General features: G+C 34.2%; 35 protein-coding genes, 1 pseudogene and 1 riboswitch (1 of these 37 running past the window's edge). Of the genes and pseudogenes, 8 read left to right on the top strand and 28 right to left on the bottom strand.

The features are described 5' to 3' along the window. Positions 1-1,200 precede the first annotated feature (1,200 nt). Both GFJ36_RS08585 and GFJ36_RS29955 read right to left on the bottom strand, forming a co-directional pair. Positions 1,201-1,836, bottom strand: a complete 636-nt coding sequence (locus GFJ36_RS08585; protein WP_481747064.1) for an aquaporin — start codon at positions 1,834-1,836, stop codon at positions 1,201-1,203. A gap of 698 nt (positions 1,837-2,534) precedes the next feature. Continuing rightward, positions 2,535-2,669: a hypothetical protein gene (locus GFJ36_RS29955; RefSeq protein WP_255288423.1), complete on the bottom strand. Its 135-nt coding sequence runs from the start codon at positions 2,667-2,669 to the stop codon at positions 2,535-2,537. A 1,249-nt stretch (positions 2,670-3,918) separates the two neighbouring features. Here GFJ36_RS29955 and GFJ36_RS08580 point away from each other — a divergent pair. Beyond that, entirely contained in the window at positions 3,919-4,446 is a 528-nt protein-coding gene (locus GFJ36_RS08580) for a hypothetical protein (protein WP_088063012.1), read from the top strand. 501 nt (positions 4,447-4,947) lie between these two features. Here GFJ36_RS08580 and nheC read toward each other — a convergent pair. The 4 genes from nheC to GFJ36_RS08560 all read right to left on the bottom strand — a co-directional run bounded on the left by nheC (position 4,948) and on the right by GFJ36_RS08560 (position 10,955). After that, positions 4,948-6,027 (bottom strand): non-hemolytic enterotoxin NHE subunit C, encoded by a 1,080-nt coding sequence (gene nheC / locus GFJ36_RS08575; RefSeq protein ID WP_061673168.1) that lies wholly within the window; start codon positions 6,025-6,027, stop codon positions 4,948-4,950. A 107-nt stretch (positions 6,028-6,134) separates the two neighbouring features. After that, the gene (gene nheB, locus GFJ36_RS08570) at positions 6,135-7,343 is read right to left on the bottom strand and encodes a non-hemolytic enterotoxin NHE subunit B (protein ID WP_087982994.1); all 1,209 of its coding nucleotides are present in this window, start codon (positions 7,341-7,343) and stop codon (positions 6,135-6,137) included. Positions 7,344-7,374: 31 nt separating this feature from the next. Further along, the gene (gene nheA / locus GFJ36_RS08565; protein ID WP_046959101.1) at positions 7,375-8,535 is read right to left on the bottom strand and encodes a non-hemolytic enterotoxin NHE subunit A; all 1,161 of its coding nucleotides are present in this window, start codon (positions 8,533-8,535) and stop codon (positions 7,375-7,377) included. 593 nt (positions 8,536-9,128) lie between these two features. Beyond that, a complete protein-coding gene (locus GFJ36_RS08560; RefSeq protein ID WP_088082839.1) occupies positions 9,129-10,955 on the bottom strand; it encodes an APC family permease in 1,827 nt (608 codons plus the stop codon). 144 nt (positions 10,956-11,099) lie between these two features. Further along, positions 11,100-11,246: riboswitch (cyclic di-AMP (ydaO/yuaA leader) on the bottom strand. A 139-nt stretch (positions 11,247-11,385) separates the two neighbouring features. On the opposite strand from GFJ36_RS08560, the gene GFJ36_RS29950 reads away from it, so the two are divergent. Next, a complete protein-coding gene (locus tag GFJ36_RS29950) occupies positions 11,386-11,514 on the top strand; it encodes a hypothetical protein (RefSeq protein ID WP_000031869.1) in 129 nt (42 codons plus the stop codon). 54 nt (positions 11,515-11,568) lie between these two features. On the opposite strand, the gene panE is transcribed toward GFJ36_RS29950, so the two are convergent. After that, positions 11,569-12,513, bottom strand: coding sequence for a 2-dehydropantoate 2-reductase (gene panE / locus GFJ36_RS08555; RefSeq protein WP_088063009.1), 945 nt, complete (start codon positions 12,511-12,513; stop codon positions 11,569-11,571). 175 nt (positions 12,514-12,688) lie between these two features. Here panE and GFJ36_RS08550 point away from each other — a divergent pair, with 175 nt between their 5' ends. Further along, entirely contained in the window at positions 12,689-14,164 is a 1,476-nt protein-coding gene (locus tag GFJ36_RS08550) for a hypothetical protein (protein ID WP_098230239.1), read from the top strand. A 208-nt stretch (positions 14,165-14,372) separates the two neighbouring features. On the opposite strand, the gene trhO is transcribed toward GFJ36_RS08550, so the two are convergent. After that, positions 14,373-15,332, bottom strand: coding sequence for an oxygen-dependent tRNA uridine(34) hydroxylase TrhO (trhO, locus tag GFJ36_RS08545; protein ID WP_000246241.1), 960 nt, complete (start codon positions 15,330-15,332; stop codon positions 14,373-14,375). Between the two features lie 491 nt (positions 15,333-15,823). Between trhO and GFJ36_RS08540 the strand changes: the two genes are divergently transcribed. Continuing rightward, complete coding sequence (locus GFJ36_RS08540; RefSeq protein ID WP_001030662.1) at positions 15,824-17,119, top strand: Nramp family divalent metal transporter; 1,296 nt, start codon at positions 15,824-15,826, stop codon at positions 17,117-17,119. Here the strand turns inward: GFJ36_RS08540 and GFJ36_RS08535 are convergent. From GFJ36_RS08535 to GFJ36_RS08525, 3 genes are all read right to left on the bottom strand, one after another. Beyond that, positions 17,076-18,017, bottom strand: coding sequence for a M23 family metallopeptidase (locus GFJ36_RS08535; RefSeq protein WP_098230238.1), 942 nt, complete (start codon positions 18,015-18,017; stop codon positions 17,076-17,078). The two genes, GFJ36_RS08540 and GFJ36_RS08535, sit on opposite strands and share 44 nt — an antisense overlap. An 82-nt stretch (positions 18,018-18,099) precedes the next feature. Further along, positions 18,100-19,167 carry a sensor histidine kinase gene (locus GFJ36_RS08530; RefSeq protein WP_141542721.1) on the bottom strand — a complete coding sequence of 356 codons (1,068 nt, stop codon included), beginning with the start codon at positions 19,165-19,167 and terminating at the stop codon, positions 18,100-18,102. Continuing rightward, a complete protein-coding gene (locus GFJ36_RS08525; protein ID WP_088063004.1) occupies positions 19,157-19,855 on the bottom strand; it encodes a response regulator transcription factor in 699 nt (232 codons plus the stop codon). The genes GFJ36_RS08530 and GFJ36_RS08525 overlap by 11 nt, the downstream gene beginning before the upstream one ends. Positions 19,856-19,997: 142 nt before the next feature. Between GFJ36_RS08525 and GFJ36_RS08520 the strand changes: the two genes are divergently transcribed. Next, entirely contained in the window at positions 19,998-20,528 is a 531-nt protein-coding gene (locus GFJ36_RS08520; RefSeq protein ID WP_087983009.1) for a GNAT family N-acetyltransferase, read from the top strand. Positions 20,529-20,688: 160 nt separating this feature from the next. Here GFJ36_RS08520 and GFJ36_RS08515 read toward each other — a convergent pair. The 12 genes and pseudogenes from GFJ36_RS08515 to GFJ36_RS08460 form a co-directional block, all read right to left on the bottom strand. Then, a pseudogene (locus GFJ36_RS08515) lies at positions 20,689-21,093 on the bottom strand (SPASM domain-containing protein); the annotation flags it as partial. A 79-nt stretch (positions 21,094-21,172) separates the two neighbouring features. Next, complete coding sequence (locus GFJ36_RS08510; RefSeq protein WP_098230237.1) at positions 21,173-23,218, bottom strand: class I SAM-dependent methyltransferase; 2,046 nt, start codon at positions 23,216-23,218, stop codon at positions 21,173-21,175. Between the two features lie 308 nt (positions 23,219-23,526). Then, positions 23,527-23,907: a BA_1872 family lipoprotein gene (locus GFJ36_RS08505; RefSeq protein WP_088063002.1), complete on the bottom strand. Its 381-nt coding sequence runs from the start codon at positions 23,905-23,907 to the stop codon at positions 23,527-23,529. Between the two features lie 59 nt (positions 23,908-23,966). Then, positions 23,967-24,176 (bottom strand): hypothetical protein, encoded by a 210-nt coding sequence (locus GFJ36_RS08500; protein ID WP_087983012.1) that lies wholly within the window; start codon positions 24,174-24,176, stop codon positions 23,967-23,969. 428 nt (positions 24,177-24,604) lie between these two features. Further along, the gene (locus GFJ36_RS08495; protein ID WP_097908032.1) at positions 24,605-26,233 is read right to left on the bottom strand and encodes a peptide ABC transporter substrate-binding protein; all 1,629 of its coding nucleotides are present in this window, start codon (positions 26,231-26,233) and stop codon (positions 24,605-24,607) included. A gap of 154 nt (positions 26,234-26,387) precedes the next feature. Further along, positions 26,388-27,713, bottom strand: a complete 1,326-nt coding sequence (locus GFJ36_RS08490; protein ID WP_141542720.1) for a bifunctional S-methyl-5'-thioadenosine deaminase/S-adenosylhomocysteine deaminase — start codon at positions 27,711-27,713, stop codon at positions 26,388-26,390. Positions 27,714-27,766: 53 nt separating this feature from the next. Beyond that, positions 27,767-28,126, bottom strand: a complete 360-nt coding sequence (locus GFJ36_RS08485; RefSeq protein ID WP_088062999.1) for a YunG family protein — start codon at positions 28,124-28,126, stop codon at positions 27,767-27,769. 27 nt (positions 28,127-28,153) lie between these two features. Next, the gene (locus tag GFJ36_RS08480) at positions 28,154-28,597 is read right to left on the bottom strand and encodes a GNAT family N-acetyltransferase (RefSeq protein WP_088608672.1); all 444 of its coding nucleotides are present in this window, start codon (positions 28,595-28,597) and stop codon (positions 28,154-28,156) included. Between the two features lie 212 nt (positions 28,598-28,809). Then, a complete protein-coding gene (locus GFJ36_RS08475) occupies positions 28,810-30,324 on the bottom strand; it encodes an acetyl-CoA hydrolase/transferase family protein (RefSeq protein ID WP_088062997.1) in 1,515 nt (504 codons plus the stop codon). 127 nt (positions 30,325-30,451) lie between these two features. Next, positions 30,452-31,096, bottom strand: a complete 645-nt coding sequence (locus tag GFJ36_RS08470) for a LytTR family DNA-binding domain-containing protein (protein WP_000389701.1) — start codon at positions 31,094-31,096, stop codon at positions 30,452-30,454. Positions 31,097-31,177: 81 nt separating this feature from the next. Beyond that, positions 31,178-31,783 carry a pentapeptide repeat-containing protein gene (locus tag GFJ36_RS08465; protein ID WP_088062996.1) on the bottom strand — a complete coding sequence of 202 codons (606 nt, stop codon included), beginning with the start codon at positions 31,781-31,783 and terminating at the stop codon, positions 31,178-31,180. Positions 31,784-31,838: 55 nt separating this feature from the next. Next, the gene (locus tag GFJ36_RS08460; RefSeq protein ID WP_157349528.1) at positions 31,839-32,762 is read right to left on the bottom strand and encodes an alpha/beta hydrolase; all 924 of its coding nucleotides are present in this window, start codon (positions 32,760-32,762) and stop codon (positions 31,839-31,841) included. A gap of 205 nt (positions 32,763-32,967) precedes the next feature. Here GFJ36_RS08460 and GFJ36_RS08455 point away from each other — a divergent pair, with 205 nt between their 5' ends. Continuing rightward, positions 32,968-33,729: a DODA-type extradiol aromatic ring-opening family dioxygenase gene (locus GFJ36_RS08455; protein ID WP_048543275.1), complete on the top strand. Its 762-nt coding sequence runs from the start codon at positions 32,968-32,970 to the stop codon at positions 33,727-33,729. Positions 33,730-33,782: 53 nt separating this feature from the next. Here GFJ36_RS08455 and GFJ36_RS08450 read toward each other — a convergent pair whose 3' ends face one another. The 3 genes from GFJ36_RS08450 to GFJ36_RS08440 all read right to left on the bottom strand — a co-directional run bounded on the left by GFJ36_RS08450 (position 33,783) and on the right by GFJ36_RS08440 (position 36,751). Continuing rightward, entirely contained in the window at positions 33,783-34,997 is a 1,215-nt protein-coding gene (locus tag GFJ36_RS08450; protein ID WP_060489966.1) for a multidrug efflux MFS transporter, read from the bottom strand. A gap of 167 nt (positions 34,998-35,164) precedes the next feature. After that, a complete protein-coding gene (locus GFJ36_RS08445) occupies positions 35,165-36,016 on the bottom strand; it encodes a GNAT family N-acetyltransferase (protein ID WP_098133632.1) in 852 nt (283 codons plus the stop codon). 18 nt (positions 36,017-36,034) lie between these two features. Beyond that, complete coding sequence (locus GFJ36_RS08440; RefSeq protein WP_046955070.1) at positions 36,035-36,751, bottom strand: DUF554 domain-containing protein; 717 nt, start codon at positions 36,749-36,751, stop codon at positions 36,035-36,037. Between the two features lie 211 nt (positions 36,752-36,962). Between GFJ36_RS08440 and GFJ36_RS08435 the strand changes: the two genes are divergently transcribed. Then, on the top strand, positions 36,963-38,066 hold the full coding sequence (locus tag GFJ36_RS08435; RefSeq protein WP_098230236.1) for a CapA family protein: 1,104 nt from the start codon (positions 36,963-36,965) through the stop codon (positions 38,064-38,066). Between the two features lie 52 nt (positions 38,067-38,118). After that, positions 38,119-38,346 (top strand): hypothetical protein, encoded by a 228-nt coding sequence (locus GFJ36_RS08430; protein ID WP_000910223.1) that lies wholly within the window; start codon positions 38,119-38,121, stop codon positions 38,344-38,346. 79 nt (positions 38,347-38,425) lie between these two features. Here GFJ36_RS08430 and ilvA read toward each other — a convergent pair whose 3' ends face one another. Further along, entirely contained in the window at positions 38,426-39,688 is a 1,263-nt protein-coding gene (gene ilvA, locus GFJ36_RS08425; protein ID WP_097889367.1) for a threonine ammonia-lyase IlvA, read from the bottom strand. A gap of 31 nt (positions 39,689-39,719) precedes the next feature. Then, positions 39,720-40,952, bottom strand: partial view of a dihydroxy-acid dehydratase gene (gene ilvD, locus GFJ36_RS08420; RefSeq protein WP_097889366.1) — the 3' portion only. It continues 441 nt past the right edge of the window; only the last 1,233 of its 1,674 coding nucleotides appear in the window; its start codon lies off the right edge, out of view; it ends in the stop codon at positions 39,720-39,722.

Here is a 40,952-nt window from a genome sequence, read left to right as displayed (position 1 = left end):
CGCTCAGGGAGACGAAAGGTTACTTTCGTCTCGGAACTTGAGAAGCTCCCACTTTAAGTTTTGCTAAGTGGCGAGTAGTTTACATCCCGCTTTTTAAATAGAAAACCCCTCAATAGTATTGAGGAGTTTTCTTAGTAAACAGTTCATAAACTAACACTTATAATCAGAAAGTATACATCTCCTATGAAAACATGGAGATACTTAAGGATTAAATCTATTATTTCATGAAAAAAACTTTAAAAATAATATAAAATTTCCTGTTACAAGCAAAAATAGGTTTCCTAAAATTTATCCTTATGTGTTAAAATGCATGTTTATATTTCAAGCATTACTATTCTCATTAATTGTATTGAACCTATTTTAAATACCTATTATTAATCTAGTCAAAAATATTTCTTAATTAGCTACAAAAAAAACAAACATACATTGGATATGTTTGTTTTTTTGTATACAAATTCTTTAGGCACATGAGACGAATACCAAAGAAAAACTTCTTATATTTATTCTATCAAAGTAATTCTTCAAAAAAATTAATGATTTTTCTCTTGATACGGAAATTTCGCATCACATTATTCTTATTTTTTAAATCATTTTTTAATAATACACAAAGGTACATCATTGATTCTAATAATAATCAATTTCGAATATCTGAGTTTTTCATATTAGCAAAAGTAAAGGAGGAAGCAAGATAGATTCTCTATTTATATTGGAAGAAACCTCTTCTGGCTAGGAATGCAGAAGAGGTTTACAATAAGGGATCTTGCTCTTGCAATTTTTAAGGAGACAACCTATTTAGTTGTCAGTTATTATTATTACACAGATCCTTTTCAATAAGTTTTCTTAAATTTCCTTATTAGAGGAAAAAATGAAAACGTTTAACAAATCCCATTAAGTTATAATATAATTGCAAAGATGGGAAAGCAATAATAGATATTATGACACGGAAAAATAACCGATACTCAATTCGAGTACCGGCTATTTTTGTATTTATATAGAAGACTCACTAAATTAATGAATTTTATTGACTCTACATATTTTCTTATATTAAATGAAAATGCCTCCAATTCCAATTGGAGGCATTTTCAAATCATGGCAAAATATAACGTTTTCTCTTACTACTTGAAGTGGATACTATTAATTATCACATCAAGCTATCTTTATCACATTATAAGACAACGTGTTTATTAAAAATAGATAATGTTATTTCTCAGTATTCAATAAAGATTTCCCCACCATAGCAGCAGCGATTCCACCTAAGGTTGGAGCAATAATGAATACCCATAATTGAGAAATAGCTTCTCCACCAGCAAATAATGCTGGTGCAAAACTACGTGCAGGATTAACAGAAGTTCCTGTTAATGAGATACCTAATAAGTGCACTAACACTAAAGTAAGACCAATTACAATTCCAGCTAAATTAGTAATCCCCTTGTTACCAGTTACAGCGATAATAACTAAAATAAAGACAAATGTTAACACGAATTCAACTATGAATGAACCCGATGCCCCTAAATTTCCAAAACTATTCTGACCTAAGTTACTTAATGTCATTCCCGATGATTTTAAAATGGTTACTAAGGTTACAGTTCCTAATAAAGCACCTAAGATTTGTGCTACTATATAATACGCAAGCTCCTTAGCCGTCATTCGTTTATTTATAAACATGGCAATAGATACCGCAGGATTAACATGGCAACCAGAAATTGTTCCAATGCTATATGCCATAGCAACAATTGATAATCCAAAGGCCATCGCAATTCCTAAAATACCGATTCCTTCCACTCCTCCACCTATTACAGCTGTTCCAGTTCCAAATAGTACCAATACATTCAGCAATTGCTTTGTTTATCATGATTTTCCTCCTTTAAATATGCATGAAACGATTTTATAGGGTTTTAAATCGTTTCATGCTAATTAAGTTCTCTTTAATAGAACTACAAATTAAAAAGCATTCACTTTTATTACAAGTGAATGCTTTTTAAAACACAGTGAATAAGATACTGAACTTGAATAAATACAATACAGTTCATAAAAAACTCAATTAAATTATAACAAACACAAAATAGTATTTTCGCTACATTTTTTCCGGTTAAGCGGTAAAATTATAACGAAAATTATTTATTTTGACTTTTTTATCCTATCGTTACCAATACCTATTCCACTAATTAATCTACATTACCTATAATAAACTTCTCATATTTAAGAATAGTAAAAAATTCATAAGTAACCTCTGGTTCTACATAGATTACTGTTTTTGTCTGATTTCCTATTTCTATTGTTACTACCGAATTTCAGTATACAACATGAACTTATAGAAACAGTAAAGGTTAATTCAAATGATAAATACAAATTTTAATTCAATTAATGTCACCTTCCGTTAACTTTCCTGAAAAGTATATAATTGGGGTTTTTGTTTTAGTTAGAAAACAAATGATTAATAAATTTTTTAAGAAGATCCGTAATACGGATCTTTTTTATTAATAAAACTAATTCAAATAAAGCTTTTGTTTAATTACCTTTCAGTGTTAGTTGTTTCATGTCCCTAACCCCATTGAACGAGATATAATTTTCTTCTTATCTGCCTGCCCCATGGTTAATGCAGCGATTTCTTCATGTACTCGTCTTCTATGGGACTGGCGACCACCTGCTTCGCAAGCACATGATCCCAATGGATACCTACTATCCACTCCAATACCGTTTTGAGTTACCCCTGTTCCGTTACACGCGTAATCGTCACCCTTTCTTATTACAACCTCGAAATTACGTTCTAATATCTAAGCTACTGAAAAAGCTAAGTTGTTATGGCGAGCAATGCTTAAATGTAGTTTGTTAAAGGTATATAACAATCATTTATCAGAAAGTCCAATCTTTTAACCTGTTGGCTGTCTTACTAAATGCACTTCTATTTTTTCAAGTACATCGATTTCTATACCGAATTCCCCATCTGCTATTTTCTAATGTACTTCCCCTATATTTTTTCGATATCCATAATGCTTGCCAACCACTTTTATTAAATCGAACAATATTTTCATTTCAATCCTTCTAACAGTCGGATTAACGTAGCATATTGAGCAAACTGTTATCATTTTTTCTTCAATCGTTCATTTTCTGATTCAATGATAGGTTTTTCTTATTCTGTGCTGTAGCAGATAGGACATGTCGGATAACCACCGTTTATTCCTTTTACACATAATTTCTTAAACGGATTTTATGATTTTTACTTTTAGTACAGACATCAGAACTCATACTGGAATTCACTTTTTTGACTAAATGTTTTATTACAGGATTCGTTTCTATTTGAATGACTTCCATTCTTGTCATCTGAAGCTTAGACCCTATTTTCTAACAATATAGTTATAACTGCAAAAGAACGTCCTTAACGTAAGATGCAACTAGACTTTCAAATTAAAAATTATTAACATACGCATCTCACATTACTTTGGATATTGCCTTCTTATAATCCAATCGTTCTATTCATTACTTTTTTACGCTTTACAAAGGAAAAATGTATAACAAAATGGATGACCTTAATTTGTTATACTTACTTTAAATATTTTATTTGAGAGATATAAAGATGAAATAATTCAGGACTTATAACTGGGTTTTAATCGTCGATAATGAACAAATCGCTTTCAAATCTTCAGAAGTGTTGGACATTAGCAAGAGGATTGTAGAGATATAATACCAGGATATTAAGAAAATCAAATTTAAGAAACCTAAGTCACTAACTAACGGTTATATTCACTTCGAATTGATTAGTAAATCGGGTACAAAAAGAACTAAATTAGAAGTAACAAGAGAAGAAAACGCCGTATTTTTCACAAGGAAGCTAAAAAGCTGGTTGAAAGTCATCTGTAAACGAAGGAGCATAATAATGAAAAAAAATTACTTACAGCATTAACTTTTAGCGCATTACTTATGGGGATGGTTGCTTGTAACCCAGATGAGAAAACTACAACTGAATCAAAGTCATCTGAACCTACATACAAAAAGGATGAAACAAAACCAAAAGGGAAATTAGCATTTCAGGATATGACTACAGATCAATATCTGCAAAACTACAACAATATTAAAGACGATTCAGTTAATCAAGGTATTCAAATACTACCTTTTAATCTTGAATATGAAGAAAGCACTGAAACTCATCGTTTTTATTACACAAAAGCTGAAGATAGTACATCAGAAGCTAAATGGGTTAGTGTGAGCCTGAGAAGAGATGATAAAACAATTAACAGTATTTTATATAATGGCGCTCCAGACCTAGACACTGTTAAAGCCATGATAAAAGCTACAGGGTTAACATGGTCAGACAAACTAGATAGAATGGTTGAAGGAAATGAATCAAATAAAGATAGCAATGAGATAGTAGTTGATGCTGTAAAAATCTCTATTTTCGGAAGTCCTACTACTATCAATGTTTCAATCGATGCACCGGCAAGCATTTAACATGGTTAATATCAATTCGGAGGAAGGCACCTTAGGGTATCTTTTTTCCCTATTCTGCTGCAAATGATTAGGGTATTACACTAATAATAAAAAAGAGCTATAAAATATATTATTTTTATACAAAAATAATATATTTTATAAGATTGAAAACAATTTACTTATTTCAACTTCTACCTTTACTTTGTTTAATAATTACTCTTTAATTTACTTGGAGAATACCATTTTAATTCAAAAAATGATCTCGTTACATTCTTTAAGACCATTGAAACTTTCTTAACATGGTTAAAAATGAGGGGATCGGCTTAAAAATGGACTTAGCGTTGTAAATCCCCATTTTTCTGATGGTACCCCATCAGAAATTCATCTATGTTATTAGTATCAATTTGTCTAAATGTTATTAATAACATAGATAAAAAACACAGAAAATTTATATATCAAATTACAAGTCCAACTCTCACAAAAAACAGGATAAAAAAATAAACAGCGGAACTAGTCCACTGTTTACTTCGCCACGCCTTCATGTAATTTTTCTGTATAATCTTTTACATCTTTCCAGCTATCTTTCGCTGTATGTAAATCTTCTTTTATGAAGGTAAATTCTTCAGGGCTGATTCCTTTTACGTTTTGCAGTAAATTATTATACTTTGCCCCTACTGTATACCATTGATTTGATATATTTTGCAATGCTGTAATTGCTGCATCAATTGTTTCAGTCATATTTGTTGTTTTATTTTTTACATCTGTCAATATTGCCACTTCAGCTTGTGCGCCAGAAATTCTATCTTTTAAATTGGAGATTTCTCTTTCTGCATTTGCGATATCTTTTTTCGCAATCGCAATCATCGGTCCGCCAGCAAGACATGTTATTAGTGCTACGCAAAGTACGCCACCAGCAATGACCATATCATTACTCTTTTTGATTGAATCGTTATATGTATTTATTTGTTGCTCTAGAGCCGGAATGCCAGCATTCGTACTTGCTAAAATTGCTGTTAATTGATTTGTATCCTCTTTAAAACTATTTGTGTCTTTCGCCATTCTATCGCGAAAAGCTTTCAAATCCCCTAATAATACATCTACCTCATTTTGATTCTTTACAATATCCGCATACAACTTTTCTAAATCCGCTTTTAATTTTCCACTATCCTTTTGTTCAATCGCTACTAGCATGCTATTATAATACGCTTGAAAAGTATTATTGTAATTAATAATATTTTGATCTGTTTTCATAATTTGAGGCTTCATATAATTTAACCAATACGCTGCGTTAATTTTTGCATCTCTTTGGTGCTGAATCATATTTCCTTTAAACTCACTATTAATGGAACTTATTTTACTCAAATCAGTCTCTTGCTGATTTTGAATTAATTTTGCATATGAATCCATTGCAAATATGCTCGATGTCGTTTGCGCCATAACATCTTGGAATCCAGCTGGCCCTAGCGAATAATTTTCCGCACTTTCTTGCAATGTTTTTACGTTTTGTTCTGCTGCAAAAGGATGTAAAGGAAATGCGTTACTCGTTGCCACTCCAGCAATCATTAACGTTAAAAGACATTTTTTATAAAATCGTTTCTGCATACTTTTCACCTATCTTCTTTATAAGGGTATAAAAAGCTCCTGCTCACAACTGAACAGGAGCTTCAAATCACTCATCAATACTTAACGCTCTAACGATTCGTATCCGATTATGCTTTTTTCGTATCTACTACTTTAATATCTTCAGCATAAATCTTTTCTGCATAGTCTTTAATGTTTTTCCAGCTATCTTTCGCAATGTTTAAATCTTCTTTAATGAAAACAAGGTCGTTTGGACTAATTGAATCTACATTTTGAAGTAAAGAATTGTATTTTGATCCCATTGTGTACCATTGGTTTGAAATGTTTTGCAACGCTGTAATTGCAGTATCAATTGTATTTGTTAAATACTCCGTTTGTGTTTTAATGTTCGTTAACCCAGCTACTTCTAATTGAGCAGTTGTAACTTGTCCTGTTATTTTTTGAATTTCAGCTTGTGCATTATCAAGTTCTTTCTTCGCTAATACGATTCCAGCTGTACCACCGCCTACAGCTGCGGCACCACCTGCAATTAATGCGACTCCTAGCGGCGTTCCTGCACCTGTAGCAATAACTACTGCACCACCGATAATTGCAATTGGTCCTAGTGCTGTTGCAACAGATGAACCGATAATAATTGCATTATATTTACTAATTGCTTCATTGTACGTTGTAATTTGATTTTGCAGAAGCGGAATTCCAGCATCTTGACTAGCTAATATAGATGTAATTTGATTTGCATCACCTTTAAAGTTTTGCGTATCGGACGTCATTTTGTTTCGGAATTTTTTTAAGTCTTCTACTAACTGATCTACTTGCGCTTTATTTTCATTAATACTACTTGATAATCTAGTTAACCCTTTCGTAAGAGTCGCTTTATCCTTCGAATCCACCGCAGCAACTAACGTATCATAGTAGTTTTGGAATTTCGTATTGTAGTTAATGATATTTTGATTCGTTGAAATAAGCTGCGGCTTTAATACATCTAACCATTGTTTCGCATTTCCTCTAGCTGTATCCTGGTGCTGAATTACTTTCCCTTTTAGAGCCGTATCAACAGAGGATACATTACCAAAGTTAACATTCCCTTGTTTAATAATTGTTAAAGCGTACAGATCCATTACTAAAGCGTTTGAACCTGTTCTTTCCATTGCATCTTTTAGGCCTTCTGGTCCTAATGAGTATTCTTCATAGTCATTATAAGCTTTTGCTACCGCATGAATTGGAGCTTGTTTCACTGTACTTTCAGCTGCATACGTATGAGCTGGCATGATATTTCCTGCTGCAAATACTGCCATAAGTGCTGATAGAGCCATTACTTTATAAGGTTTTTTTGTCATTTTTCTTCTCTCCCTATATCGTTACTTATTTTTAATGTACTTCAACGTTTGTAACGTAATCTTCAAATTGATTCGTTTGTTTATTCATTTCATCACTTACTTTTTTAATTTGATTGAAATGTTTTTGAAGTAAACTACTATCTGTATATGTGCCTTCTTCAACATTCTTTTGAATTTGGATCATATTATTGTTTAAAACTTTCCAATCCGTTAATAACGTTTCTAAAGTTGTAATTTGACGATCGATTAGTTCTGTAAAGCTACTTACTTGATCTTCAACGAATGTAATTTGTGTCGCCTCTGCTTCAGTTTGTGATAACTTTTGAATAAGTGGTAGTAGCTCTTTTTGCTTTTGCTGAATGCGAAGAGCTGCTTCTCTCGTTTGACTATCTGCAGCATTTACAATTTCATTACTTAAAGTACCGATAGAAACGAAATCAATTGTTTTCGTTTGCGCAGTTTGATTTGTAATTGTAAATACTTGTTTACCGATATTAATAGAACCTTTAATAATTTCTTGAGGTCTATTCAAAATAGTCGTTAATTCCGCTTGGATTTCTCCTTGAATTCTTTTAATATCTTCTCTTAATTTCACAATATCTCCACTTGATCCTTGCAGTGTTTTTATTGCTTCATCAGCTTTAAGTGATAAGTTGCTACTATCTTTGTCTAATACCGTTTTAAATCGATTTAACTCTAATAAATCTTGCTCCATACTCTCTTGGATGCTTTGTACTTGCAATTGTAATTTTCCATATGCATTTGTAAAATCTGCTTTTGCCTGTTCATCTTCATTGACGTTTCCTGCTAGTTCATAGAGCTTACTATAATAACTATTAAATCTAGTACTATATCTCATCATCTCTTGATTTAAATCGATTAGCTTCGGATTATATTCATCAATCCACTCTCTTACATTTGCCTTTGCAAACTTTTGATGATTCGTCAAACTACTCATCGCATTCACCTTAATGTCTGGCTGCTGTAAAATCACTAGTCCATATGCTTGTATAAGCGGTGACTGTGATCCTAACATTCTAATTGAATTGGATAATGTATTTGGAGCAATTACATTTTGTGCGTATACTGTTTTCACTTCTGTTTGCCCTTCCTTAGCGTAAGCGCTTACAGGAATAAAACAACTCGTAGATACTGCTGTAACCAATAACCCTGTAATTAAAGTCTTTTTCACTTTAACTCCTCCTATGTATTAGCAACTATTACTATCGCATTTTATTATTCTATTTTCTTGCATATAGTTTGAGATGGTTAAAATAGAGAACGTTCTCACCGCGATCCATGTACGAACCACCTCTCCCAACTTTTATTGCTACAGTACTTACTTATTGTTATAAAACATTTCATATGTGATTAGTATGAATAATATTGTATAAAATTTCTATTTTATAGCCATTCTCACATTCACACAGTGAATATATTACATAAAAATATTATTCATTTTAAACTAAATAACGTACGTAAATATGAAATTCCGTTTTGTTTTCATGTAAGTTTTGTACTGTAAGGTCATTTAAACACAGCTATTTATATAACGTAAAGAAGTATTTTCATTCCCTTTATTTTCAAGCTTTCCTGTCCTTATTTCAAAATATAATCCACTTCACTTTTTCAATTGAAATATCCATATATCACAACAAAAACCTCTACTTATTCATAGATACAAAAATTATATTGATATATCTTCCAGACCCGTATGCAATTATGCATAGTGTATACACAAAAAGGATAGCTTCACTTTCGTAAAGCTATCCTTAAAAAATCTTCTTACTTTTTCAAATGATATGGAACTGTCGTAATAACAACATTTCTTTTATAGAGTAAATACGCACGAATGAGTAAACTAGACTGATTATGAAGAATGTTATGCCAACCTTTTTTCGGAATGAACTGTGGTATAACTACAGTAACTCGGTAATTTGACTCACTCGCTTTATATTGTACTGTATCAATAAACTTTGTTAGTGGCTGAATAATACTTCTATAATGAGAATGTAAGGTAACAAGCCTTACTTCAGGTTGCCACTTCTTCCATTTCTCTTCAAATTTCTTTTCCTCTTCTCTGTCAAAAGCAACATATACAGCAATAACTTGATCTGCTGAAAGAGCCTTCGCATAGTTCAATGAATTTTCTACTACATGCGTCATACCAGCTACAGGAACAACAATTACATTTCCCTCAATTGGAACAAGTGGCTCACAAGTTTTTAAACTTAATTGATCACCCACTGCATCGTAATGCTTCTTAATTCTATGGAACAAGAAGATGATGGCAGGTAAGAAAATAAGGATTGACCAAACTTGTGCGAACTTAGTTAAAAAGAACATACTCATTACAATAAAACTAATGACTGCACCAATTAAATTGACCGTTAATCTCAAAGCCCATCCTTCAGGTTTTTCACGAAGCCATTTTAATACCATCCCCGTTTGAGAGAGTGTAAACGGAATAAATACGCCTACTGCATATAACGGAATTAAATGTTCTGTTTGCCCTTGGAAAGCTACAATTAAAATAATCGAAGCAATTCCAAGTATAATAATACCGTTTGAGTAACCTAGGCGGTCTCCTCTAATCGTAAACATTCTCGGTATGAATTTGTCTTTTGCAAGGTTAACTGCTAATAGCGGGAATGCAGAATACCCTGTGTTAGCAGCAAGAATTAATATTAAAGCAGTTGTACCCTGTATAAAATAGTACATGAAATTACGTCCAAAAGTTTGTTCAGCAATTTGTGAAACAACTGTTACTTCCTTACTTGGATTAATTCCGTAATAATAAGCTAAGAAAACAATTCCTGAAAATAAAACTGCAAGTAATGCACCCATTGCGAGCAATGTTTTCGCTGCATTGTTAGGTGCAGGATCCTTAAAGTTTGGAATTGCGTTAGATATTGCCTCAACACCCGTTAAAGCAGAGCTTCCTGAAGCAAATGCTCGTAACAGTAAAAACAAACTAATTCCTGCAACTGGTGTTCCAATCGGTGAATGTAATGTCGGTGAAACTTGACCAGTTATAATATTATAAATACCTACACCAATTAATATAAATAGTGCTAAAACGAATAAATAAACAGGATATGCTAAAACGGAAGCTGATTCCGTTACCCCTCTTAAATTTAAAATAGTAATCAATATAACAAATATAATCGCAATGATTACATTATGTGCATGTAAACTAGGGAAAGCTGATGTAAGCGCATCTGTACCTGCTGATACACTTACTGCAACAGTTAAAATATAATCGACTAATAAAGATCCTCCAGCTATTAGCCCTGGATTCATCCCTAAATTTTCTTTTGATACTACGTATGCGCCCCCGCCGTGCGGATAAGCAAAAATAATTTGTCGATAAGATAAAATAAGGGCTGTCAATAATACTAATACCCCAACAGCGATAGGAATAGAATACCAATAAGCTACTGCTCCTAGGCCTGCTAGTGCGATTAATATTTGCTCTGGTCCGTATGCGACCGATGACAATGCGTCAGAAGATAAAATAGCTAACGCCTTCGTTTTATTAAGCTTTTGCTCTCCTAACTCAGTTGATTTTAACGGCCTTCCAATTAAAAACCTTTTGATTGATGAAACCACTGCTGTCCACTCTCCAATAATTTTGTACGAACTTTTCTGCTAGTTACAGCGGGTAAACGATTTCTTCAGAAAACAAAAAATGTCTACAAGCCATAACGAAATAGACTTGTAGACATTATTTTTTTTGTCGCACAAGCTCCACCTTCCTTCTCAATATAACGCTTACGAGGTTAGCTGTCGGATTCGGGCCTATGAGTAGCCCTACCTTTTTCAAGGATTCACCCCATTGGATTAAGTACTAATCCATAAGAACGGGTCCCCCGCACCATGCGGTTTCAGCGATTTAGAAAATTGAAACTGTGGATTATAATACTCCTTTATTTTCAAAATGTAAACAAAAATTTTTAAAAAGAAAAAATTTAAATGATTGCGCATAATCCGCTGGTAAATATACATAATGAATACTAAAAAATCGATAAAGGAGACTCATATGTCTAAAGAAAAGAAGCCTATTTTTTCCGATTCCTATTTAGATGCATTAGCAAATGAAATTAATCAATTATACGGTAAACGTGAACAGGAAATAAATTTGACAGATAGAACGAAAAGAAATAAATAATTTGTCATAAAAAAGAAAGCAATACACTTATATATTGCTTTCTTTTTTATTTTTTCATACATCCAATTGTATTGCTGATCTGTTAAAGGTCATTTCTTCATACACTTTCAAATTTTGATATACTGCCCCTAATAATGGTGCTTCTATAGAAAATTGTTCCGCTACATCTAGTAAGTATCCTTGTATGTGCTCGCCTTCAACGAACGAACCTTTTTCCATATCACGCTGCATCGATGACTTCATATCATACGAAATTTTATCAATTTTTTTCATATGTTCTTGGGCAATTCCATCCTTAACTGGAGCTTTCATAGATCTCATGATTTGCACACATTCTTCAAATAAGTTTTGGATAAAATCGCGTCCACCTTCACTTTCGCGAATCGGTCCTATCGCTGCACGCATTAATGTCGTCACACCCGACATTACAGTAATAAATAAATATTTATGCCACATATCTTGCATAATATTTTCACTTAAAACAAAACTAGATTTCGTACCTGCAAATGCTTTAGAAATATGCTTTATTCTCTCTGAATCTTGAGACTTCATTTCTCCAAATACAAGTCTGTTGGCAACACTCGTTTGTACAATCTCTCCTTGATCGTTTAACGTCGTCTCGATAAAGCATAAACCGCCAATTACTTTTTCCACGCCGAATTCCTTTTGTAATAGTGATAAATGAGCAATACCATTTAACAATGGAATGATGACAGTATTTTCACCTACAAACGGCTTCAAATCTTGAATCGCCTCGTTTAAGTGATACGCTTTTGTTGAAAATAAAATAACGTCAAACGGAGAAGTTCGATCTTCTTTCGTTATTAATTTCGGTTGGAAGGAAAAATCCCCGTTAACACTACGAATAACAAGTCCCCTTTCCTCTAATTGCTGTTTTCTTTTACTGCGGACAAGAAACGTAACATCTTCTCCTTTTTCGACTAATCGACCTCCAAAAAAGCCTCCGACGCCACCAGCTCCTAATACTAAAATACGCATACAACATCCCCCTTTTCAAAATACAATTTTATAACATTTAATATACATAACATTATACATGTCCCCTACTAAATAAGCTGAATTTTCATTCTTAATCGAGTATAAAACAGTGGTTATTTTCAAATAAATTTGGGTATGTTGTTTTTATAGCATATATGGAAAGGAAACAATGTAAATGGAGGCAATACAAACAATCGAGGAAAAAGATGTGACAACAGCTATATTTCAATTTATATTCCCGTTTTCTTTTAAAACTGGATATGAACAAAATATGTTCCCTTTCTTACAGAAAAATGATTTCCGTCCTTTTCGACTCGATCATCTTGAAAATGAAAATACATACTACGGAAAGTTTCAAGTTTCACATCAAAATATGGAAGCATACTATCTTTCATTTACAAATAAAATTCTATTTCCTCACTCAGAGCATCAAAAAGGATTACAACGCTATTCTAAAGACCTTAACTTAACTGGACATTTAACAACAAATTTGATTTCTGTTCCATTCAAGATTCATTCTATTGATGTAACACTTTGCCCTTATGAGCTTGGCTTCTTAACAATTCGGACAGAAGTAGAAACCGCTCCAAACATGACATTATCAGAAGCAATCGAATTCGCCGCCCGCTTCCGTGTACTTGAAACTAAAAATGATACAAACGAGACTATTTGTATTGAATGTAACGGAAAACAATACTCACAAGTGGAAAAACTTATATTCGGTGATTTATTTCATGGTGTAACAGACTTCTTTGAGAAAAAGAGATTGCGGAGCTCTTACTTTCAAACCTTTCCTTTCTTTGAAGACCAAAGAATGTATGTACAAACTTTATTATCCGTGAATAAAGAGTCAGACCTTCATATAATCGATGTATACCGAACTTCCAGTCTTTCCGGATTAACAGACGATGGCAATCCGTATATTAGCGCAAATAACATCCCTTATATTCAAGATTATTTAACAAAACATTCTTATCAAAGATGGGCTCCTAATCGCTACTTTGTTATGGAAGAACATATTTTTACATGTATAACAAATGAAGGTGAGCAAGCAATCGCTAAACTTGCTAGTCAAATGTACGGGGAGTTTTATTACGCTTTGTTATTAAATCTATTTCATAAAGTTGTTTTATTAAAAATGGCAAACGCTTATGCTGAACTTAACATTGAACAAGATACAAATGAAATAGAGAAATTAATTTATTCAATCAATTCATTTACAGCAAATTACTTCTCTTTAGAGTTAGTATCCCAATCACAGAGTGAAGATATTTTCTTCCGCTTAAGAAATCTATTTAACATTGAAGTACTATACTCGAATGCAAAACAAAATCTTGATAGTTTGTTTAAATATCAAGAAAATGTCGCTTCTAAAAAAGATAGCCTTTTACTATTAATTTTAACGCTCTACTCTGTAGTAGGCCAAATGTTAGGGTTTACTATGATTGATCTTTTAAGAAACACCGATTCAAACAAAATCTCGTCTCCACTTGAATTTTTCGCGCTTTTAATAGCAATTAGCGGCATAGTCATTTCACTTATTTTAGGTGCGCAAAGTTTATACCAATGGAGTCTACAACATAAACGAAGAAAATCATGGATAAAACAAACTGTACTTTCTGCTGTTAAAGAGAAAGATGATAGGAAGTAAAGAAAGTTATTTTCAAATTACAAATATGTGGTACGCTTCAGTAAATGAAATTTTTATCAGCGATTTTTCGAATATATCGGCGCAACTCAAATTATATCAGCGATTTTTAAGATATATCGACTTACCGACAAAAACTGATAAAAAACACATAGTAAAAAAAGTACTCCAAAATAAAATTTGGAGTACTTTTTTATTACAATAATTTAGCTTACTTCCCTGCTTCGATTTTCTCTAATGCAGCAGCTACTTGCTCTTCAGTTAATTCGTGTTGAACGATATAACGATTACGTGGGTGTACACGACATTCATGAGAACATGCACGTAAATGTTTCGCTTCGTTTTCTTCAGAACATAAAATTTTCTTATTACATTCTGGATTTGCACAGTTTACATAGCGCTCACAAGGTTCACCTGTAAAGTGGTCTTTACCAACGATAACATGCTCTTTTTGGTTTACTGGTACAGAGATACGCTCATCGAACACGTAACATTGTCCATCCCAAAGCTCACCTTGTACTTCTGGGTCTTTTCCGTACGTTACAATACCGCCGTGAAGCTGACCTACATCTTCGTAACCTTCACGAACTAACCAACCAGAAAACTTCTCACAACGAATTCCGCCTGTACAGTATGTTAAAATCTTTTTACCTTCAAGTGTTTCTTTGTTTTCTCTAATCCAATCTGGCAACTCACGGAATGATTCAATATCCGGTTTAATCGCACCTTTAAAGTGACCTAGATCAAACTCATAATCATTTCGTGCATCAATGATAACTGTATCTTCTTGTTTCATTGCCTCATAGAATTCTGTTGGCTCTAAATATTTACCAGTTATTTCTTTCGGATTAATGTCGTCTTCTAGACGAAGTGTAACTAACTCTGGACGAGGGCGTACGTGCATTTTCTTAAATGCATGTTCATCTGCCTCATCAATTTTAAAAACGATTCCAGCAAAACGTGGATCATTGTTCATTGCTTCCATGTATTTCTCTGTTTGCTCAACAGTTCCAGAACAAGTTCCGTTAATTCCTTCTGTTGCTACAAGAATTCTTCCTTTTAACTCAAGTGATTTACAAAATTCTAAATGCTGTTCAGCAAATTCTTCTGGATTTTCAATTGTTGTGTACATGTAATATAGTAATACTCTATATGGTTTTGTAGTTGCCAATTTATTTCTACCACCTATCTAAATTTTAAAATCATGTATAAGTTAACGTTCATATCAAAACATATATAATAAGAAAATACATACTAAATTGTACTTAGCCTATTTTCTTCTATTTACAATTTTTTCTATAAGTTAACGAAAATAAAAACAAGATTACATCACAAAACACTATGGTTATGTTGTAATCCCAATATATTATATATCATACAATTTCATTTCCATCAATTAATATGCTGTAATATAGGCTCTATGTTCACATAAATTTCAAAATTAGCCCTTTAATTCATTATGTTTCCCCATGTAATCACACCATAAACTCCCATTTTTTTATAACACAACACCATCCATTGCAGCAAGGCATATAATTTGCACTAAGGAAACATTTGTGTTCAAATAAAAATATCATCTGATACATTTAAATGTATTGAAATAAACAATAAGAATACTTACAATAATTTCATCAAGTTAACATTTCAAAGGGGAAAACTACTATGAATAAAGATATATCAAAAGATGAACAAGTCCCTTCTCAAAGTACAACTGTTCAATCAGCACACTTAGCTTTAAGTGGAGAAACGAAAGGGTGGAAAAGACTGTTACCGTTTTTAGGACCCGCTTTTATCGCATCCGTAGCTTATATTGACCCTGGTAACTTTGCTACAAATATCGCAGCTGGTTCACAATATGGATATTTACTATTATGGGTTATATTCGCGTCTAACTTAATGGCAGTATTAATTCAAACTTTATCAGCTAAATTAGGAATTGCTACGGGAAATAATTTACCTGAAATTGCTCGCGAACACTTTCCAAAACCTGTGTCTATTGGCTTATGGATTCAAGGTGAACTCGTTATTATGGCTACAGATTTAGCGGAATTTATCGGGGCAGCACTCGGATTGTATTTATTATTTGGAATTCCGATGTTACCAGCTGCTTTAATTACAGCAGTCGGATCATTTATTATTCTTGAGTTTCAACGCAGAGGATTTCGCCCACTAGAAGCTATTATTACAGGGATGATTTTTATCGTAGTAATAGCATTTGGGATTCAAGTTTTTTATGCAAAACCAGAATTAAGTCCCCTTCTTTCAGGACTATTTATTCCAAAATTCCAAGGTGTAGACAGTATATTACTTGCAGCAGGGATATTAGGTGCGACAGTTATGCCACATGCAATCTATTTACATTCTGCATTGACACAACGCCGCGTGGTCGGAACAACTGATGAACAAAAGAAAAAAATTTTCCGTTTCGAGTTTATTGATATCATTATCGCAATGGTTATCGCTGGAGCAATTAATGCAAGTATGTTAATTGTTGCGGCTGCACTATTCTTTAAAAACGGCTTACATGTCGAAGATCTCGATGTTGCTTTTAACCAGTTCAGTACTTTAGTCGGCCCTGTATCAGCTGCTTTATTTGGAATTGGGCTCTTATCAGCAGGACTATCTAGCTCGTCTGTCGGTACAATGTCAGGTGATATTATTATGCAAGGTTTCATTCGAATGCATATTCCGTTATATTTACGACGTTTCATTACAATGATTCCACCATTAGTTATTATCGCTTTAGGTGTAAATCCAACTTACGCACTAGTCATGAGCCAAGTCGTCTTATCATTCGGTATTGCTTTTGCATTAGTGCCACTTATTATGTTTACAAGCAATAAAAAAATTATGGGTGCGCTCGTTAATCACCGCATAACAACCTTTATCGCTTGGATCATCGCTGCACTTGTTATCATTTTAAATATTTTCTTACTTTATCAAACATTTGTAGGGTAATGAGAAAAGGTATTCCAATAAAACTGGAATACCTTTTTTCATTACCACTTATGTATGTACCTCTTTCTGGCATTATCGTACCTTTTTCAGTTCGAAAGTAAAGTGGTAATCCTTCCGAAAGAAATATGCTCACCTTGGATGGATCCTGCCTTTGATGATGAATATGTAAATGCGGCTCACTTGAACTTCCTGAGTTACCAACTTGAGCAAGTACATCTCCTTCATTTACATGTTGGCCTTCCCTCACTTTAATTGATCCTTTTTTTAAATGGGCAAGAATCAAAAATGTCCCTGATTCATCTAGTTGCAAATAAATATGATTCCCCGCCATTGACTCAAAATTATCCTCTCCCGGAACTACATCTTTTTCATCATTATTGATGGATACAACTGTTCCAGAAGCTGGTGCCATTACTTTCGCTCCATATATTCCATAATCTCCTAACTTACGACTTTTCACTTCAGCAGGCGGAATGAGAATATCATATGCCCACCTTTCATTTGGTTTTATAACGTGATAGTTTGTTTCTAACCGATCACCGCCCCAACCTATTAATGCTCGTTCATTCAAAGGAAAACGAACGACTACCTTAGGACTCATAGAATGTACATCTGCTGGGTAAGCAAGTCCCCCTATGTTAGCAAACCACCCTAAGGGCCAAGCTCCAATTATAGAGAAAAGAACGATGAAGAGTAGCTCTCTTTCTATTCGCTGTCTGAAAATGCCTTTCCACACAAATAGTAACGTTACCCCTATCAAAATAAAGAGTGATACTATGCTAAAGACTTGTATACTCCACCAAAAAATGACTGATATAACACCTTTAGCTAAATAAACTACACTCCAACTTATAATTAAAAACGCAACTAAAATTACTAATACATACTTCTTCCACATAATGTATCCTCACTCTCATATCTTTGTTCTACATGATACGAAGTGAAAATTACGACATATAAAAGAAATACTTACGACTTTCTTACAATTCTTTATAATGCGGTAAAACGATAGTGAAAACAGTTTCTTTCTCGTTACTGCGCACAGTGATATCCCCTTTATGAAGCTCTGCTATACTTCTCGCAATTGCAAGTCCCATTCCTTTGCCACCCGTATGAGAGCTACGTGATTTTTCACCACGATAAAACTTCTCAAAAACGTAAGGAAGATTCTCATTCGGAATGCATTGTCCAAAATTTTTAATTTCTATTTCAACATTCATGTCGCTTTTAGAAACTTGAATTAAAAGCTCCTTTCCGTCTTTCCCGTACATAATACTATTACTAATTACATTTTCGAACAGCCTCACCATAAGCGCCACATCCATTTCCACATGTAACTCGTTATCACCTTTAATACGAAAGCTCATATCGGCATCATCTAGTTGTGGCACAAAATCAATCATGATTTGTTCACTGAACGCTTTCATATTTACTACACTTTTATGTAATTCAATCTCCCTATAATTTATTTGACAATAATCTAATAAATCATCTACTTGATTTTTTAATTCATAACTTTTTCGCTTTAATATACTTACATACTGTTCACATTCTTCTCTATTTGTATGAAGCTGACTTCCTAACAGGTCCGCGTAACCGATTAGAGATGTTACAGGTGTTCGTAAGTCATGAGAAATATTACTAATCATTTCAGTTTTCATTTCCTGTGATTTTTTTTCATTTTCGATAGACTCTTTTAAACTTTTAGCCATTCTATTAACATTCGCTGCCAATTCACCAATCTCGTCATTTTTTGAAATAGGTATATGTATCTCCAAATTACCATTACTTATTTCTTTCACGTTCTTATTTATTTCAGATAACCTTTTCATCATTGTTCTTGTCATGAATGCAAAGTATATTGTAGTAATAATTAAAAAAGCTATTACATATAAAAGTGAATATTTTTCTTCTAACGCAGTAACATGACTATATATATTTCCAATTACAATTTGAAACGCTATTATACTTACAGTTGCTAATAAGATGCTACATATGAATGTGATAAAAAACTTAGCTCTAATACCTTGTAATGATTTAATCTTCAATTTTATATCCGACTCCCCAAACATTCTGTATAAACTTCGGTTCTTTTGGATTCTCTTCAATTTTATTTCTTAATCTTGCGATATGAACCATTACTGTATTATTACTTTCATAGGCTCTTTCTTTCCAAACGCTTTCATATATTTCTTCAATAGTGAACACACGATTCTTTGCAGCTGCCATTAAGTACAAAATATCATATTCAGTTTTCGTAAGATTGATTGTTTCTCCATATAACATTACTGTTCTAGACACTTCATCTATTTCTAAACCCCTAATGTTTATTTTCTTTTCTATTACTTGGACAGTATTTTGATTGAAATATGTATACCTTCTTAATTGAGCCTTCACTCTCGCTATAAATTCAATTGTACTAAACGGTTTCACAATATAATCATCTGCGCCAGTACTAAATCCAATTACTTTATCTACATCCGATGATTTTGCGCTTAAGAACATAATTGGTAAACTATGTTTCTCTCTAATCCTTCTGCACAATTCTATCCCATCCATTTTTGGCATCATAATATCCAAAATAGCAAGTTGAATACTGTTATTATTTATGATTTCTAAAGCCTCTTCTCCGTTATGAGCACTTAAAACTTTAAAACCTTCTTGCATTAAATTCGCGTTAACAAATCGAACAATATCTTGATCATCATCTACAATTAAAATTGAGTTTTTCTCCATATACAAACCTCTTTTTGAAATATATTCCACAATCAATTTTATCACAAATCAAAAACATACTTTACCCTTGAATAATCTTTATTTTCAGACTAGATTATATAATAACAATACATTCTAGTTTCAAAAGAAATGGAGTGAAAGCATGTTTCCTATATTGAAAACCGACCGACTCATTTTAAGAGAACTTACCGAAGAAGATGCACCGAGTATACTACAATGCTTCTCTAATACTGACGTACTGCGCTATTATGGCCAAAAACCATTACAAGATGTTGATCAAGTGAAACAAGTCATTCATAACTTTAAACTGAGTTACAATGCAAGAAGCGGTATAAAGTGGGGAATTGAATTAAAAAACAAGAAAGAACTCATTGGTACCATCGGTTTTCACGATTGGTCTTCTGAGCATAAACGGGCCAATTTAAGTTATGCCTTTTTCCCTGAATACTGGGGAAAAGGATATGCGACTGAAGCTGTTTCTGAGGTTATATCATACGGTTTCCATACCATTCACTTAAAGCGTATTGGGGCAATTGTATTTCTTGAAAATGAAGCTTCAAATAAAGTGCTATTAAAATTAGGATTTGAAAAAGAAGGCGTTCTAAAAAATTATATGTATCAAGATGATATCCCCTATGACACGAATTTTTATTCTTTATTAAAATCGGTTTAATAGAAATTATGCGTAAAAACTCGTTTCAGCATAATAAATCAGGATAGTGGATCTTTAACGAAAGATGGGAAACCGAGTGTTATTCATTTCTTAGATCATCATACGACTGATGCGAAGTACAATAAATTATATAATTTTAAAAAGGGGCATGAGCATATTCTTACTCATATCCCTTTTTTACGCTCTTTTTCTGTTTTCGCAATGCTTTTGGAATGTATACACAGAAAGGTTCGCTTTCCATATAATCTCCCGTTATTGCATATGTTCTAGAACGAGATCCCCCACAAACATATCGAAACTCACAAACACCACATTTTCCTTTATAATTGTCAGGATTACGAAGGTTTTGAAAAACAGGGGAGTTTCGATAGATTTCAGCTAGCGATTTTGTTCTAATATTCCCGGTTTTAATCGGCAATAACCCACTTGGATATACATCTCCAATATGAGAAATAAATACAAAACCGTTTCCATCATTCACCCCTTTTGGAGCACGCCCAAGCTCATCATTTCGCCCTATATTTCCATTTATCAATACACCCTGATATTGAATTACCTGATTTTTTAATAACTGACTTGTTTCTCAGTATAAAATTAAGAGAACACGCCCTTTAGCTAAAGATTCTTAAAGTTTTTCAACATCATTACCTCTTTTCTAAAACTATAAAAAACGTACTATCCGGTAGCGCAACAGCACTCCCAGACTCATCTTTAAACTCGATTTTCTCGCTAAGATGTTGTGTATATCCATCCTGTAAATAGTTCATAGCTTGAACGATGTTTATTTTATCTCCAAAGATACCCTTTACGAAATCCTTATATTCGTTTGGCGTAAATATTCCAAACTGCTCTTGCACCTCATGAACGAAGGAATCCTCGCCCCATGTATACGTATATAAGAACTCCATTGCATCGTTAACAGGCATTTTGACTGTATCGTCTGCAAGTACCTCATACTGGATTATACGTCCCTTAAATTCACGGACATACTGCTCTAAGAACTTCATTCCGCCTGCATCTTTAAAACGAATCACACGCATTAACGTTTTATCTTCGGTCATGATGCCATCACGAATGATAATACGACCTCCTGGCTTTAACACTTCGTAAGCACTCTTTAGCCCCTTTTTAATTACTTCATGATTGAATTTCTTACCTTCATACTCGATATAAGAGAACAGCTCATGAAGAATAGAAGAATATACAATCGTATCAACCGATTCTTTTTCAAACGAGCTGCTTAAGTTGATTGCATCCCCTTTAATGACATCCCAAGAACGCCCCTCGTTCTGCTTCTTCTTTTTCAACGTATCAATCACATTTTCAGAAATATCGATACCATAGATTCGTTTGTCCTCGGTCTCTTCTTCGATCATGTCTAACATGACACCACCACCGGCTCCGACATCTACAATCGTATCTCCCCTTATATAATCAAGAATAATTCGTTTATCATCAGCCGAACTATTCATATGCTCCAGATACACTTCTTCGTTATGGAATCTATCATATGCATCCTTACGTAACCCGAAGAAATCAAACAGCAGCACATTTGCCCGAGCATGCATCATATCTATCTTTTCTGCCTCTACACAGAAAGTAATTAACGCCTCACCTACAGCGGAAAACTGAAACGACACATACGCAGTCTTCATATCTTCATCGACTTTAGCCTTAAAAGAAACATGCGTTGTATTCGGCTTCTCGTTCTCACGGTACTCCCGTAGATATTTCTCAATAACCCGCTTACGATACACGTTGTCCTTTTTCTCGCCTTTGAAATCATAGTGCAACTGCTGCATCAATTTCTCGAAATGTATATGCTGAACTTTTCTAGATCCTATCTCGTTCTTTAACATAATAAAAACTGTCCAAATATCCTCAAAACTAAGAGCATGCATAGACGGTTCTACATACCACAAATCCTTATTAGATAAAAATATTTGAACGTCTCTCTTCTCGCTTCCCATAATTATATCTTTTTCAAATACTGACTCCTTATGTTTTGGCGTGAGTCTATGTATGCGAGAAGTAAATGGCTCCATATAACCATCAAACAGGCCATCAATTGTAATCTTCACATCGTTCTTCACTTCACTCCACAAAGCTTTTGATACGCCTTCAATAATGCATTGGTTAAGATAGTATAGAATCTCCTTTAACCTAACGTCTCCGTATTCTTCTTTATATGTGTTAATTAAATCAACATGAGAGTCCAAACGAGCCTCCCCGCGTATATACTGCCCGATTAATCCATGTGTTCTAATTAAATCTCGAATAAACAAATACTCAGTAGAATTTAAGTTTGTCTCTACACGTCCAATAAACTGAATATCACTAAAAATATCAGCAGAACCCTCGTTATGTACGAATAGATTAATCCCGTTTTTCTTCCATTGCTCCCGCTGTTTTAAAGACCCTACCTTTGCAAGCTCACTATACGTTAGTACCTTTTCAATAATACGATACGCTTCTTCATCTAAAGGCAGTCCATCTAACACTTGTAGCGTACGGTGCACATAGTACAACACCGCATCTGTTTTTAATGTTTCAAGTACTTGTACATTCTCATAGTTTTGATGTATCTCCTCTGCCTCAATTAAATACTTTAACCACGTAGGGAGAGTATCGGAAAACCCTTCAATGTATTTATTTAGAATCTCAATGTTTTTCAACTTATTTACCCCCATATATAATCAATATCTGTAGTAAAGTCTGAGACACCTTCTTTAAAAAGATCATCACCCTATGTCCCCCTTTACCATCTAGAACTCTTTCAAATACAAACGCTTCAAACCCAGTCTTTTGCTCTTGTAAAAAAGAGTTATCAGGTTTGTAACACATTCTTTTATTCATCTCTTATTGTAACTTCATCAGGAATTTCGGCGGAATAAACAGTAGGACTCAGCGGATCACTTCTTACATTGATAAACATATGTTGCGATAGAATCAACCGAAAATGGAAACGGCAAGCGGGTGCACTCCACTTGCCGTTTTTTCATAGCTTAGTATGTATTTGAATTTCTTTTGCTTTCTCTTTTTCACCCTTCACTCGTACAATTAAATCATATGATCCGGATTTTGGCGCTTCAAAAGAAAGCAGACCTTCTTTTTGAGAAGTAACTTCTTCTTCATAAATAACCTTATCATCTTTTGTAACTTGCAATAAAATTGTACCTTCCTCAACGGCTGCTTCATAAGGAATTTCCACTTTTCCTTTTTCAGCTTTAACCGTTTGCACATCGTAATACCCTTGCAACGAACCAATTTTTAAAGTCGTTTCGCCATTTTTTTGAACCTTTGTGACTTGTGTTGCTGTATTGCATGCACTTAACAATACAACAAGAGTGAGAACCATAAATAAACGTAGTAATTTCATAAAAATTCTCCTTTTTTATGTACATGAATTAAAATTCTAACTCTAAATTTTGTCCCATCTTATTTCCCACCTCTTAAAATAGCTTTTTTTACAATAAAATACATAATAGAGAATAGTAAACAAGCTCCCATTGTACCAAAAACTACAATTGAAATTTTACCTGCTAATGTTTCATTTGGATCTAATGCATTAGGTAAGATTGTGCCAAAAATTGCAATACAGGCTAATACAACCATAAAATATTTAAATCTTTTTACTTTCTTATTCATACTAATTATCCCCTTTATTCCTTAAACCAAATCCCCATAAACCTACACCAGGACCTAATAGTACATGGAATTTGACTCTACTTTTTCTAGCTTCAAAGAATCCCCCGAGATTCCCAAATTAATATCGCCCAAGTATTATACATACCAATTCATTCATTTAGAAAAAGCCCCGCTCAAATCACACACTTAAGACCCTCTTTTTTTACAATACTCAAATAATTCTACACAAATATCTCTATCAATTCATCTTAATACCTTAATTACCTTTTAAGTATATCAATGACAAAATATATAATCTATTATTTTTTATATAATTAAAAACAAACATAATTACAACAAGAGATTGTTTGTATGCTTCTTTGTACTGTATTCCCTTATTCCATGTACTCTTAAAAAAACCTTACTTTTTAAAAGTAAGGTTTTTTTATTTATTCATTAGCAATATAAGCAGTCTTATAAGTATAAACACCACCAAATTGATGCTTCTCAATTCCTTTTACATAATCCTTTTGTACGTAAGCTGATCCCATTTGATAAAGCGGTGCAACTGCAGCATCCTCTAGCAGAATACGCTCAGCCTCTTGCAGAACTTCCCATCTTTTCTTCTGATCTAGTACTAGATCGCTTTTCGCTTTCTTTATTAATTCATCGTAGTGTCGATTAGAATAGTTCATTTTGTTATTCTGATTATCCGTCGTAAAGAGTTCTAAATAACTAATTGGGTCTTTATAATCCGGTCCCCAATTTGCCATAGATATATCGTAATCTCCTGTTTGTTCTAACTGTAATTTTTGCTTAAATGGCTGTTGTTTAATTTGGATTGCGAGTCCCTGCAAATGCTTTTCTAAGTCACCTTTTATATATTCTGCCATACGTTTTGCATTATCTTGTTCAAATGTTAAAAACTCGAGATTTACTTGTTCTACTCCAAGCTCTTTTTTCGCTTCTTCCCAAATCTTTTTCGCATTTTGCAAATCATATGGAGAAAGATCTCCATTTTCTTTTCTAAAATCTTTACCAGTCTCTTCATTTACATGACCAACTGGTACAAGTACACTTGCAGGTTTTGCTCCGTTATTAATAAAATGAGCAACGAAATCCTCTTTATTTAACGCGAATGAAATAGCTTGACGCACTTTCTTATTTGCTAACGCACTATTTTTTTCATTAAAACGTAGCATAGCAATTGCAGGTTCGCTCGACATATGTAATTCCTTACTTCCTTTATACTTGTCTACAAATTGAGAATTAATAGGCACTCGATCCAAATTACCAGCTTCGTATAAATTAACAGCGGTCATTGTATCCTTTACAATTTGAAAGTTTATCTCGTCTAATTTCACTTTCTTTTCATCCCAATATGTAGCATTCTTCTTTAATTGAAACTCTTGTTCATGCTTCCATTTCTCTAATACAAATGGGCCGTTATATATGAGATTACTAGGTTCCAATGCATAATTCTTTCCTTGTTCTTTCAAAAATGACTCATGCTGTGGCAAGTAAATCGGCAGTGCTAACAACTGTAAAAAATACGGAATTGGCTGTTCGAGTTCCACTTCTAACTTATAATCATTTATAACTTTAACCCCAAGTTCATCAAGAGGCATTGTTCCCTTATTTATCTCTTTCGCATTTTTCACATGAAAGAGCATGTACGCATATTGAGACGCTGTTTCAGATTTAATTGCACGTTTCCACGCAAACATAAAATCATTTGCTGTCACACTGTCTCCATTTGACCATTTTGCATCTTTACGCAAATCAAATGTATATTTTTTACCATCTTCACTTCTTTTAAACGATTTTGCTACTGCTGGAATAGGCTGATCTTGATCATCTAATACATACAAACCTTCAAATATGTTTTGCATAACATGTGCTGATGTACCATCCATCGTTTTCGCAGTATCAAGAGAAGGGATTTCTTCCGATACCGTTACATGTAATACTTGTTTTTTTGCCTCTGTGTCACTTTTATTCGCTTTATTATTACAAGCTGTTAATAATAAAGATGTAACAAGTGCCATTACCATTAAATGGCTCTTTTTTAGCTTCATGAGTTGTTCTCCTTAAGTATAATATATTATAAAGCGTAATATATTATAGCAGAAATACTAACAGAAAGATGCGACATTCTTTTGAATATTTATTCGTCCAAGAAAAAAGCTATCCTTTTAAAAAAGGATAGCTTTTTCAACTACATATAATTACCTATCTTTGCAAACCTCGTTTATAACGACTCGCTTCAAATATAATACGCTCTTCATCTAACGTTTTACATTCGCCATTCCAAACGACACGTTTGCCGTTAATAATTACATCACTTACATCTTTTCCACTAGCAGCATATACAAGGTGCGATAACACTTCATCTGCTGGTTGTAAATGCGGCTTATTAGATGGATCAATTGTGATAAAATCGGCACACTTTCCGACCTCAAGTGATCCTGTTTGTTTCATGCCGATTACTTCAGCAGCTCCTTTAGTCGCAAGTGTAAGAGCTGTTTCAACTGGTAGTGCTGTTGCATCTTGATGAATGCCTTTTTGTAATAATGTTGCTATACGCATTTCTTCAAACATATCTAAATTGTTGTTAGATGCCACACTATCTGTTGCAATTCCTACTTTCATTCCTGCTTCTAACATTGCTTTTACATTCGCTATACCAGATCCTAGTTTTAAATTACTATTCGGGTTATGAGCTACTCGAACATCATGTTCTGCTAAAAATGCACGTTCATTTTCATTTAATACTACACCGTGTGCAATAACTGTTGGGCGTTTAAACAACCCGCAACTTGCTGCATATTCTACTGGACGTTTTCCGTACTGTGCTTCAATATCACGTACTTCACGCTCTGTTTCCGAAAGATGAATATGAACCATCGTTTGATTTTCTACTGCAATTCGTGCGCATTCTTCTAACAGTTCTGTGGAACATGTATATGGACTATGCGGTGCAACCATCGTGGTTAACATACCACTTTCATTATAGTAACGCTTCACATATTTTTCAGCTTCTTCAATTGCTTTCTTTTCATCCTCTTTCGTTCCGAAGCTAAATAAAGTTCTTGAAACTGCAGCTCGAATTCCACTCTTTGATACCGTTTCCATAATTGCATCTTGATCTACTCCAATTGGATTAAACATATCAGAGAATGATGTTGTACCACTTTTCACCATTTCAAGTAATCCTAATTCCGTGCTAGCGACCGCAAGCTCTGGCGTAAACTGACTTTCAAGTGGCCAAATTCTCGTCTCAAGCCATGGCTGTAATAACATATCATCGCCAATACCTCTTAAGAGACTCATTACAACATGTGTATGTGTATTTACAAGCCCTGGTAAAACCCACTTTCCTTTCATATCAATTACTTCATCTACTTCAAAATCATTAGCGAATTCTCCGCTCTTTACATCTATAATTTGATCATTTTCTACAATGATATATCCATTTTCTATCACTTCATTTTGTTCATTCATCGTTACGATTGTAGCGTTTACATAAGTTGTTTTCAAAAGTATTTCCCCTTTCAACTCTATGAAGTTCCCTTTAATAAGTTACCACCATTATAGTAACTTATTAAAGATTAAGAGTCAAAAGATAATTTGAATTCTTTCATTATCTTTTCCTTCAAAATGCTATATTGTTTTTCATTTGTATCTGCAAATGCTTCTTCTCGATTTGATTCCACATCCAAATAATTCAATCTTCCATTGAACTGAGTCCCTGTAAAATCAAACCTTTGTCCAACTATACAGTTATAAAAATGCCACACCTCCCCTACTTTTGTCTTTTTGATTTTTCCTCCGTATATATCTTGAACGACTAAAGCCGTTATACCACACTGTCCCTTTGCCGGATTCTCAATAGTCCACTTTAAACTTGTTTCAATCGACCATGATTTTACTAGTGCTTCATATATCCTCTTTATCTTTACATCATCCATTCTAATCTTCTCCTACTATTAATTGTTTTACACATCATGTTGCAAAAGAGGCAGTAAACGATCCTCAAAAACCGTTGATGGTGTCTCTCCTATTAACTTTGCTCCCATCTTCAAGTAAAACCCTTTTGCATTCGGATCACTATCAATTGTAAAACTTTTTATTCCTAGCTCATTTGCTTTTTCTAATACATACTCCCAAAGTATTTTCCCGTACCCTTTTCCTTTGTAACGAGGATGAATGTACAAGAAATCAAGAGCGTTATCATTACGTAAAAATGAGAAAAAACCAATCTTCGTATTATCGTTTTCTAAAACATATACAAAATTATTTTTTATGTACTCATCAGTAATTGTTAAATCTTCCTTACAAGCAAGTATGAATGCTTCGCTATAGTTCCACGTTGCTTTTGAATGTAGTGCAAGTTCACTTAATTCATTTGCTTCACTTAATAACGCATTTCTTATCTTCATGATTCTTTCTCCTCACCTTTGATATATAAACTATTAAAATGATTCGAAAAGTAATTAAAAAAACCTCTTATTTCCGTAAATAAGAGATTACTTTTATAATTCCTCATAATAGGTAACAATTTTTTAAAAGAAAAAAACGCCATTCCTGAAAATTGGCGTTCTTTTTCTTTTAACCTTTATGGCATATTATATTAAGAATCATTTTTGCACTTCTAAACAGTTTCTACTACCGCTTCAAGCATTGTTCCATTTTTAGCATAGTTTGTATGCCAAGAAAAAGCTTTTTCTAAAATATGAGGAGTTTGTCCACCTCTTGTTCTTGCTTCCTCGTAATAAGCTCGTAGCTGTTCACGATACATTGGATGTACGCAATTCTCAATAATTAGTTCCACTCTTTCTCTTGGCGCAAGCCCTCTTAAGTCAGCATACCCCTGTTCAGTGACGATAACATCTACATCATGTTCAGTATGGTCTACATGAGAAACGAAAGGAACGATGCTTGATATGTTGCCACCTTTTGCAATCGATTTAGTAACAAAAATAGCTAGGCGTGCATTTCTCGCAAAATCACCCGAACCACCAATACCATTCATCATTTTTGTACCTAAAACATGAGTAGAATTAACATTTCCGTATATATCTAATTCTAAAGCAGTATTAATCGAGATTAATCCAAGGCGACGAATGATTTCAGGATGATTAGAAATCTCTTGCGGGCGCATCATTAATTTGTCACGATATTTTTCAAAGTTAGAAAATACTTGTTGCATTTTCTCTTCAGAAAGCGTGATGGAGCAGCAGGAAGCAAAATTGACTTTCCCAGCATCCATTAGATCAAAGACCGCATCTTGTAAAACTTCAGAATATACTTCTAAATCTTCAAACTCCGAATCTAGCATGCCGTGCAATACTGCATTAGCAACTGAACCAATTCCAGATTGTAACGGTGCTAAACGATTTGTTAATCGGCCTACTTTAACCTCTTCTCGAAGGAACTCTATTAAATGCTGTGCCATAATAACAGTTTCTTCATCTGGAGGAACAATTGTCGATGGCGAATCCAGTTGATTCGTAAACACAATTCCCTTCACTTTTTCAGCATCAATTGGGATACCGATTGTTCCAATTCGATCATCCGTTTTTACGAGCGGAATAGGGAGTCTTTCCCCTTGTTTACCTGGTTCATATAAATCATGTAGCCCCTCTAATTGCGTAGATTGAGCCATATTCATTTCAATAATAATAGACTTAGCATTTAAGGAGAATGCTAAGGAATTTCCAATTGAAGTGGTTGGAATAATCATTCCATCTTCAGTAATCGCAACCGCTTCCAAGATAGCGAAATCTATATCCATAACGTCAGCACGAAGTAACTCTGCTGTATGAGATAAGTGCTGATCCACAAATAAAAAGTCTCCGTTATTAATTCCTTTTCGCATAGTTGCATCTGCTTGGAAAGGCAATCTTTTCCCTAAAATTCCTGCCTCAGCAAATAATTTATCTACATCCGAACCTAAGGAAGCCCCTGTATAAACATTTACTTTAAAAGATTTATCATTCTTAACTCGGTTTACAAGTGCAAATGGGACTGCTTTTACATCACCAGCACGTGTAAATCCACTTAATCCTAAAGTCATTCCACTTTCAATCCATGAAGCTGCTTCTTCAGGTGTAACTACTCGATCTTTTAATCGTTGATCCCTAATTCTATCTAAATTATTCTCCATATGTAATCCCTCTCCCAATGAATATTCATAATTATTTTACACATTAACACCATCAAAATAGGGATTTTCTTACACGATGCCGAAAATTCAGACAAAACAGCGAATCTAGGTTCTAAAGCAGAAAAATTTAGAATCCTAGAAGCTTACGAAAATAGCTAGCGTATGACTGACTCACTGGTACCCTCTCTCCGTTATCCATAGAAAGTACAAAAGTAGAATGCGTATCAGGGTAAATCGCTTTAATATGATTAACATTTACAATAAAGGAACGGTGGCATCTAATAAAGGAATCTTTCGGCAACAAGTATTCGAATTCTTGTAGCGAGTACTTATGTGTTCCTGTTAACTCTTCTGAATTCACATACGTCTTTTTATCTTTAGCTTCTAAATACATGACCTTTGAAAAAGGAACTGGAACCCATCCGTCTGTTGTTTTTAAAGTAACGACTGACTTTCCATCCGTTAAAGCGGGATAAATCGCCGTCACGCAACCTTCAATCTTTCCATTATTTGAAAATGGTACGGCCATTCCATGATAAGGAATACCGAAAACATCTCGGTTAATAAACTCAGAGGCTTTTTGCTTCGTTACCATTGCTTTATGAGCAATCGTCCCTTCCTTAATAGGATCCCCGGCGCTAATCTTTAAATCAATTCGTTTACTTGGCCGATAGTAAATATATTCTTTCGTATTCGAAACGGCAATTGATATTTCATCTGAAAATAATTCCCCAACTACATCTAGTAGTATACCTAACGTTTTATCTTCCATAGTATGAACACCTCATTTACTATTATACTACTATTATGATTTAAAAAACCGTTCAGCATTTTGAACGGTTTTACAAACTATTTAGTTCACCTTAGCCCCATAACATCTTGCTACTGCAACTGCCTGTGTTATATCTAATTTTACATTTTTCAAATCAAAACTTGTAAAATCAATTCTATCAACTATCGCCCCTTTTAAATTTGCACCACTAAGTTTCGCCTTACCTAATTGTGCACCGGTTAAATCCGCGTCACGTAAATCTGCTTTTTCTAAATTACATTCATATAGGTCCGCTTCAATTAAACGTATTCCCTTTAACATTTGTTTACTTAAGTTCGCGAACCTTAAATTCGTATATGACCAATCGCCCGATATGATAGTTATTCCGTCTAAATTCGCTTCTTCAAAATCAGAGCCGGTCATTTTACATTCTTCAAACTTCGATACGAATAAATTCGCACCAACAAACTTACAATTCGCAAATGTAGTTCCTTTATGGATAGAAGCGTTAAAAAGAGCACCGGTAAAATCACATTCTATGAAATTACAATTTTCAGTAGAAACTTCCGATGCATCTATCCCTCTAAAACGGCATTTTATGAACGTACAATTTTTCAATTTCTCTTCTTTAATCAAAACATCTTGAAAATCTATTTCTACATATTCTTTATTTACAAATTCACACATAACTACTCCTCCATCTCCTTAAAGAAACCTCACTTCAAAAAAGTGAGGTTCCTTCTCATACAATATGCTTATCTAACCAAGAAATCAAATCTTGAAATACTTCATCTCGATTTACTTCATGGAACATTTCATGTCTTCCATTTTCATATAAACGCAGTGTTACATCTTTCACATCACATTTTTTATAGTTTTCATATACTTCTTTTACACCTTTCCCCATATCCCCAACAGGATCACGATCTCCTGAAAAAATATGTATTGGAAGGTTTTTCGGTGTTTTTTTGAACTCTTCTAGCTTATTTACTTCTAATACACCAGAAAACAATTCACGATAAAAACTCGTCGTACAAATGAATCCACATAACGGATCCGCAATATATTTATCAACTTGATTATTATCTGAAGATAACCAATCAAATTTCGTACGATTTGGTTTAAAGTGCGAATTGAAATTTCCGAATGATAAAAAGTTTAACATAGGACTTTTCGTTTTTTCTCCGCGTAATTTCATCTCAATTGTCGCTACTTTATGACCGATACTTCCTAATAACCCTGGATTTCCACCAGTTCCTGAAATAAGGAATCCATCATATAATTCACCTTTCAGTTGTACAGCACGTCTTGATAAAAAAGAACCCATGCTATGGCCAAGTAAAAATAACGGGCATGTCTGCTCTTTTCTTATCGTTTCTGATACAAAAATAACATCAGACACAGCCTCATTCCAACCTACATTTGGTTTAAAATGACCATAATCTTCTTCTCTTTTCACTGTTTTCCCATGACCTTTATGATCATGTGCATAAACACCATACCCTGCTTTTAATAACGCAGCAATAAAGTCTGTATAAACACCTGCATGTTCTGTCATACCATGTGCAATTTGAATAATCCCTCGCGGATCTCTTTCTGGTAGCCACTTACGTAAATAAATTTTCGATCCATCCAATGCCGTAACGAAACTTTCCTGTACGTTCATTTCGTCAGCCCCCAACTCTATTATGTATATCAAAAAATGAATATCCATTCATTATTCTTATTATGTATTATATGCAATTGCCTTCATTATGACAAATGACCCACTTTTCCAATTAGCTCTTAAACTAATATATTGACGAACAGAAAATAAAATTATATAGTTACTTACATAAAGTAATTATTATATTTTGGGGGAGGTTTCTATTATGATGCCATCATTATTTTTAGCACACGGATCACCGATGCTTGCTATTCAAGATACAGACTATACAAGGTTTTTAAAAACACTTGGAGAAACATATAAACCTAAAGCAATTGTTATTTTCACTGCTCACTGGGAAAGTGAAGTATTAACGATTTCTTCATCAGATAACGAATATGAAACAATTTATGATTTTGGAGGTTTTCCTCCTGAGTTATACGAAATCAAATATCGTGCGAAAGGCTCTTCTAACATTGCATCTATGTTAGAAACAAAATTTAAAAACAAAGGTATTCCAGTCCATCATAATATGACGAGAGGTTTAGATCATGGCTCATGGACTCTTCTGCATCGCATGTATCCAGAAGCAAATATTCCTGTTGTCCAAATATCAGTCAATCCATTCCTTGCTGCAAAAGAGCAATTTAAGATTGGCGAAGCACTAAAAGGACTTGGACAAGAAGATATTTTAGTAATCGGGAGCGGTGTTACCGTTCATAACTTACGAGCTTTAAAATGGAATCAAACTACACCCGAACAATGGGCAATTGAATTTGATGATTGGATTATTAAACATATGCAGACTACTGATAAAGATGCATTATTTAATTGGGAGAACAATGCCCCTCATGCACAATTAGCAGTACCAAGAGCAGAGCATTTTGTTCCTTTATTTATCGCTATGGGAAGCGGTGAAAATAACGGTGAAGTCATTCACCGCAGTTACGAGCTTGGTACATTAAGTTATCTTTGTCTTCAATTTTAAAGAAAAGGATGAAGCAATCGTCGCTTCATCCTTTTTCTTTTTCATTCACTTAGTTAACTAACTTCCAAATGTCGTTTCTCTGATACCTCTTCGTTCTTATTGTGAAAATAAACCCAAATGCACGCAATAAATAATAGTGATGAAGTAGAAAAGAAAACATATTGGAAGCCCGCATGTGCTGCAATTTGTCCACCAAGTACTGGTCCAATCATATTTCCTAAAAACTGAAACGATTGATTATACCCAAATATTCTTCCCGTTACATGGGTTGGTGTATGTTGTTTTAGTAGAGTTTGTACGGAAGGTAATAGTCCTGCTTGTGCAATACCTAATAAAAAGCGAAGAATTAATAGTTGCCAAGCCGAGGTTACAAATGCTTGCGGAATAAAAATAATTCCTGCCGCAAACAACGCCACAACTAACGTTTTTTGAGGTCCAATACGATCTGATAATCTCCCTAACTTAGGAGCTGCCATAATAATAGCTAAACCTGTCGCAGACATGACTGCGCCTGCAATCATTTCAATATGAGCCGTTCCTGGGCCTTCTAAATTCTTTACATACAATGTAATAATAGGTTGAATTGACATGTTCGCAAGTTGAATAATAAATGTTGTTACAAATAAACTAATAATTAAATGCTTTGCTGGAACCATCGTCCATACTTTTTTCGGTTGTGCTTTTTTTGCTTGAGCGGAGTGATTCTCTTCATGTAGGAAGAAAAAAACGATGAGAAAAGAAAGGAATAAAAAAGCTCCTGTAACAAGAAAAACATGGCGCATTCCAATTAACTCAGACAAGTATCCTCCAAGTAACGGGCCAAGTAAAGAACCGCTCACGCCCCCAGTTGAAATTGTGGAAATTGCCCAACCTGAATGCTCTTTCGGAGTTTCTGCTGCAATAAATGTCATCGCCGTTGAAAGGAAACCAGATACTGCTCCCATCAAAAACCTTAGTGCGACTAGTTGATACACATCCGTTACAAACCCCATAAGCGTCATAATAATCGCCATACCAAGGCTCGCACGAATCAACATCAATTTCCGTCCATGTATATCACCAAGCTTTCCCCATATTGGTGATACGATCGCACCCATTAAAAATGTTATACCAAATGCAAGTCCTGACCACTGTGCAATGCTAGAAGTGCCAGTCACCCCTAATTCCTCAATATAAAAAGATAAAAAAGGAATTACTAAACTCATACCGGCTGCAGTGGTAAAACAACCTAGCCAACAAATCATTAAATTTCGTTTCCAGTTGGCCATTTTCACACCTTCTTTCTTTAGATACCCATTCTACACCCTTTCTTGTAAAAAGTTTAGTAATTTGCTTTATTTGTAAGATTTACTACAAAACCCGCTATTTTCTAGTAAAAATCACTACATCTCTACATTATTTTCATAAAAAAACCAACTCCCATATATGGAGTTGGTTACTTATTCTCTAACGGTATTAAACACGCATCACAATTTCGCTCATAAAACTCAATCGGACCTGCTTGTCCAATAATTGCGTATTCATATCCTTCTTGCTTCATACTATGTAAACAACGATGTAACAATTCCTTACCTACACCTTTCACGCGATTTTGTTTCGCTGTGCCCATTGGACCAAACAATCCCTTCTTTCCTCTCACTACATCATAACAAGCGAAACCCACTATCACTTCTTCTTGTTCTGCTATATAAATAGGTAAATTTTCTTTATATGTACGAAATCCATACTCTATTGAATGTAACCAACGTTCACCAAATTCCTCATTAACAAAACTTGCTAATTTTTCAAAATCAGAAGGGCTAGCCTTTCTAACAGTACAAATTAAATGATTATAAGTAGGAACAAAATATTTTAGATCGACCGCTAAATCTCTTGGCTCAGCTATAATACGTAATATATCTTTTTGTATTTGTGCATTTCCAATAAACGTATCCGTGCGGAATAGCGCATATATAACATGCCCTTCATTTATTATTACTTGCTGGAAACGTTCCATACGTTTCTTCGCTATTTGTAAAATTTCTAGCACCTTATAAGATACCTTATATTGTCCTATTTTTTTATACTCTTGATACGGTGAATCGTATTGTTTTCGTATTGAAAATTTTTCTAAAAAATCCGTACCCAAGTTACGAAACAAATACATATACAACTCGCTACAAACTCCAGTGCCTTCTTTACTCATTCCGATAAACAGATGAATTGATTGAATAATATTATTTTCCGCCTCTTCTGCTGCAATCTTCAATATGTTATGCACACGTTTTGTATATTGAAATTCCTCCATATATATATCCATCCCCTACTACTTTACTATTAAACCGTAACCGTAAATAAGTGAAACAATTATTCCAACTACCAATATACCTGGCAGTAAATTTGCCACTTTAATTTTAATAATACCAAGTAAGTTCAATCCAATAGCGGCTATCATAATACCACCTGTAGCTGTCATTTCCACTATAAATTGATTCATTAATTCTTTCGGGACCAAACTATTAATTTGTGTTGCAAAAACCGCAATCCCTCCTTCATATAAAATAACTGGAATCGCCGAAAATACTACGCCAATTCCTAAAGTTGTCGTTAATATAATAGAAATAAACCCATCGATAATCGCCTTTGTAAATAAAATATCATGATTTCCGCGAATCCCACTGTCGAGTGCACCAAGTATGCCCATCGCACCAATTGCAAAAATTAAAGTAGCTGTTACAAACCCTTCTGATATGCTCCCTTTCCCTTTCGATCCAACTTTATTTTCTAGCCAATCTCCTAACAGCTTTAACTTTTCCTCTAGTTGTAGCCATTCCCCGATGACGGTACCAATAACTAAACTTAAAATGACAACAAGAAAATTTTCACTTTTCAATGCCATTTGAAGTCCAAGCACAGTAACTGCTAAACCGATTGCATGCATAATTGTTCCCTTCATACTTTCTGGAATTCTACTAAATAATTTTCCTAGTAAAGTACCAAATATAATACAAATCCCATTTACAACTGCTCCTAATATAACCATCTCTCGTTCTTCACCCTTCGAATTCTTTATTTCTATATTTTGGTTTATACATTGATTTACAGGTTATCTATATGTTAACTTAATATTGAGAATATTAACAAATGTTTTCACTACATAAACTGCATTTGTAGTTATACATAAAGTGAAACTTTAACTAGCGCGAGTTTTATTGCCCACAAATTGCGGTATAAACTCAAAAGGGAAGGTATTTATGAAAACTTTACTAAAACGATTTCTGTTAATAGCCTTTTGCATTACACCAATTGTTTTATTAGTTAACTACTCTTTTATTTCAAAAGCGAAAGACAAACCCGATTTGCAAAACAAATCTAGTAAAACAGCTTCAACAAGTGAAAAGAAAATAGAAGACAAGAAAATCACACTCACCTTCTCTGGTGATACAATGTTAGATTGGCAATTACGTCCTGTAATCGAAAAAAACGGGGCTGATTATCCATTCCAACATGTAAAAGAAGAAATAACAAAAGCTGATATTTCTTTCGTTAATTTAGAGTCAGCATTTACAACGAGAGAAAAGAAAGCTCCTGGACAACTGTTTTGGATTAAAAGTGATCCATCTACACTAAAAGCTATTAAAAACACGGGATATGACATCGTAAATATTGGGAATAACCATACACTTGATTATGGGCAAGATGGATTATTAGACACGATTTCTCACGTTGAAAAATTAAAGTTCCCTTACATTGGAGCCGGAAAGAATGCAAAGGATGCATATACTGCACGAGAAATGACTGTAAAAGGGAAAAAGTTCAAATTTCTTTCCTTCGTTCGATTTATGCCTGATACGAATTGGGTAGCTGGTGACAATAAACCTGGCGTTGCGAACGGATATGATTTAAATCTTGTAACAAAAACAATTAAAGAGCAAAAGAAAGATGCAGACTATTTAATCATCTATATGCATTGGGGCGTTGAAAAATCAAATCGTCCGGTAGAATACCAAAAACAATATGTACCTAAAATGGTTGAAGCAGGAGCTGACGCGATTGTCGGGAGTCACCCGCATTGGTTACAAGGATTTGAGTATTATAATAACGTTCCTATCGCTTATTCATTAGGTAACTTTTTATTCCCAAGTTATGTAAGCGGGAAAAGCGCCGAAACTGGCGTATTAACTTTAACTTTTAAAGGAAAGGATGTCCAAATGTCATTCAATCCTTACATCATTCGCAACAACCAAATCTCCCCTGTAAATGAGGACGAAAAGAAAAAAGCTCTACAATATTTACAAACAATTTCAACTGACGTAGAAATTGATGATACAGGGAACATAAAAAACAAACGAAACTAGACAACGCAAGATTTATTTCTCTGTAACATACTTTACAGAATAGGTGATGAACATGCTGAAAGACTTATTAGAAAATGTAAGTTTGTTAGAGAATATTTATAAAATATCTATAGCCGTTCTACTTTTATGTTCATTTTTTTCTGTTAGACTTCTAAAAAAAATAAAACGTGAACGAAAACTTACTACCTTTGAATTTACTATGTATGTAATCATTCGCATTGCGATACTCTTTTGGTTAACTAGCTTTATCCTACTTGAATATGGAAAGTATATAGTGTAATTATAAAAAGATAGATACAAGCAGCATTTCCGCTGTTTGCATCTATCTTTTTTATTTGGATGCTAACTCTTTCCTTCTATTAAATAAGCAAATCAAACAAAATAGGATTTTTATTAAGCTCCATAAATTGAATATTATTTTCTTTAAAACGAGTAATTAATTGCTCATAATCTTCTTTATGTTTCAACTCTACTCCGACTAGTGCTGGGCCATTTTCTTTATTATGTTTCTTAATGTATTCAAAACGAGTAATATCATCTTCTGGCCCTAATCCCTTATCAAGAAACTCTCTTAGCGCACCTGAACGCTGCGGGAATTCAATGATAAAATAATGCTTTAACCCTTCGTAAATGAGTGAACGTTCTTTCATTTCTTGCATTCTATCAATATCATTATTTCCACCACTTAGCGTACATACAACTGTTTTACCTTTTATTTCATCTCTATATAAATCAAGCGCTGCAATAGATAGTGCACCAGCCGGTTCAGCTACAATTGCATTTTTCTTATACAGTTCTAAAATCGTCGTACAAACCTTTCCTTCTGGTACTAAAACAATATCATCAATTACATCTTTACAAGTTTCAAATGTTAACTTTCCTACCTTTTTGACAGCTGCCCCATCAACAAAACTATCTATTTTCTCTAACGCGACATTTTCGTTTTGAAGAAAAGCCTCTTTCATAGATGCAGCTCCCATTGGCTCTACGCCAATGACCTTTGTAGCAGGACTAACACCTTTTACATATGTACCAACACCTGATGCTAACCCACCGCCTCCAATTGCTGTAAAGATATAATCCACTGGTTTCTCCATATCATGCATAATTTCAACTGCCACTGTTCCTTGACCAGCAACTACATGCGGATCATCAAACGGATGAACAAACGTCATTCTATTTTCTTCACAATAGTGCTGTGCTTCTTGGAAAGAGCTATCAAATGTATCACCAACTAATACAATTTCTGCAAAATCACTACCGAAAAATTGTACTTGCGATACTTTTTGTTTAGGTGTCGTTGTTGGCATGAAGATTTTCGACGGAATCTTCAATAAATTACACGTATAAGCAACTCCTTGCGCATGATTACCAGCACTTGCACAAACAACACCGTTTTGTAATTGTTCTTTCGATAAACTTTGAATTAAATTGTACGCACCACGAATTTTGAAAGAGCGAATCAATTGTAAGTCTTCTCGTTTTACATAAACGTCACAATCATATTTCTCAGATAGAACTGTATCACGTTGTAACGGTGTTTTAATAACGATATCTTTCATGCAATTATGTGCCATTAAGATATCTTCAATTTTCACTCTCTCCTTTACCTTTTGCACCATTTCATATCATCCTTATCTCTTTTAAATTGGCTCAATCAAAATCCGGGATTTTTAGAACTGCACCTGTATTCGCCGATGTTACCATCTGCGCATAACGTCCAAGCCAGCCAGTTTTCACTTTCGGTTCTGGTCGTTTCCATTCTTTTTTACGCTTATCTAATTCTTCATCACTAACTCTTACTTCTAACAATCTTTCCTCAACATCAATACAAACGATATCCCCTTGCTCGAGAAGTGCAATCGTTCCCCCCGCAGCTGCTTCTGGCGAAATATGCCCTACCGAAATACCACGTGAAGCTCCAGAAAAACGTCCATCCGTTAATAGCGCAACATCTGCACCTAATCCCATACCAGCAATCGCTGACGTTGGTGCTAACATTTCCGGCATACCCGGACCGCCTCTTGGTCCTTCATAGCGAATAACAACTACATCGCCTTTCTTAACCTTTCCAAGCATAATGCCCGCAAGTGCCTCATCTTGTGAATTAAAAATAACGCAAGGTCCTTCAAATCGTTTTACTTCTGTTGCCCCACTTTTAATAACTGCCCCATCTTTCGCAAGGTTTCCTTTTAATATACGTAATCCCCCTTCTTCACTATGAGGGTTTTCGAGAGAATGAATAACTTCCCTATCTTTAATCTCTGCATGAGCAATGTTTTCTCTTAATGTTTGCCCAGTAGCAGTAATACGGTCTAAATGAAGCACCCCTTCTTTTCGGCTCATCTCTTTCAAAATTGCACTAATTCCGCCTGCTCGATCAATATCCTCCATATGCCAATTGGAGGCTGGACTTACTTTACATAAATGTGGTACACGTCTTGAAACGGCATCAATGCGGTTCATATCGTAATCTAAACCCGCTTCTTGTGCAAGCGCCAATGTGTGCAACACTGTATTTGTTGAACCGCCCATCGCCATATCAAGCGCGAACGCATCATCAATTGCTTCTTCCGTTACAATGTCTCTCGGTTTAATATCTCTTTCAATTAAAATCTTTAATTTCTCTGCTGCTTGTTTAATTAATTCTTCACGTCTTGGATCAATAGCTAAAATACTTCCGTTACCAGGAAGAGCTAAACCTAATACTTCACATAAACAGTTCATAGAGTTCGCTGTAAACATACCAGAACAAGAACCACAAGATGGACAGCCATGATCTTCAATATCCTTTAATTCTTCTTCTGAAATTTTCCCAGATTGATAAGCTCCTACTCCTTCGAAAACAGAACTTAAATCGACAACCTCCCCTTTAGAAGTCTTCCC

This window comes from Bacillus sp. EE-W1, from assembly GCF_009760835.1.
Lineage (GTDB): Bacteria > Bacillota > Bacilli > Bacillales > Bacillaceae_G > Bacillus_A > Bacillus_A wiedmannii.
Note: the sequence above shows the minus strand (reverse complement) of the source record. Positions and strands in the feature narration are given on the sequence as shown.

Bases quoted from the DNA above. Each gene is read 5' to 3' on its own strand.
- GFJ36_RS08580 (WP_088063012.1), top strand. From the start codon at position 3,919: ATGGGGATGGTTGCTTGTAACCCAGATGAGAAAACTACAACTGAATCA.
- nheC (WP_061673168.1), bottom strand. From the start codon at position 6,027: ATGCAGAAACGATTTTATAAAAAATGTCTTTTAACGTTAATGATTGCT.
- nheB (WP_087982994.1), bottom strand. From the start codon at position 7,343: ATGACAAAAAAACCTTATAAAGTAATGGCTCTATCAGCACTTATGGCA.
- GFJ36_RS29950 (WP_000031869.1), top strand. From the start codon at position 11,386: ATGTCTAAAGAAAAGAAGCCTATTTTTTCCGATTCCTATTTAGATGCA.
- panE (WP_088063009.1), bottom strand. From the start codon at position 12,513: ATGCGTATTTTAGTATTAGGAGCTGGTGGCGTCGGAGGCTTTTTTGGA.
- GFJ36_RS08550 (WP_098230239.1), top strand. From the start codon at position 12,689: ATGGAGGCAATACAAACAATCGAGGAAAAAGATGTGACAACAGCTATA.
- GFJ36_RS08540 (WP_001030662.1), top strand. From the start codon at position 15,824: ATGAATAAAGATATATCAAAAGATGAACAAGTCCCTTCTCAAAGTACA.
- GFJ36_RS08535 (WP_098230238.1), bottom strand. From the start codon at position 18,017: ATGTGGAAGAAGTATGTATTAGTAATTTTAGTTGCGTTTTTAATTATA.
- GFJ36_RS08525 (WP_088063004.1), bottom strand. From the start codon at position 19,855: ATGGAGAAAAACTCAATTTTAATTGTAGATGATGATCAAGATATTGTT.
- GFJ36_RS08520 (WP_087983009.1), top strand. From the start codon at position 19,998: ATGTTTCCTATATTGAAAACCGACCGACTCATTTTAAGAGAACTTACC.
- GFJ36_RS08510 (WP_098230237.1), bottom strand. From the start codon at position 23,218: ATGGGGGTAAATAAGTTGAAAAACATTGAGATTCTAAATAAATACATT.
- GFJ36_RS08505 (WP_088063002.1), bottom strand. From the start codon at position 23,907: ATGAAATTACTACGTTTATTTATGGTTCTCACTCTTGTTGTATTGTTA.
- GFJ36_RS08500 (WP_087983012.1), bottom strand. From the start codon at position 24,176: ATGAATAAGAAAGTAAAAAGATTTAAATATTTTATGGTTGTATTAGCC.
- GFJ36_RS08495 (WP_097908032.1), bottom strand. From the start codon at position 26,233: ATGAAGCTAAAAAAGAGCCATTTAATGGTAATGGCACTTGTTACATCT.
- GFJ36_RS08485 (WP_088062999.1), bottom strand. From the start codon at position 28,126: ATGGATGATGTAAAGATAAAGAGGATATATGAAGCACTAGTAAAATCA.
- GFJ36_RS08480 (WP_088608672.1), bottom strand. From the start codon at position 28,597: ATGAAGATAAGAAATGCGTTATTAAGTGAAGCAAATGAATTAAGTGAA.
- GFJ36_RS08475 (WP_088062997.1), bottom strand. From the start codon at position 30,324: ATGGAGAATAATTTAGATAGAATTAGGGATCAACGATTAAAAGATCGA.
- GFJ36_RS08470 (WP_000389701.1), bottom strand. From the start codon at position 31,096: ATGGAAGATAAAACGTTAGGTATACTACTAGATGTAGTTGGGGAATTA.
- GFJ36_RS08465 (WP_088062996.1), bottom strand. From the start codon at position 31,783: ATGTGTGAATTTGTAAATAAAGAATATGTAGAAATAGATTTTCAAGAT.
- GFJ36_RS08460 (WP_157349528.1), bottom strand. From the start codon at position 32,762: ATGAACGTACAGGAAAGTTTCGTTACGGCATTGGATGGATCGAAAATT.
- GFJ36_RS08455 (WP_048543275.1), top strand. From the start codon at position 32,968: ATGATGCCATCATTATTTTTAGCACACGGATCACCGATGCTTGCTATT.
- GFJ36_RS08450 (WP_060489966.1), bottom strand. From the start codon at position 34,997: ATGGCCAACTGGAAACGAAATTTAATGATTTGTTGGCTAGGTTGTTTT.
- GFJ36_RS08445 (WP_098133632.1), bottom strand. From the start codon at position 36,016: ATGGAGGAATTTCAATATACAAAACGTGTGCATAACATATTGAAGATT.
- GFJ36_RS08440 (WP_046955070.1), bottom strand. From the start codon at position 36,751: ATGGTTATATTAGGAGCAGTTGTAAATGGGATTTGTATTATATTTGGT.
- GFJ36_RS08435 (WP_098230236.1), top strand. From the start codon at position 36,963: ATGAAAACTTTACTAAAACGATTTCTGTTAATAGCCTTTTGCATTACA.
- GFJ36_RS08430 (WP_000910223.1), top strand. From the start codon at position 38,119: ATGCTGAAAGACTTATTAGAAAATGTAAGTTTGTTAGAGAATATTTAT.
- ilvA (WP_097889367.1), bottom strand. From the start codon at position 39,688: ATGGTGCAAAAGGTAAAGGAGAGAGTGAAAATTGAAGATATCTTAATG.